Annotated in this window: 61 protein-coding genes and 1 tRNA gene (2 of these 62 cut by a window edge); 44 read left to right on the top strand and 18 right to left on the bottom strand. The window is 64.4% G+C overall.

Translation table 11 applies throughout. From position 1 onward, the window contains the following. The 3 genes from OE856_RS02850 to OE856_RS02860 form a co-directional block, all read left to right on the top strand. Nucleotides 1-454, top strand: the final stretch of a protein-coding gene (locus tag OE856_RS02850; protein WP_263714531.1) for a cysteine synthase A. It extends 578 nt beyond the left edge of the window; only the last 454 of its 1,032 coding nucleotides appear in the window; its start codon lies off the left edge, out of view; the stop codon is at nucleotides 452-454. A 59-nt stretch (nucleotides 455-513) separates the two neighbouring features. Beyond that, a tRNA-Ser gene (locus tag OE856_RS02855) sits at nucleotides 514-603 on the top strand. Nucleotides 604-1,089: 486 nt separating this feature from the next. Next, nucleotides 1,090-3,183, top strand: a complete 2,094-nt coding sequence (locus OE856_RS02860; RefSeq protein WP_263714532.1) for a DEAD/DEAH box helicase — start codon at nucleotides 1,090-1,092, stop codon at nucleotides 3,181-3,183. Between the two features lie 38 nt (nucleotides 3,184-3,221). On the opposite strand, the gene OE856_RS02865 is transcribed toward OE856_RS02860, so the two are convergent. After that, nucleotides 3,222-3,764: a MarR family winged helix-turn-helix transcriptional regulator gene (locus tag OE856_RS02865; RefSeq protein WP_263714533.1), complete on the bottom strand. Its 543-nt coding sequence runs from the start codon at nucleotides 3,762-3,764 to the stop codon at nucleotides 3,222-3,224. Between the two features lie 84 nt (nucleotides 3,765-3,848). Here OE856_RS02865 and OE856_RS02870 point away from each other — a divergent pair, with 84 nt between their 5' ends. From OE856_RS02870 to OE856_RS02890, 5 genes are all read left to right on the top strand, one after another. Next, nucleotides 3,849-4,598 (top strand): hypothetical protein, encoded by a 750-nt coding sequence (locus OE856_RS02870; RefSeq protein WP_263714534.1) that lies wholly within the window; start codon nucleotides 3,849-3,851, stop codon nucleotides 4,596-4,598. Nucleotides 4,599-4,643: 45 nt separating this feature from the next. Beyond that, nucleotides 4,644-4,874 (top strand): hexameric tyrosine-coordinated heme protein, encoded by a 231-nt coding sequence (locus OE856_RS02875; RefSeq protein ID WP_263714535.1) that lies wholly within the window; start codon nucleotides 4,644-4,646, stop codon nucleotides 4,872-4,874. Further along, nucleotides 4,874-5,410 carry a redoxin domain-containing protein gene (locus OE856_RS02880; RefSeq protein WP_263714536.1) on the top strand — a complete coding sequence of 179 codons (537 nt, stop codon included), beginning with the start codon at nucleotides 4,874-4,876 and terminating at the stop codon, nucleotides 5,408-5,410. The genes OE856_RS02875 and OE856_RS02880 overlap by 1 nt, the downstream gene beginning before the upstream one ends. A 205-nt stretch (nucleotides 5,411-5,615) precedes the next feature. Continuing rightward, entirely contained in the window at nucleotides 5,616-6,950 is a 1,335-nt protein-coding gene (gene tig, locus OE856_RS02885; protein ID WP_263714537.1) for a trigger factor, read from the top strand. Between the two features lie 166 nt (nucleotides 6,951-7,116). Further along, entirely contained in the window at nucleotides 7,117-7,683 is a 567-nt protein-coding gene (locus OE856_RS02890) for a hypothetical protein (protein WP_263714538.1), read from the top strand. Between the two features lie 60 nt (nucleotides 7,684-7,743). Here OE856_RS02890 and rplI read toward each other — a convergent pair whose 3' ends face one another. The 3 genes from rplI to rpsF are packed head-to-tail and all read right to left on the bottom strand — an operon-like array spanning nucleotide 7,744 to nucleotide 8,955. Beyond that, nucleotides 7,744-8,334 (bottom strand): 50S ribosomal protein L9, encoded by a 591-nt coding sequence (gene rplI / locus OE856_RS02895; protein WP_263714539.1) that lies wholly within the window; start codon nucleotides 8,332-8,334, stop codon nucleotides 7,744-7,746. Between the two features lie 11 nt (nucleotides 8,335-8,345). After that, complete coding sequence (gene rpsR / locus OE856_RS02900; protein ID WP_263714540.1) at nucleotides 8,346-8,573, bottom strand: 30S ribosomal protein S18; 228 nt, start codon at nucleotides 8,571-8,573, stop codon at nucleotides 8,346-8,348. A 28-nt stretch (nucleotides 8,574-8,601) separates the two neighbouring features. Further along, complete coding sequence (rpsF, locus tag OE856_RS02905; RefSeq protein WP_166499574.1) at nucleotides 8,602-8,955, bottom strand: 30S ribosomal protein S6; 354 nt, start codon at nucleotides 8,953-8,955, stop codon at nucleotides 8,602-8,604. Between the two features lie 285 nt (nucleotides 8,956-9,240). On the opposite strand from rpsF, the gene OE856_RS02910 reads away from it, so the two are divergent. The 25 genes from OE856_RS02910 (at nucleotide 9,241) to OE856_RS03030 (ending at nucleotide 30,346) form a co-directional block, all read left to right on the top strand. Then, nucleotides 9,241-9,879: a hypothetical protein gene (locus OE856_RS02910; RefSeq protein WP_263714541.1), complete on the top strand. Its 639-nt coding sequence runs from the start codon at nucleotides 9,241-9,243 to the stop codon at nucleotides 9,877-9,879. Between the two features lie 210 nt (nucleotides 9,880-10,089). Further along, nucleotides 10,090-10,341 carry a hypothetical protein gene (locus tag OE856_RS02915; protein WP_263714542.1) on the top strand — a complete coding sequence of 84 codons (252 nt, stop codon included), beginning with the start codon at nucleotides 10,090-10,092 and terminating at the stop codon, nucleotides 10,339-10,341. A gap of 114 nt (nucleotides 10,342-10,455) precedes the next feature. Further along, nucleotides 10,456-11,400 carry an ACP S-malonyltransferase gene (fabD, locus tag OE856_RS02920; protein WP_263714543.1) on the top strand — a complete coding sequence of 315 codons (945 nt, stop codon included), beginning with the start codon at nucleotides 10,456-10,458 and terminating at the stop codon, nucleotides 11,398-11,400. A gap of 29 nt (nucleotides 11,401-11,429) precedes the next feature. Further along, on the top strand, nucleotides 11,430-12,167 hold the full coding sequence (fabG, locus tag OE856_RS02925) for a 3-oxoacyl-[acyl-carrier-protein] reductase (protein WP_263714544.1): 738 nt from the start codon (nucleotides 11,430-11,432) through the stop codon (nucleotides 12,165-12,167). A gap of 160 nt (nucleotides 12,168-12,327) precedes the next feature. Next, nucleotides 12,328-12,561: an acyl carrier protein gene (locus tag OE856_RS02930; protein WP_071674857.1), complete on the top strand. Its 234-nt coding sequence runs from the start codon at nucleotides 12,328-12,330 to the stop codon at nucleotides 12,559-12,561. Between the two features lie 155 nt (nucleotides 12,562-12,716). Next, complete coding sequence (gene fabF, locus OE856_RS02935) at nucleotides 12,717-13,973, top strand: beta-ketoacyl-ACP synthase II (protein ID WP_263714545.1); 1,257 nt, start codon at nucleotides 12,717-12,719, stop codon at nucleotides 13,971-13,973. A 6-nt stretch (nucleotides 13,974-13,979) separates the two neighbouring features. Continuing rightward, entirely contained in the window at nucleotides 13,980-15,134 is a 1,155-nt protein-coding gene (gene mltG / locus OE856_RS02940) for an endolytic transglycosylase MltG (protein ID WP_263714546.1), read from the top strand. A 495-nt stretch (nucleotides 15,135-15,629) separates the two neighbouring features. Beyond that, entirely contained in the window at nucleotides 15,630-17,000 is a 1,371-nt protein-coding gene (locus OE856_RS02945; protein WP_263714547.1) for a DNA-packaging protein, read from the top strand. Nucleotides 17,001-17,099: 99 nt separating this feature from the next. Next, on the top strand, nucleotides 17,100-18,275 hold the full coding sequence (locus OE856_RS02950; protein ID WP_263714548.1) for a phage portal protein: 1,176 nt from the start codon (nucleotides 17,100-17,102) through the stop codon (nucleotides 18,273-18,275). Continuing rightward, nucleotides 18,272-18,514: a hypothetical protein gene (locus OE856_RS02955; protein WP_263714549.1), complete on the top strand. Its 243-nt coding sequence runs from the start codon at nucleotides 18,272-18,274 to the stop codon at nucleotides 18,512-18,514. The genes OE856_RS02950 and OE856_RS02955 overlap by 4 nt, the downstream gene beginning before the upstream one ends. A 14-nt stretch (nucleotides 18,515-18,528) precedes the next feature. Further along, the gene (locus OE856_RS02960) at nucleotides 18,529-19,071 is read left to right on the top strand and encodes an HK97 family phage prohead protease (RefSeq protein ID WP_263714550.1); all 543 of its coding nucleotides are present in this window, start codon (nucleotides 18,529-18,531) and stop codon (nucleotides 19,069-19,071) included. A gap of 41 nt (nucleotides 19,072-19,112) precedes the next feature. Then, the gene (locus OE856_RS02965) at nucleotides 19,113-20,291 is read left to right on the top strand and encodes a phage major capsid protein (RefSeq protein WP_263714551.1); all 1,179 of its coding nucleotides are present in this window, start codon (nucleotides 19,113-19,115) and stop codon (nucleotides 20,289-20,291) included. A 150-nt stretch (nucleotides 20,292-20,441) separates the two neighbouring features. Further along, entirely contained in the window at nucleotides 20,442-21,041 is a 600-nt protein-coding gene (locus OE856_RS02970; protein WP_263714552.1) for a head-tail connector protein, read from the top strand. Next, complete coding sequence (locus OE856_RS02975; protein ID WP_263714553.1) at nucleotides 21,038-21,379, top strand: head-tail adaptor protein; 342 nt, start codon at nucleotides 21,038-21,040, stop codon at nucleotides 21,377-21,379. Before OE856_RS02970 ends, OE856_RS02975 begins: the two co-directional genes overlap by 4 nt. After that, nucleotides 21,376-21,786 (top strand): DUF3168 domain-containing protein, encoded by a 411-nt coding sequence (locus OE856_RS02980; RefSeq protein ID WP_263714554.1) that lies wholly within the window; start codon nucleotides 21,376-21,378, stop codon nucleotides 21,784-21,786. Before OE856_RS02975 ends, OE856_RS02980 begins: the two co-directional genes overlap by 4 nt. Before the next feature lie 20 nt (nucleotides 21,787-21,806). Beyond that, nucleotides 21,807-22,220 carry a phage major tail protein, TP901-1 family gene (locus tag OE856_RS02985; protein ID WP_263714555.1) on the top strand — a complete coding sequence of 138 codons (414 nt, stop codon included), beginning with the start codon at nucleotides 21,807-21,809 and terminating at the stop codon, nucleotides 22,218-22,220. Continuing rightward, nucleotides 22,220-22,549, top strand: a complete 330-nt coding sequence (locus OE856_RS02990) for a gene transfer agent family protein (RefSeq protein ID WP_263714556.1) — start codon at nucleotides 22,220-22,222, stop codon at nucleotides 22,547-22,549. The genes OE856_RS02985 and OE856_RS02990 overlap by 1 nt, the downstream gene beginning before the upstream one ends. Further along, a complete protein-coding gene (locus tag OE856_RS02995) occupies nucleotides 22,536-22,736 on the top strand; it encodes a rcc01693 family protein (RefSeq protein WP_263714557.1) in 201 nt (66 codons plus the stop codon). The genes OE856_RS02990 and OE856_RS02995 overlap by 14 nt, the downstream gene beginning before the upstream one ends. Continuing rightward, nucleotides 22,733-23,386 (top strand): phage tail tape measure protein, encoded by a 654-nt coding sequence (locus OE856_RS03000; RefSeq protein WP_263714558.1) that lies wholly within the window; start codon nucleotides 22,733-22,735, stop codon nucleotides 23,384-23,386. Before OE856_RS02995 ends, OE856_RS03000 begins: the two co-directional genes overlap by 4 nt. Nucleotides 23,387-23,395: 9 nt before the next feature. Beyond that, nucleotides 23,396-24,028: a DUF2460 domain-containing protein gene (locus tag OE856_RS03005; protein WP_263714559.1), complete on the top strand. Its 633-nt coding sequence runs from the start codon at nucleotides 23,396-23,398 to the stop codon at nucleotides 24,026-24,028. Beyond that, a complete protein-coding gene (locus OE856_RS03010) occupies nucleotides 24,025-24,915 on the top strand; it encodes a DUF2163 domain-containing protein (protein ID WP_263714560.1) in 891 nt (296 codons plus the stop codon). Before OE856_RS03005 ends, OE856_RS03010 begins: the two co-directional genes overlap by 4 nt. Further along, complete coding sequence (locus tag OE856_RS03015; protein ID WP_263714561.1) at nucleotides 24,912-25,355, top strand: NlpC/P60 family protein; 444 nt, start codon at nucleotides 24,912-24,914, stop codon at nucleotides 25,353-25,355. The genes OE856_RS03010 and OE856_RS03015 overlap by 4 nt, the downstream gene beginning before the upstream one ends. A gap of 5 nt (nucleotides 25,356-25,360) precedes the next feature. After that, nucleotides 25,361-29,350 (top strand): glycoside hydrolase/phage tail family protein, encoded by a 3,990-nt coding sequence (locus OE856_RS03020; protein WP_263714562.1) that lies wholly within the window; start codon nucleotides 25,361-25,363, stop codon nucleotides 29,348-29,350. Beyond that, a complete protein-coding gene (locus OE856_RS03025; protein ID WP_263714563.1) occupies nucleotides 29,343-30,053 on the top strand; it encodes a DUF2793 domain-containing protein in 711 nt (236 codons plus the stop codon). Before OE856_RS03020 ends, OE856_RS03025 begins: the two co-directional genes overlap by 8 nt. Continuing rightward, nucleotides 30,053-30,346, top strand: a complete 294-nt coding sequence (locus OE856_RS03030) for a hypothetical protein (RefSeq protein ID WP_263714564.1) — start codon at nucleotides 30,053-30,055, stop codon at nucleotides 30,344-30,346. Before OE856_RS03025 ends, OE856_RS03030 begins: the two co-directional genes overlap by 1 nt. Here OE856_RS03030 and OE856_RS03035 read toward each other — a convergent pair. Beyond that, nucleotides 30,343-30,681, bottom strand: coding sequence for a TraR/DksA family transcriptional regulator (locus tag OE856_RS03035; protein WP_263714565.1), 339 nt, complete (start codon nucleotides 30,679-30,681; stop codon nucleotides 30,343-30,345). The genes OE856_RS03030 and OE856_RS03035 overlap by 4 nt on opposite strands. An 85-nt stretch (nucleotides 30,682-30,766) precedes the next feature. Between OE856_RS03035 and cysE the strand changes: the two genes are divergently transcribed. Then, nucleotides 30,767-31,567, top strand: a complete 801-nt coding sequence (cysE, locus tag OE856_RS03040) for a serine O-acetyltransferase (protein ID WP_263714566.1) — start codon at nucleotides 30,767-30,769, stop codon at nucleotides 31,565-31,567. Between the two features lie 80 nt (nucleotides 31,568-31,647). On the opposite strand, the gene OE856_RS03045 is transcribed toward cysE, so the two are convergent. From OE856_RS03045 to mazG, 8 genes are all read right to left on the bottom strand, one after another. After that, entirely contained in the window at nucleotides 31,648-32,934 is a 1,287-nt protein-coding gene (locus OE856_RS03045; protein ID WP_263714567.1) for a pyruvate dehydrogenase complex dihydrolipoamide acetyltransferase, read from the bottom strand. A 10-nt stretch (nucleotides 32,935-32,944) separates the two neighbouring features. Then, nucleotides 32,945-34,309, bottom strand: a complete 1,365-nt coding sequence (locus OE856_RS03050; RefSeq protein WP_263714568.1) for a pyruvate dehydrogenase complex E1 component subunit beta — start codon at nucleotides 34,307-34,309, stop codon at nucleotides 32,945-32,947. A 12-nt stretch (nucleotides 34,310-34,321) separates the two neighbouring features. Then, entirely contained in the window at nucleotides 34,322-35,317 is a 996-nt protein-coding gene (pdhA, locus tag OE856_RS03055; protein ID WP_263714569.1) for a pyruvate dehydrogenase (acetyl-transferring) E1 component subunit alpha, read from the bottom strand. 127 nt (nucleotides 35,318-35,444) lie between these two features. Further along, a complete protein-coding gene (locus OE856_RS03060; protein WP_263714570.1) occupies nucleotides 35,445-35,747 on the bottom strand; it encodes an FtsB family cell division protein in 303 nt (100 codons plus the stop codon). 113 nt (nucleotides 35,748-35,860) lie between these two features. Next, nucleotides 35,861-36,274 (bottom strand): Fur family transcriptional regulator, encoded by a 414-nt coding sequence (locus tag OE856_RS03065; RefSeq protein ID WP_263714571.1) that lies wholly within the window; start codon nucleotides 36,272-36,274, stop codon nucleotides 35,861-35,863. Nucleotides 36,275-36,367: 93 nt separating this feature from the next. Beyond that, nucleotides 36,368-37,798 carry a protein adenylyltransferase SelO gene (locus OE856_RS03070; protein ID WP_263714572.1) on the bottom strand — a complete coding sequence of 477 codons (1,431 nt, stop codon included), beginning with the start codon at nucleotides 37,796-37,798 and terminating at the stop codon, nucleotides 36,368-36,370. 106 nt (nucleotides 37,799-37,904) lie between these two features. Continuing rightward, on the bottom strand, nucleotides 37,905-38,915 hold the full coding sequence (locus tag OE856_RS03075; protein WP_263714573.1) for a Fe(3+) ABC transporter substrate-binding protein: 1,011 nt from the start codon (nucleotides 38,913-38,915) through the stop codon (nucleotides 37,905-37,907). An 81-nt stretch (nucleotides 38,916-38,996) separates the two neighbouring features. Beyond that, nucleotides 38,997-39,827 carry a nucleoside triphosphate pyrophosphohydrolase gene (gene mazG, locus OE856_RS03080; protein WP_412174848.1) on the bottom strand — a complete coding sequence of 277 codons (831 nt, stop codon included), beginning with the start codon at nucleotides 39,825-39,827 and terminating at the stop codon, nucleotides 38,997-38,999. 94 nt (nucleotides 39,828-39,921) lie between these two features. On the opposite strand from mazG, the gene OE856_RS03085 reads away from it, so the two are divergent. Beyond that, nucleotides 39,922-40,530: a DNA-3-methyladenine glycosylase I gene (locus OE856_RS03085; RefSeq protein WP_263714574.1), complete on the top strand. Its 609-nt coding sequence runs from the start codon at nucleotides 39,922-39,924 to the stop codon at nucleotides 40,528-40,530. On the opposite strand, the gene xth is transcribed toward OE856_RS03085, so the two are convergent. Next, nucleotides 40,527-41,333, bottom strand: coding sequence for an exodeoxyribonuclease III (xth, locus tag OE856_RS03090; RefSeq protein ID WP_263714575.1), 807 nt, complete (start codon nucleotides 41,331-41,333; stop codon nucleotides 40,527-40,529). The genes OE856_RS03085 and xth overlap by 4 nt on opposite strands. A gap of 113 nt (nucleotides 41,334-41,446) precedes the next feature. Continuing rightward, a complete protein-coding gene (locus OE856_RS03095) occupies nucleotides 41,447-42,010 on the bottom strand; it encodes a YcbK family protein (protein WP_263714576.1) in 564 nt (187 codons plus the stop codon). Nucleotides 42,011-42,322: 312 nt separating this feature from the next. Here OE856_RS03095 and OE856_RS03100 point away from each other — a divergent pair, with 312 nt between their 5' ends. The 4 genes from OE856_RS03100 to OE856_RS03115 all read left to right on the top strand — a co-directional run bounded on the left by OE856_RS03100 (nucleotide 42,323) and on the right by OE856_RS03115 (nucleotide 46,590). After that, nucleotides 42,323-43,933: a L,D-transpeptidase family protein gene (locus tag OE856_RS03100; protein WP_318527611.1), complete on the top strand. Its 1,611-nt coding sequence runs from the start codon at nucleotides 42,323-42,325 to the stop codon at nucleotides 43,931-43,933. A gap of 62 nt (nucleotides 43,934-43,995) precedes the next feature. Then, entirely contained in the window at nucleotides 43,996-45,087 is a 1,092-nt protein-coding gene (gene lpxD, locus OE856_RS03105; protein ID WP_263714578.1) for a UDP-3-O-(3-hydroxymyristoyl)glucosamine N-acyltransferase, read from the top strand. 31 nt (nucleotides 45,088-45,118) lie between these two features. After that, entirely contained in the window at nucleotides 45,119-45,385 is a 267-nt protein-coding gene (locus tag OE856_RS03110) for an acyl carrier protein (RefSeq protein WP_263714579.1), read from the top strand. Continuing rightward, the gene (locus OE856_RS03115) at nucleotides 45,382-46,590 is read left to right on the top strand and encodes a beta-ketoacyl-[acyl-carrier-protein] synthase family protein (protein WP_263714580.1); all 1,209 of its coding nucleotides are present in this window, start codon (nucleotides 45,382-45,384) and stop codon (nucleotides 46,588-46,590) included. Before OE856_RS03110 ends, OE856_RS03115 begins: the two co-directional genes overlap by 4 nt. A 70-nt stretch (nucleotides 46,591-46,660) precedes the next feature. Here OE856_RS03115 and OE856_RS03120 read toward each other — a convergent pair whose 3' ends face one another. Then, nucleotides 46,661-47,272 carry an invasion associated locus B family protein gene (locus tag OE856_RS03120; protein ID WP_263714581.1) on the bottom strand — a complete coding sequence of 204 codons (612 nt, stop codon included), beginning with the start codon at nucleotides 47,270-47,272 and terminating at the stop codon, nucleotides 46,661-46,663. 411 nt (nucleotides 47,273-47,683) lie between these two features. On the opposite strand from OE856_RS03120, the gene OE856_RS03125 reads away from it, so the two are divergent. Then, nucleotides 47,684-49,219, top strand: a complete 1,536-nt coding sequence (locus tag OE856_RS03125) for a DUF853 domain-containing protein (RefSeq protein WP_263714582.1) — start codon at nucleotides 47,684-47,686, stop codon at nucleotides 49,217-49,219. Nucleotides 49,220-49,222: 3 nt separating this feature from the next. Here OE856_RS03125 and OE856_RS03130 read toward each other — a convergent pair whose 3' ends face one another. Both OE856_RS03130 and OE856_RS03135 read right to left on the bottom strand, forming a co-directional pair. Further along, complete coding sequence (locus tag OE856_RS03130) at nucleotides 49,223-49,843, bottom strand: thiamine phosphate synthase (protein ID WP_263714583.1); 621 nt, start codon at nucleotides 49,841-49,843, stop codon at nucleotides 49,223-49,225. Between the two features lie 55 nt (nucleotides 49,844-49,898). Then, nucleotides 49,899-50,228: a TfoX/Sxy family protein gene (locus tag OE856_RS03135; protein ID WP_263714584.1), complete on the bottom strand. Its 330-nt coding sequence runs from the start codon at nucleotides 50,226-50,228 to the stop codon at nucleotides 49,899-49,901. 68 nt (nucleotides 50,229-50,296) lie between these two features. On the opposite strand from OE856_RS03135, the gene OE856_RS03140 reads away from it, so the two are divergent. The 4 genes in view from OE856_RS03140 to OE856_RS03155 are tightly spaced (at most 56 nt apart) and all read left to right on the top strand, a layout consistent with a single transcriptional unit that may run on beyond the window. Continuing rightward, entirely contained in the window at nucleotides 50,297-51,043 is a 747-nt protein-coding gene (locus OE856_RS03140; protein ID WP_263714585.1) for an RNA methyltransferase, read from the top strand. Between the two features lie 56 nt (nucleotides 51,044-51,099). Next, a complete protein-coding gene (gene ctaA / locus OE856_RS03145) occupies nucleotides 51,100-52,239 on the top strand; it encodes a heme A synthase (RefSeq protein ID WP_263714586.1) in 1,140 nt (379 codons plus the stop codon). A 1-nt stretch (nucleotide 52,240) separates the two neighbouring features. Next, the gene (locus OE856_RS03150; RefSeq protein ID WP_263714587.1) at nucleotides 52,241-53,719 is read left to right on the top strand and encodes a carboxypeptidase M32; all 1,479 of its coding nucleotides are present in this window, start codon (nucleotides 52,241-52,243) and stop codon (nucleotides 53,717-53,719) included. After that, nucleotides 53,709-53,828, top strand: partial view of a hypothetical protein gene (locus tag OE856_RS03155; protein WP_263714588.1) — the 5' portion only. Its footprint extends 561 nt past the window's final position; 120 of the gene's 681 nt are visible here — the first part of the coding sequence; it begins with the start codon at nucleotides 53,709-53,711; its stop codon lies off the right edge, out of view. Before OE856_RS03150 ends, OE856_RS03155 begins: the two co-directional genes overlap by 11 nt.

The following is a 53,828-nucleotide window of genomic DNA, read 5'->3' on the forward strand; positions in this document are numbered from 1 at the left end:
TGGCATGGCGCTACAGCCCAAGGGCGTCAAGATCGGCCTGGCCGATCCCGATGGCGCCACGCTGCACAGCTATTACACCACCGGCGAACATGCGGCCGAGGGCAGCTCGATCACCGAAGGCATTGGGCAGGGGCGGATCACCGCCAACCTCGAGGGCTTTACCCCCGACATGTCCTACAACATCCCCGATGCAGAGGCGCTGCCGGTGCTGTTCGATCTGGCCGCGCAAGAAGGCCTGTGCCTGGGCGGCTCGTCCGGCATCAACATCGCCGGCGCGATGCGCATGGCGCGTGAGATGGGCCCGGGGCATACGATCGTGACGGTGCTGTGCGACTATGGCACGCGCTATCAGTCGAAACTGTTCAACCCCGCATTCCTGCGCGAAAAAGAGCTGCCCGTGCCGGCCTGGCTGGCCGACGCGCCGCGTGCGTTGCCGGAAGTCTACGAAAACTGATCCTGCCCCGCGCTGGCCCCTTGCACAGGGCCCGCGATCCACGCTAAAGCGGGCAGACCGGAGAGGTGGCCGAGTGGTCGAAGGCGCACGCCTGGAAAGTGTGTAGGCGGGAAACCGTCTCCAGGGTTCGAATCCCTGTCTCTCCGCCATCCTGCCCTATCTCTGTCAGCACAGTCTTTCTTTCCCTGTTTTCTCCCCTTTTCCCGGGCGCTTGGGCTATGCCATCTGTCTGAGAGACGGCCGTAGTTCACCACACGCTGGGCCGACACACCTTGAGGAGCCACAGCTTTGTCGATGGGGCTCAGCGATGAAAGCGAGTGAAGCGGCTTAAATCGTCGTGCGCTCGCCAGCCTGGTCCCCAGAAAGTGGCCATGTCGGGTTTCCGGGTGTGACCGTATTCACGGCGCTTATCGGCACTGTCTGGCCGAAGGGTCTTTGGCGGGGCAGATCACCATCCTGCCGAACATCGGCAATGATCCAAAGCTGGAAAGCTTGGTTTGCCAGCCTGACACCCCCACCGAAAACCATTTCGAGGTATACAGCCTGACCGCAAAGGTTTATGGGGCGAGGCTTGTTTCTGCCCGGTGGCAGGACACTCACGCCCAGGCGCCTCTTGAACTGAGACAATATCCAGAATGATCCAGACCCTATCCGATGCGCTCAAAGAGCGTGGCTATGACACTCTGACCGCCGTGCAAGAGGCTGTCTGTGACCCCGAACTGCACGACTCCGACCTGCTGGTTTCGGCGCAGACCGGCTCGGGCAAGACCGTGGGCTTTGGGTTGGCGATCGCGCCGACGTTGCTGGGCGATGCCGAGGTTCTGGGTTTTGCCGCTGCGCCGCTGGCGTTGATCGTGGCGCCCACGCGCGAGCTGGCGTTCCAGGTGATGCGTGAAATCCAATGGCTGTATGCCAAGGCCGGCGCCCGTGTGACGACCTGTATCGGCGGTATGGACATTCGCGATGAACGCCGCGCTCTGGACCGGGGCGCGCATATCGTGGTCGGCACGCCCGGTCGTCTGCGCGACCATATCCAGCGCGGCTCTCTGGATATGAGCAGTCTGCGCGTGGTCGTTCTGGACGAGGCAGACGAGATGCTGGATCTGGGGTTTCGCGAGGATCTCGAGTTTCTGCTGAGCGAAGCGCCCGACGACCGGCGGACCTTGATGTTTTCGGCGACCGTGCCGCCGATGATCGCCAAGCTGGCGCAGCAATTCCAGCGTGACGCCGTTCGCGTGACAACGCTGACCGGCCAGGACCAGCACGCCGACATCAGCTATCAGGTCTTGCGGGTTGCCCAACAGGATATCGAAAACGCGATCATCAACGTGCTGCGCTATCATGACGCGCAGAATGCGATCGTTTTCACCAACACACGCGCAGCGGTGAACCGGCTGACCGCGCGGCTGTCGAACCGCGCCTTTCCTGTCGTGGCCTTGTCGGGCGAGCTGAGCCAGACCGAGCGGACCCATGCGTTGCAGGCGATGCGAGATGGCCGGGCGCGGGTCTGCGTGGCTACGGATGTCGCGGCCCGCGGGATCGACCTGCCGAACCTTGACCTGGTGATCCATGCCGAGCTGCCGTCTAACGCCGAAGGGTTGCTGCACCGGTCGGGCCGGACGGGCAGGGCAGGGCGCAAGGGCATTTCCGCCCTGATCGTGCCGCCGAAGATTGCGAAAAAGGCCGAGCGCCTGCTTAAATTCGCCAAGATCGAGGCCGAGTGGATGGTTCCGCCCTCGGCCGACGACGTTTTGCGCAAGGATGAGGAACGCCTGCTGGCCGATCCCGTCTGGAGCGAAAAGCCGACGCCCGAGCAGGAAGAATTCGCGGCCAAGCTTCTGGCGCTGCACAGCCCCGAGCAGATCGCCGCTGCCTATATCGCCATGTACCGCGCCCGCCAGTCCGCGCCGGAAGACCTGGCTGCGCCCGACGCCCCGCCCGCGCGCAAAGAGCGCAAGCCCTTTGGCCCAAGCGAGTGGTTTTCGCTGTCGGTCGGTCATGACGACCGCGCCGATCCGCGCTGGCTTTTGCCGCTGTTGTGCCGCGCCGGAAATCTTGAAAAAGGTGCGATCGGGGCGATCCGCATCCGGCAATCCGAGAGCTTTGTTGAACTGGCAAAGGACAGTGTCGGGGGGTTCCTTCAGGCTATCGGTGAGGGGGCTGAACTTGAAGAGGGTGTGAAGGTTCGGCAGCTCGACGCGGCCCCTGATCTGGGACCGGCGCCCCGCAAGCATGAGCCAAAGCCGCGCAAGCCCGAGTACGCGAAGGGTCCGGCAAAAGACGGACCCCGGGCCAAGCCGCGCGACCGGGCGCCGAAGCGGCCGAGCAAGATGGAAGAGGCAATCGCGGAAGGTGTGGTGAAACCCTACCGCAAATCCAGAGGCGAGGAACACGCGACGCCCAAGGCCAAACCGCCCGTCGGACAGAAACCTGCGCCGAAACCGCATCGCAAGTCGCCCGAGAAAGCGCCGGGATCGCCCTCCGGCAAGCCCGGCCCCAAAGCTGCGACCCAAAAGGACAAGCGGGCCGCGCCCGCCACGACCGGTGCGCGTAAACCCGGTGGCAAGCCTGCGGCGCCCCGGCGGGCTCATGCCCTGGATAGCTCGAAACGGGTTACCCCAACGGGTGCGGTTGCCAAGCCGCGCAAATCAAAGACGGATGGCCGTAAGAGCGGCCCGGGAAAGCCGCATCCGGGGCGCGGAGGGGGCGAGCCTCCGAGGCGGCGCTGACGGCGGGCCCACCGGGCCTGCCCGTCGCCATAACTGGCCTAGGCCGCCACCTGTTCGTGGCAGATCTGGGTTGTGTCTTGCGGCGACAGGGGCACGGACAAAAGCGTGCAGTAGGCGCCGGTTGCGTCAGTGCGGTGATAGGCGCAGTCTTTGCAGATGCCGAAGGCGCGGCCGCCATTCGCCTTTAGCCGGCTGGCCAGCAGGGCGGACAGCCCGGTGCGCAGCTGCTCTTGATCGCGGGGCGGGATAGACGTGATCGCCTCGGCAAAGGCGGTCTGGCGGCTGGTCAGGGCCAGGCCTTCGGGCGTCAGGTCATAGCTGATCGAGCGTTTGTCGATCTGCGAGCGGTGCTCGGTCACATAACCTTTGCGTACAAGCGATTTCAGCGTCTGCGACATGGTTCCGCGCGTGGTGCCGAGATATTCGGCCACATGCGAGGGTGCGCGCGAGAACCGGTTGGCGCGGGCCAGGTAATCAAGCGCCGCGATCTGGGCCGGGTTCAGGTCGATCTCCCAGGTTTCGGCGGCATCCAGGCGGGCCAGCCGATTGATCAGGGCGCGAATTTGAGCGGTCGTATCCATGGCTATTTAATATCGAGTCAAAATCAATATTGCAAGACTGTCGATCAAATGGTATCGAGTCGATATTAGATAGAGGAGAACCCCATGAAACATTTCATTTTGCCAAGCGCCCTTGCGGTGGTGCTGACGGGTGGCGCCTATGCGGCCGAAAATCATGCCATCAACCAGCCGGGCGCCATCGTTTCGGCGGCCGATGAGGCGCGGGTGGCGTCGTTTGACATTCTGGCGGCCCATGTTCACCGCGACGGCGCGCAGGTGACGTTCCACATGACGCTCAATGGCGTTGCGGGCGCCACCCAGCCCGAGCCGGTGGGCGCCCTGGCGGGTGCACCGGTTCTGTCCTATGTCTGGCCGACCTCGCTTGACCCGTCGGTTGTCGGGTTCGAAGGGGGGACGGGCATCCTGGCGCTTGCGGCCACCAGCCATCCCGATTTCGACGACACCCCGCTTTATGACGAAAACAACGATGGCGATCCGGGCAATGACGGCTTGCTGTGGCACAGCCACTGGGTTGTGCTGACCCCGACCGAGGCCTGCGGCGCCGGAGCGCTGGGGGTGCGCGACATCCCCGAGGGCACAACGCCCGCGATGCCGGCGACCTGGCCGGGCCTGCCGATCTTTATCGACAGCCCGGGCCATACGCCGCAGTTCGACGGCCCCGAGATTGCGCTGACGGTGCCTTTTGCCGACCCGGATGCGGTGGCGGGCGCGGCCTATGACGGGGTGACATCGGCCTTGCGGGTGAATGAAAACATTCATGCACCGCTGCTATGCGTGACGGATGTGTTCGACATTGCCTCGGGTGACCTTACACTGCCTGGCAAGATCAACTGACCTTTCGCCGTGCCCACCGGGCACGGCCCTTTACCGGAGACTGACATGACCGACACCTGGCTGCCCACCCTGCGTACCGTAACCCCGCAAGAAGGCTATGAACTGGCCGTCAAGCTGTCTCGGGTTGCGGTGAAGATGACCCAGCCCGACGCATCCGTGCGCGAGACCTTGCGCGCTGTCTATGAAAAGGATGCCGATGCGCTGATCGCGGTGTCGTCGGTCGTGGCGACGCATTTTCAGACCATCGCCGCTGCGAATAATTATTGGAGGGATTGATGACCGCCACTCGCCCGGAACTGCCCGATTGGTCGGTGGATCAATGGTTCAATACGCTAGGGCCGCTGTCTCTGGCGGATCTGCGCGGCAAGGTCGTGGTGATCGAGGCCTTTCAGATGCTGTGCCCCGGCTGCGTATCGCATGGGCTGCCGCTGGCGCAGCAGGTGCATGATGTCTTTTCCAAAGAGGATGTGGCCGTGATCGGTCTGCATACGGTGTTCGAGCATCACGCCGCGATGACGCCTGTGTCATTGCAGGCCTTCCTGCACGAATATCGCATCACGTTTCCGGTGGGGGTGGATACGCCCGGCAAGGGCGATCTGCCCCTCACGATGGAGCGTTATGGCTTACGTGGCACGCCGTCGTTGCTGGTGGTTGACCGGAACGGGGGGCTGGCGGCGCATCATTTCGGGCAGGTCAGCGCGTTGCGCCTGGGGGCCGAGATCGCGTCGGTGATCTGTGAGGCCCCGCCGCAGGCCGCGTCGGCCACCGGAACGGGTGCCGCCGGATGCGACGAGGACGGCTGCGTCATCTGACGATCCGGGCGCGCCTGCCAAAGACGCCATGGCGCCCATTGGCATGATCCTGTCCTCTATTTTGCCGAAAGCCCCGGTTTATCGCCTGAATCTGCCCCTTTGGCGCGATCGCCACTTGCATCGGGGTGGTGCCAAAACTAGAAGGGCGACTGATTAATCCCGCCGCGGCCGGTACTGCGGCTCTTATGCTATGGATGAGGACGAAATGCAGGTTACCGAAACCCTGAACGAAGGTCTGAAGCGCGGCTATCAGATCACCGTTGCCGCGGCCGAACTGGACGCCAAGGTGAATGAAAAGCTGACCGAGGCGCAGCCCGAAATCGAGATGAAGGGCTTTCGCAAGGGCAAGGTGCCGATGGCGCTGCTGAAAAAGCAGTTCGGCCAGCGTCTGCTGGGCGAAGCCATGCAGGAAGCCATCGACGGTGCGATGAACGAGCACTTTGAGAAATCGGGCGATCGTCCGGCGCTGCAGCCCGAAGTGAAAATGGAAGGCGGCGAAGACTGGAAAGAGGGCGACGACGTGGTTGTCTCGATGACCTACGAAGCGCTGCCCGAGATCCCCGAGGTCGACCTGTCGGGCGTCAAGCTGGACAAGCTGGTGGTCAAGGCCGCCGATGCCGATATCCAGGAAGCCCTGGAAAACCTGGCCGGCACCGCCCAGAACTTTGCTGACCGCCGCAAGGGCAGCAAGGCCAAGGACGGCGATCAGGTCGTGATCGATTTCGTCGGCAAGGTCGACGGCGAGGCCTTTGATGGCGGCTCGGCCGAAGATTACCCGCTGGTTCTGGGTTCGAACAGCTTCATCCCCGGTTTCGAGGATCAGCTGGTCGGCGCCAAGGCCGGCGAAGAGGTTGAGGTCAAGGTGTCGTTCCCGGCCGAATACGGTGCAGAGAACCTGGCCGGCAAGGACGCCGTGTTCGAATGCACCGTCAAGGCGGTCAAGGAACCCAAGCCCGCCGAGATCGACGACGAGCTGGCCAAGCAGTTCGGCGCCGAGAGCCTGGACGCCCTGAAGGGCCAGGTTGCCGAGCGTCTGGAAGCCGAATTCGGCGGCGCCTCGCGCGCGGTCATGAAGCGTGCGCTGCTGGACGCGCTGGACGGCATGGTGTCGTTCGAGCTGCCCGCCACCCTGCTGGACGCCGAGGCCAAGCAGATCGCGCATCAGCTGTGGCACGAGGAAAACCCCGATGTGCACGATCATAACCACGGCGCGATCGAGCCCACCGACGAGCACAACAAGCTGGCCGCCCGCCGCGTGCGCCTGGGCCTGCTGCTGGCCGAGATCGGCCGCAAGGCCGAGGTCGAGGTGTCGGATGCCGAGATGACCCAGGCGATCCTGAACCAGGCTCGTCAGTATCCGGGCCAGGAACGCGCTTTCTTTGAGTTCGTCCAGCAGAACCAGCAGATGCAGCAGCAGCTGCGCGCGCCGCTGTTCGAAGACAAGGTTGTCGACCTGCTGTTCGCCCAGGCCGAAGTCAGCGAGAAAGAAGTCTCGAAAGACGACCTGCAGAAAGCGATCGATAAGCTGGAAGAAGAATAATCGGTTTCACATCGGACCGACGAAAAGCCGCCTTCGGGCGGCTTTTTTGTTTTCGAGGGCGCTGTTGCGTCGACTCGGGCAGGGGCGCAGGATGGCTGTGGCGCGCCGGCACGGGCCGCGCGCGCCAAGGGAGGATACTCACATGACTATCAACGGGATTGTGCGTATGAGTTTGGCTGTCTTTGTGGCCACGAGCCTGCCCGCACTGGCCGAGGATTACGACCTCGACTCCCTGCGAGCCGCCAACGAGAAATACATGGATGTCAATGTCGCGCTGGCCGAGGGGTACATTCCGGACCCGTCCGGCATGTGCGTAACGGCCGCGATGGAGGGCCTGCCGGCCGACTGGGGGGGCATGGGCATTCACTATCTGCGCCCCGACCTGTTGCAGCTGGCCCCGCCCGAGGGCCGCGTCGACGGCGGCAGCACCCATACCGATTTCATGCAGCCGGCGATCCTGCTTTACGAGCCGCAGGCCGATGGGTCGATGGAACTGGTCGGGATCGAGAACCTGGTGTTCGAAGCCGCCTGGAAGGGGGCAGGGCATGACGGGCCGCCGATGCTGAACGGCCGGTCCTGGGATCACATGACCGATGACCCCGCCACGCCCGGCGACGAGGCGCATGGGTTCATGCCGCATTTCGATCAGCATGTCTGGCTTTATCGTGACAACCCGGCGGGGACGCTGATGCCGTTCAACCCGAATGTCACCTGCGAGCATCACAAGGGCTGACAAGAAAAACGGGCCGCATCAGGTGATGCGGCCCGTGTTGTCTTGCAGATCGGTTGACGATCAGGCTTCCTCGTCGATGCCTTCGTCGTCCGAGGTGGCCGCACCGATTTCGTCGAACAGCTCGGCGATCTCGAATTCGGCTTCGGCCTCGGCCTCGGCAGCCAGTTCCTGGATCGATTTGCCCGAAGCTTGCAGCTGGGCCTCTTCGTCGGAACGGGCGACGTTGATCTGGATGGTCACCGCAACCTCGGGGTGCAGCGTGACGGTGAGGTCATGCAGGCCCAGTTCCTTGATCGGAGCGGTGAGCGAAACCTGTTTCTTGTCGACCGAGAAACCGGCGGCGGTTGCGGCCTCGGCGGCGTCACGCGGGGTGACCGAGCCGTAGAGCGCGCCCGAATCCGATGCCGAGCGAATCACGATGAACTGCTGGCCATCCAGCTTTTCACCCAGGGCGTCGGCCTCTTTCTTGGTTTCCAGGTTGCGGGCTTCCAGCTGGGCTTTCTGGGCTTCGAACGACGCGATGTTGGCGTTCGAGGCGCGCAGGGCCTTGCCTTGCGGCAGCAGGAAGTTGCGGGCGTAGCCGTCCTTGACGGCGACGACGTCGCCCATCTGACCCAGTTTGGCAACGCGTTCGAGAAGGATAACTTGCATCAGGTCTCTCCTTACTTCACGGCGTAGGGCAGCAGGGCAAGGAAGCGGGCGCGTTTGATGGCACGGGCCAGTTCACGCTGCTTCTTGGCCGAGACGGCGGTGATGCGCGACGGCACGATCTTGCCACGCTCGGAAATGTAGCGCTGCAGCAGGCGGGTGTCTTTGTAGTCGATCTTGGGCGAGTTCTCACCCGAGAAAGGGCACACCTTGCGGCGACGGAAAAACGGTTTAGCGGCCATATCTTATGATCCTTTCCTAATGCTGCGCTTAGCGGCGTTCGCGGCGGTTGTCGCGCTCGTCGCGCTTTTGCATCTGCACCGACGGGCCTTCGGCGTGCTCGTCGACCTTGATGGTCAGAACGCGCATCACGTCGTCATGCAGGCGCATCAGGCGTTCCATTTCCTGCACGGCGCCGGCGGGGGCGTCGGTGCGCAGGAAGGCATAGTGGCCCTTGCGGTTCTTGTTGATCTTGTAGGCCATCGTCTTGACGCCCCAGTATTCGCTGTCGACGACTTTGCCGCCGTTGTCAGCCAGTACGGTGGAGAAATGTTCGACAAGGCTTTCGGCCTGCGCGTTGGAAAGGTCCTGACGCGAGATGAAGACATGCTCGTAAAGCGGCATGTGTGCTCCAGTTCTGTTCACGGGCGCATTTCATAGAGTGGCTCGAACCTTCCGCTGCCACTCACGAGAGACTGCGCCGGGTTCAAGTCCTGCGCGGAAGGATGCGCCGTTATACATAGGGGGGCGTGTGATGCAAGGGGGCAGGGCGCGGTTTTCACCCTGTCCGGGCGTTTGGTGCCCTGGGGGTCCGGGGCCCACAACCCTGCCGCGAAATGGGGCCGCGGTTGTCTTATTTTTAACACTTTTGGCCAACAGGGTTAAGGAAACCAGTTGAGGAGAGGCGCCATGAACGCGCAATCGGATTTCAGCAACTTTGGTGCCTCGGGGGCCAAATCGTCGGGGCCTTGGGTTAGTTTGTGTGAGACGAACTGGGGCTATATCATCCGCTCCGATACGCAGTGGAGCAACCGCGCCGCGCTGATCGAGCGCGTTTGTGCGGCTGCGGGTCTGGCTTGCCTGACCGCAGCGGCGCTGCAATGGCTGTTCCCGCCGGCGGCGGCCGGGGTCAGCATGGACTCGACCGAATTCCGCATCATGTCCAGCATGGGTATGGCCATGCCGGCGCTGATGTTCCTGTGGATCTCGGATCGCGGCATGGGGCAGGAAATTCATGTCGACATTCACAAGGGCGAGCTGCGCCAGGGGGTTGTGAACCGCAAGGGCAAGTTCCGTCCGCAGCGCGTGGTGCCCTTTGCCGATGTGGCCAGCGCCTATATCAAGCGGGTCGAAGGTGCCGGCGATCTGTCGCAGCTCTTTGTGCGGATGCGCGATGGCAAGAAGGTGCTGCACCTGGCATCTGGCCGCGAGAACACCCTGCGCCTGCTGCATCAGCGCCTGATCAACGAGATGAAACCCTCCGAGGCCGCCTCGGACGGGTGGGAGCTGGTGGGTCGTCGCCTGCTGCCGGCTGGCCGCACGGCTTGATCTGACAGACTGTACCGATTGTGTTTCCCTCGTGATTGCCTGCCCTGCCTGGCGGGGCGGGCAATCCACGTGCTTACGTGTTGCGGTGAAGACTCAGGGATGGGCTAATCCCGAAATCTTGCAAATCGTGACGTGATCTTGTCGTCATCATCTATTAGTATGCATCTTAGAGAGGTCGGTAAGGTCTCCGCAGATACCGAGGATGAGCAAATGCACAGGAAAGCTGCCGCGTGGGCGAAGCGCTTTCTCTTCTCCGAAGACGGGGCAACCACCAGCGATTTTGTCGTTTTGGCTGCGGCAGTCGTGGGGCTGGGTTTCGCCATGGTCATGACCGTGTCGACCGGCGCCAGCCGCCAAGGCAGTTCGATCAGCCGCGAGCTGAGCGGGATCACCGTCGATGCCTTTGGCAAGCCGCGTGGCGAAGAGGCCACCAGCCTGGGCGGGAACTCGGGGTCGAACTAAGAGCGCCTGCGCAGGGCCTCTGACGCGTGCGCCGGTTCGCCGGGCGCGCCTTTCTCTTGTGAATAAAGTTCCGACCCATTAGACCCTTTGCCAAGAAACCAATGAGAGGGCGGTATGACGCGGGCATTTGTATTTCCGGGCCAGGGGGCACAGACGATCGGCATGGGCAAGGCGCTGGCCGAGGCCTATCCCGAAGCGAAAGCGGTTTTCGATGAGGTCGACGAGGCGCTGGGTGAAAGCCTGAGCAGCCTGATCTGGGAGGGAGAGCAGGACGCGCTGACCCTGACCCAGAACGCGCAGCCCGCGCTGATGGCGACCTCTCTTGCGGCGATGCGCGCGTTGCAGGCCGAGGGCGTGACGATCTCGGCCGCGGCCTATGTGGCGGGGCATTCGCTGGGCGAATACTCTGCCCTGGCCGCCTCTGGCGCGCTGAGCGTTGCCGATGCGGCGCGGCTCTTGCGCACCCGTGGTCTTGCGATGCAGCAGGCCGTTCCGGTCGGTGTCGGCGCCATGGCGGCCCTGCTGGGGCTGGATTTTGCCACCGCTGACACGCTTGCCCAACGGGCGGCGAAAGATACCCAGAAAGTGTGCCAGGCGGCCAATGACAACGATCCTGCGCAGGTGGTGATCTCGGGTCATGCCGAGGCTGTGCAGCACGCGGTCGAGCTGGCGCGCGAAGCGGGCGCCAAGCGGGCGGTGATGCTGCCCGTGTCTGCCCCGTTCCATTGCAAGCTGATGGAACCCGCCGCCGCCGCCATGGCCGAGGCGCTGAGCCATGTGGATATCAATGAACCTGCCGTGCCGCTGGTCGCGAACGTGCTGGCGCATGATGTGGTTCAGCCGGACACGATCCGCTCGTTGCTGGTGGACCAGGTGACCGGTTCGGTGCGCTGGCGTGAATCGGTGGAATGGATGGTGCATCACGGTGTGACCGAGTTCTGGGAAATCGGGGCCGGCAAGGCGCTGTCGGGCATGATCCGGCGTATCGAGAAATCGTCGGCGACCCGTGCCGTGGGCACGCCCGAAGAGGTCAAGGCCGCAGCGGAAAGCCTGGCCTGAGCCGGCACGACAATCGAGGAAAGACAAGAATGTTCGATCTGACGGGAAAATGCGCGCTGGTGACCGGCGCGTCGGGTGGCATTGGCGGGGCGATCGCACGCGCGCTGCACGCGCAGGGCGCGACGGTGGGTCTGTCGGGCACGCGTGAGGCGCCCTTGCAGGCGCTGGCGGCCGAGCTGGGCGAGCGCGCCCATGTGCTGGTGTGCAACCTGGCCGATGACGAGGCGCTGGCCGGTCTGCCGAAACAGGCGGCCGATGCGATGGGCGGGCTGGATATCCTGGTGAACAATGCCGGTATCACCCGCGACAACATCTTCATGCGCATGTCGGCCGAGGAATGGCAGCAGGTGCTGGATGTAAACCTGACCGCGCCGCAAAAGCTGTCGAAGGCCGTGATCCGCAGCATGATGAAGGCCCGCTGGGGCCGGATCATCAACATCACTTCGGTGGTGGGGCGCACGGGCAATGGCGGCCAGGCCAACTATGCCGCCGCCAAGGCCGGCCTGGTGGCCATGTCGAAATCGCTGGCGCAAGAGGTTGCCAGCCGCGGCATCACCGTCAACTGCGTGGCCCCCGGCTTTATCGCCACGGCCATGACGGACGAGCTGACCGACGATCAGAAATCCAAGATCCTGGGCGCGGTTCCGGCCGGGCGCATGGGTACCCCTGAAGAGATCGGCGCCGCCGTGGCCTATCTGGCCAGCGACGAGGCTGCCTATGTCACCGGGGCCACGCTGCACGTCAATGGCGGCATGGATATGGTGTAAACCCGCGCAAGGCAGGTGCCGAAAGCGTTTGCCTTGTGTTTCCTTTGTGCTATAGCGGCGCAGATTTCGCCATTGGCGCATAGCGCCTGCTGGCAACGAGCGGTCCCATGGGGCCAAGTGAAAGAACTGGGCATATGCCCGCGACCTATGAGGAATTGATATGAGCGACATCGCAGATCGCGTGAAAAAGATCGTTGTCGAGCACCTGAGCGTGGAAGAAGACAAGGTCACCGAGAACGCCTCTTTCATCGACGACCTGGGCGCTGACAGCCTGGACACCGTCGAACTGGTCATGGCCTTCGAGGAAGAATTCGGCATCGAGATCCCCGATGACGCCGCCGAGACCATCCAGACCTTTGGCGATGCGGTGAAGTTCATCACCGAAGCTTCGTAATCACACCCTTCGGGACAGTGATTGAACGGCGTCCTGAACGGGCGCCGTTTTCCTTTTGCAGGTGCGCGAATCCATGCCGGTTTGCGCGATGCTCTTGCCCCTGCGGATGAAAGCGCGGTATCAGGGCGATAGATCAACCAAGAGGGTGTAAAGGCATGCGTCGAGTAGTTGTCACCGGGCTGGGAATGGTTTCACCGCTGGCTTGCGGTGTTGAGGAAAGTTGGAAGCGGCTGTTGGCTGGGCAATCGGGCGCGGGCCTGATCACCCGGTTTGATGCCTCTAATGTCACCACCAAATACGCCTGCGAAATCCCCTTGGGGGATGGCAGCGACGGCACGTTCAACCCCGACGACTGGATGGAGCCGAAAGAGCGCCGCAAGGTCGACGATTTCATTCTTTATGGCATGGCCGCCGCCGTGCAGGCGGTCGAGGATTCGGGCTGGAAGCCCGAGGACACCGAAAGCCGCGAGCGCACCGGTGTCATGATCGGGTCGGGTATTGGCGGGCTGTCGTCGATTGCCGATACGGCCGTTCTGATCAAGGAACGCGGGCCGCGCCGGGTGTCGCCCTTCTTTATTCCGGGCGCGCTGATCAACCTGATCTCGGGCCATGTGTCGATCCGTTACGGGTTCAAGGGCCCCAACCACGCGGTTGTGACTGCCTGTTCGACCGGGGCCCATGCCATTGGTGATGCGGCCCGTCTGATCATGTGGGGCGATGCCGATGTGATGGTGGCCGGCGGCGCAGAAAGCCCGATCAGCGAGATCGGGATTGCCGGGTTCAACGCCTGCAAGGCGCTGTCGACCAAGCGCGAGCATGAGCCCCAGAAAGCCAGCCGTCCCTATGATTCTGATCGTGACGGGTTTGTCATGGGCGAGGGCGCGGGTGTCGTCGTGCTGGAGGAATACGAGCACGCCAAGGCGCGCGGCGCCAAGATCTATGCCGAGATCCTGGGCTATGGCCTGTCGGGCGACGCCTATCACATCACTGCCCCCTCCGAGGATGGCGAAGGTGGCGAGCGCGCGATGCGCAACGCCATCAAGAGCGCCGGAATCGACGCGGGCGATATCGATTATATCAACGCGCATGGCACCTCGACCATGGCCGACACGATCGAGCTGGGCGCCGTTGAACGAGTGCTGGGCAATGCTGCGGCCAAGGCGACCATGTCGTCGACCAAGTCGTCGATCGGGCACCTGTTGGGGGCTGCTGGGGCGGTCGAGGCAATCTTCTCGATCCTGGCGCTGCGCGACCAGATCGCGCCGCCGACGATCAACCTGGATAACCCCGCCGTCGAGCCCAAGCTGAACCTGGCGCCCAACGAGGCCCAGCCGCGTGAGATCAACATCGCGCTGAGCAACTCTTTCGGCTTTGGCGGCACCAACGCCTCGCTTGTCATGGGCAAGGTCTAGGTCGGTATGTGGCGGTCAATTGCCTCGAATGCGCTGACGCTGTTCGTCGTCGGCCTGGTTCTGCTGGGCGGCGTGATCCTGTGGGGCAAGGGCCAGTATACTGGCGCCGGCCCGCTGGAACAGGCGATCTGTTTGCAGGTCAAACCCGGCAGCACCATGCGGCGCGTGTCGGAAGACCTGGCCGCGCAGGGGGCGATCTCGGATGCGCGCATTCTGCGGATCGGGGCCGATTACTCGGAGAAGGCCGGGCAGCTTAAGGCGGGCAGTTTCCTGATCGCGCCGGGCGCGTCGATGCAGCAGATCGTCGATCAGGTCACCACGTCGGGGCGCTCGACCTGCGGGACCGAGGTGAATTTCCGCATCGGTGTGTTGCAGGCCGAGTTGCAGGTGCGCGAGCTGGACCCCGAAACCAACGCCTATGTCGAGGTTATGGCCTTTGATCCGGGCGAGGGGGCCGCGCCGGCGGACTATGCCGCGCTGACCCAAGAGGCAGACGTGCGCTATCGCGTGGTGCTGGCCGAGGGTGTGACCAGTTGGCAGGTGGTGAACGAGCTGATGCAGGCCGAGTTCCTGACCGGCGAGGTGGCGGATCTGCCTGCAGAGGGTGCGATGGCGCCCGACAGCTATGAGGTGGTGCGCGGCGCCGACCGGGCCGAGCTGATCGCGCGGATGGAGGCCTCGCAGGCGGCAACGCTGGCCGAGCTGTGGGAGGGGCGTGCCGAGGGTCTGCCGCTGAACAGCCCCGAGGAAGCATTGATTCTGGCGTCGATCGTCGAGAAGGAAACCGGTGTGGCCGAAGAGCGCCCGCAGGTGGCCAGCGTGTTCATCAACCGGCTGAACAAGGGCATTGCCTTGCAGACCGATCCGACGGTGATTTATGGCCTGACCCTGGGCAAGGGCGCCTTGGGGCGCGGGTTGCGGCGCAGTGAGCTGCGGAAAGAGACGCCCTATAACACCTATGTCATCAACGGCCTGCCGCCCACGCCGATTGCCAATCCGGGCCGTGCCTCGATCGAGGCGGCGCTGAACCCGGCCGAGACAGAGTTCATCTATTTCGTGGCTGATGGCACCGGTGGGCATGCTTTTGCGACGACGCTGAAAGAGCATAACGCCAATGTTGCGAAATGGCGCAAGATCGAGGCGGAGCGATCCAATCAATGAGATAAGGCCGGCCCGGTGGGCCGGTTTTTCTGGCCTCCGGCAGAGGTATTTGGGCCAAGATGAAGGGCGCTGGCTGGTTATTCATCTGTTAACCTATTGTTAATAATAAACTTCTTGACTTTGCGCGCGGCCCAAAGTATACCTTGTGACAAGCTGGAAGAAGTGGGTAAGCGGCACGGGGGTGACCCCGGCGCCGCTTTTTCATTTCGCTCGTGCGGAGCGGCATGAGGGGCGGTTTAGACCATATGACAATGTTTTCTCCTATCGGGGGCGAGATTGCCGCGCAGGCAGTGCTTGAGGCGGCAGAGGCGCATTACGCACGCACGATCGCGATGCTTGATTCCCTGATTTCAGAAATTGCAGCGGGCCGGTCGGCCCGGGCGAAAGAGCTGAGCAAGGCTCTGGGCGATCTGAGCAAGGCCGCCCAGACCGCGTTTGACGAAAGGTCGAAAGTTGAAAAGCGGATCCGAAATGAAACCGGGGCAGGGGATGGCTATGCCCTTGACCTTGCCGAGGCACGGGCTGAGATCGGGCGCCGACTGGATTGCCTGCGCGACGCCCGAGGACCAGGCGGAATTTCTGGCGGGGCTGAGTGAGGGGGCGCTGTTGGCGCTGCCCTATCTGTTCGAGTTCTGGGCCTTGCCGCATCAGTTGCCCCCGGGGGGTGACTGGCGCAGCTGGGTGATCCTGGGCGGGCGCGGCGCGGGCAAGACGCGTGCCGGGGCCGAGTGGGTGCGCGCCCAGGTCGAAGGGGCGCGGCCGATGGATGCGGGTGCGGCGCGGCGGGTGGCGCTGGTGGGCGAGACGCTGGACCAGGTGCGCGAGGTGATGGTGTTTGGCGATAGCGGCATTCTGGCCTGCTCGCCGCCCGATCGCCGCCCGAAATGGGAGGCCACGCGCCGTCGGCTGGTCTGGCCCAATGGCGCGGTGGCCCAGGCGTTTTCGGCGCATGAGCCAGAGAGTTTGCGCGGGCCGCAGTTCGACGCGGCGTGGGTGGATGAGCTGGCCAAGTGGAAGCGCGCGGAAGAGGCGTGGGACATGTTGCAGTTCGGTCTGCGTCTGGGGCCGTCGCCACGGCAGTGCGTGACCACGACGCCGCGCAACGTGCCCGTGCTGCGGGCCATTCTGGACAGCCCGTCGACGGTTACAACCCATGCCCCGACCGAGGCGAACCGGGCCTATCTGGCGGCCTCGTTCCTTGAAGAGGTTCGGGCGCGCTATGCGGGCACGCGGTTGGGTCGGCAAGAGCTGGATGGTGTGATGCTGGATGCGGTCGAGGGCGCGCTGTGGACGACAGCGATGTTCGAGGCCGGGCGGCTGGATCAGGCGCCGGCGCTTGATCGGATCGTGGTTGCGGTCGACCCGCCGGTCACGGGCCATGGCGGATCGGATGAATGCGGCATTCTGGTGGTGGGCGCGCGGGTTCAAGGTGACCCGCAGGATTGGCGGGCGGTCGTGCTGGAGGATGCCAGCGTGACCGCCGCATCGCCCACCACCTGGGCCGAGGCAGCGATTGCCGCGATGGAGCGGCACGGGGCCGAGCGGTTGGTGGCCGAGGTGAACCAGGGCGGTGATCTGGTCGAGACCGTCTTGCGGCAGATTGATCCGCTGGTGCCTTATCGCAGCCTGCGGGCAACGCGGGGCAAGGCCGCGCGGGCCGAGCCGGTGGCGGCGCTGTACGAGCAGGGGCGCGTGGCGCATCTGCGCGGGCTGGGCGCGCTGGAGGATCAGATGTGCCTGATGACGCCGCAGGGCTATCGTGGCAAGGGCAGCCCGGACCGTGTAGATGCGCTGGTCTGGGCGATACATGAGCTGTTGATCGAGCCGGCTGCCCATTGGCGGCGGCCACGGGTGCGCAGCCTGTAACACAACCAAACTTGGACGATCGCGGCCTTTCGGCCGTGCAGCCTGCCCGATCGGTGCGGGCTTTTTTCATTGCGGAACGGGGCAGCAAGGAGAGATGAGATGGGTTTCAACATGTTCCGGCGGGCGGCGCCGGAGGTGCCAGAGAAAAAGGCCAGCGCCACGGGGCCGGTGATGGCCTGGGGGGCGGCGGGCCGGGTGGCCTGGACGCCGCGCGATACGGTGTCGCTGACGAAATCGGGCTTTGCGGGCAATCCGGTCGGGTTTCGCTCGGTCAAGCTGATTGCCGAGGCGGCGGCGGCGCTGCCGCTGGTGTGTCAGGACCGCGAGCGCCGCTATGAGGTGCATCCGGTGATCGACCTGATGCGCCGCCCGAACGGGGCGCAGGGCCGGGCCGAGCTGTTCGAGGCGCTTTACGGCCAGATCCTGCTGTCGGGCAATGGTTATGTCGAGGCCGTGGCCAGCGAGGCGGGCCTGCCGCTGGAGCTGCATGTGCTGCGCTCGGACCGGATGCGGGTGGTGCCGGGGGCCGATGGCTGGCCGGTGGCCTATGAATATGCGGTGGGCAACCGTAAGCACCGGTTCGACATGACGGCGGGCATGGCGCCCATCTGTCATATCAAGAGCTTTCATCCGCAGGATGACCATTACGGGCTGTCTCCGATGCAGGCGGCGGCGACGGCGGTGGATGTGCACAACTCGGCCTCGCGCTGGTCAAAAGCGCTGTTGGACAATGCAGCGCGGCCGTCGGGGGCGATTGTCTATCGCGGCGCAGACGGGCAGGGCAGCATGACCGAAGAGCAATACCTGCGCCTGCAGGACGAGATGGCCAGCTATCACCAGGGCGCGGCCAATGCCGGGCGTCCGATGCTGCTGGAAGGCGGGCTGGACTGGAAACCGATGGGGTTCAGCCCTTCGGACATGGAATTCCAGAAGACCAAGGAAGCCGCCGCGCGCGAGATTGCCGTGGCCTTTGGCGTGCCGCCGATGCTGTTGGGTATTCCCGGCGACGCGACCTACGCGAATTACCAAGAGGCCAACCGCGCCTTTTACCGCCTGACGGTGCTGCCGCTGGCGGCGCGGGTGACGGCGGCGGTGTCCGAGTTCCTTAGCGGGTTCGCGGGCGAGGTGGTCGAGCTGCGCCCCGATCTGGACCAGGTGCCCGCGCTGGCCACCGAGCGCGATGCGCAATGGCGCCGGATCGCCGATGCCGGGTTCCTGACGGATGCGGAAAAGCGGGCGTTGCTGGGGCTGCCACGGCTGGCAGATGACGCATGAGCACCCACCCCGAGCGCAGCGGGTCAAAGTTTCTGTATGCGCCCTTTGAGGTGGCCAATGCCCGCATAGAGGCCAACGAGCGCGTGGCCCAGGAACGCTGGGCGGCGCTGGAATACCGGCTGGGCCGGATCGAGGCCAGCCAGGAGCGCGTCGAGCGCCGGCTGTGGCTGGCGGTTTACGGGGTTGTGGCGGTGATCCTGGCGCAGGGCGTCAGCTCGCTTTTGTCGATAACGCCATGAAAGAGGACATTCGAATGGAGTTGGAACACAAGTTTTGCCGCAGCGAGAGCCTGCTGACGGTGACCGATGGCACGCTGGTCGAGGGCTATGCCAGCCTCTTTGGCAAGACCGATCAGGGCGGCGACGTGGTGCAGCGCGGTGCCTATGGCAAGTCGCTGGCGGCGCTGATGGCGGCGGGGCGGCGGGTCAAGATGCTGTGGCAGCACGACCCGGCCCAGCCGATCGGGATCTGGGACGAGGTGCGCGAGGATGAGGTCGGGCTGTACGTCAAGGGCCGCCTGCTGACCGAGGTCGAGCGCGGGCGCGAGGCCGCCGCGCTGATCGAGGCGGGCGCGATTGACGGGCTGTCGATCGGCTATCGCACCAAGCGGGCCGAAAAGGATGCCAGCGGGCGCCGCCTGCTGAGCGAGCTGGAGCTGTGGGAGGTGTCGCTGGTGACCTTCCCCATGCTTCCCGATGCGCGGGTCGGCGCCAAGGCGGGTGATCCCGCCGACGCGGTGCTGCGCGAACTGGCGCAGGCGTTCGACGGCGCGCGCCGCGAGATGCTTGGGCGCTAGGCGCCCGGGCCAAAGGCAACATCTCAGGATCAGGAAAAGCCATGACCGAGACCAAATCGGGCGCGTCCGACGCGCCGGTAGCGCAGGTGAAATCCGCGATTGCGGGTTTCATGAGCGAATTCAAGTCGTTCCAGGACGACATCACCATCAAGCTGAACAAACAGGAAGAGCGACTGACCATGCTGGATCGGAAATCCCTTATCACCGGGCGTCCCGCCCTTTCCTCGGCCACCCTGGTCGAGGCCCCGCACAAGAAGGCCTTTGAGGCCTATCTGCGTTCGGGCGACGATGATGCGCTGCGCGGCCTCGAGCTGGAGGGCAAGGCCCTGTCGACCGCTGTTGCCGCCGAGGGCGGTTACCTGGTCGATCCGCAGACCTCGGAGACGATCAAATCGGTGCTGAAATCGACCGCCTCGATCCGTTCGGTGGCCCAGGTCGTGACCGTCGAGGCGACCTCGTTCGACGTGCTGGTGGATCACACCGAATTCGGGTCGGGCTGGGCGTCGGAAACCGGCACCATGACCGAGACCGCCACCCCCCAGATCGAGCGCGTGACCATTCCGCTGCATGAACTCAGCGCCATGCCCAAGGCCAGCCAGCGCCTGCTGGATGACAGCGCCTTTGACATCGAGGGCTGGCTGGCCGGCCGCATCGCCGACCGTTTCGCCCGCGCCGAGGCCGCCGCCTTCATCAACGGCGATGGCGTCGACAAGCCGACCGGCATTCTGACCCATACCCAGGCGCCCGAAGCGTCGTGGGCCTGGGGCAGCCTGGGTTATATTGCCACCGGCACCGATGGCGATTTCGATGCCGTTTCGCCGTCGGATGCCATTCTGGATCTGGTCTATTCGCTGGGCGCCGAATACCGCGCCAACGCGACCTTCGTGATGAACTCGAAGACCGCCGGCGTGGTGCGCAAGATGAAGGATGCCGATGGCCGCTTCCTGTGGACCGACGGCCTGCAGGCGGGCGAGCCTGCGCGCCTGCTGGGCTATCCGGTGCTGGTGGCCGAGGACATGCCCGATATCGCGTCCAACACCACCGCGATCGCATTCGGCGATTTCGATGCCGGTTACACCGTCGCCGAACGCCCCGATCTGCGTGTGCTGCGTGACCCGTTCTCGGCCAAGCCGCATGTGCTGTTCTATGCCACCAAGCGCGTGGGCGGTGATGTCAGCGACTTTGCCGCGATCAAACTGCTGAAATTCTCGCTGGCCTAAGGCCCGGGATAGGCCGCTCCCGCAAACGGGGGCGGTTCAGGCGCGCGTCTCGCCGGGGTGGTCCGGGGCGTTGTCCAGCTGCTCCCTCCGTATGAGCAACGCCGGGGCGCGCGCCTGTTTTTGCCGGGGGGCAAACAGGAGAATTTACGCATGATGCTGATCGAGCAGACAACCGTGCCCGCCAATGCCCTGCCGGTGGCACAGTTGCGGGACCATTTGCGCCTGGGCACCGGGTTTGCGGATGACGGGGCCGAGAATGCGCTGCTGGAGGCGCTGCTGCGCGCGGCCATGGCGGCGGTTGAGGGGCGCACCGGCAAGGTATTGCTGAGCCGGTCGTTCACCTGGCAGCTGATGGCCTGGCGCGATGGCGAACGCCAGCCGCTGCCGGTGGCGCCGGTGAATGCGCTGAACGCGCTGCGGGTGGTCGACCGGCACGGCATTGTGGCCGTGGTCGATGCAGGCGCCTATCGGCTGGAACGCGACACCCATCGCCCGCGCCTGGCGGCGGATGGGCTGACGCTGCCGACCATTCCCTATGGCGGGCAGGCCGAGGTGGATTTCGATGCGGGCTTTGGCACCCAATGGGATGCGGTGCCCGAGGATCTGGCCCAGGCGGTCATGTTGCTGGCCGCGCATTACTACGAACATCGGTCCGAGGCGGCCTTTGCCGAGGGCGGTATGCCCTTTGGCGTGCTGGCCCTGTTGGAACGCTGGCGCACGGTGCGCATGCTGGGCGGGGGTGCGATATGAGCCGCCTGCCGAGACTGAGCCGCCGCCTGGTGCTGGAGGCGCCGCAGCGCGTGGCTGATGGGGCCGGCGGCTGGAGCGAGGCGTGGCAGGTGCTGGGCACCTTGCCGGCCGAGGTGATCGCAGGCGCGGGCCGGGAACGCGCCGGGCAGGGCGCGGCGCTGTCGCGCATGGCCTATCGCATCACCGTGCGCGGGGCGCCGGTGGGGGCTTCGTTCCGCCCGCAGGCGGGGCAGCGGTTTCGCGAGGGTGGCCGGGTGTTTCACATCCAGGCCGTGGCCGAACGCGACCCTCGCGGCGCCTATCTGATCTGTTTCGCAGAAGAGGAGAACGCGGCATGAGCTATGGCGCGGCGGCCGCCCTGCAGGCGGCGGTGTTTCAACGGCTGGCGGCGGATGCGCCGCTGGCGGGCGTGGTCGGCGGCGCGATCTATGACGCGGTGCCGCCGGGCGAATTGCCCGAGACCTATGTCAGCCTCGGCCCCGAAGAGGCCCGCGACCGATCGGATGCGACGGGCGGCGGGGCTTTGCATTTTTTCACCATCAGCGTGGTCACCACGGCGGCCGGCTTTGCAAATGCCAAGGCGGCTGCGGCGGCTGTGTCGGATGCCTTGGTGGATGCGCCGCTGGTGCTGAGCCGGGGCGTGCTGGTGGGGCTGGGTTTTGAGAAAGCGCGGGCGCGGCGGGTGCAGGAGGGCGACACGCGTCGCATCGACCTGACCTTTCGCGCGCGGATCGACGACAACTGAGACAATCTGGAGAGTGACAAATGGCGGCCCAGAACGGCAAAGACCTTTTGATCAAGATCGACCTGACCGGCGGCGGCCAGTTCGAAACCATCGCGGGCCTGCGCGCCACGCGTATCGCCTTTAACGCCGAGCAGGTGGATGTGACCAGCCTGGAATCGACCGGTGGCTGGCGCGAGTTGCTGGCGGGTGCCGGTGTGAAATCGGCCGCGATCTCGGGCTCGGGCGTGTTTCGCGACGCGGCCTCGGACGAGCGCGCGCGGCAGATTTTCTTTGACGGCGAAGTGCCCGGATTTCAGGTGATCATCCCCGATTTCGGCGTGGTCGAGGGGCCGTTCCAGATCACCTCGGTTGAATATTCGGGCAGCTATAACGGCGAGGCCACCTATGAGCTGAGCCTTGCCTCGGCTGGCGTGCTGACCTTTACGGCGCTGTGATGGTGAACCCTTACGCGGGCGAGGTCGCGCTGGTGCTGGATGGGCAGCGGCATGTGCTGAAGCTGACGCTGGGCGCCTTGGCCGAGCTGGAAACCGCGCTGGAGGCGGACACGCTGATCGGGTTGATCGAGCGGTTCGAGGGCGGCGCGTTTTCCACTCGCGACGTGCTGGCGTTGCTGCTTGCGGGGCTGCGGGGCGGGGGCTGGCAGGGGTCTGCCGCCTCTCTGGCGCAGGCCGAAATCGGTGGCGGGCCGGTCGAGGCGGCCCGTGTGGCCGGTGCGCTGATCACCCGTGCCTTCAGCATTCCGCGGTCCGATGACGCGGTTTGATTGGCCGGGCCTGATGCGGGCCGGGCTGCTTGGGCTGCGGCTGCGGCCCGAGCAGTTCTGGGCGCTGACCCCGGCAGAGCTGCTGATGATGCTGGGGCATGGCCAGGGGCCAGCGCCCATGGGACGCGCGCGGCTGGATCAGCTGGCGCGCGCCTTTCCCGATAGCTGTGAGAGGTCAGAGACATGAAGGAACTGGACACGTTCGACGACAAGGTCGCCGCGCTGGAGGAAAACCTGGCGCAGGGCTCTGCGCAGGCCCGGCAATTCGAGGCTGAGCTGACCCGGATGCGGGAAAGCGTGACGCTGACCAGCCGCGAGGTGGCCACCCTGTCGGGCGCCATTGGGCGCGGGCTGCGCGGGGCGTTCGAGGGGCTGGTTTTCGACGGGATGAAACTGTCGGATGCGCTGCGCGATGTGGCGCAGTCGATTTCAGCGGCGGCCTATAACGCGGCGATCACGCCCATTCAAAAGGAACTGGGCGGCTGGATCGCCTCGGGCGTCGAGGGGATCGTCGGCAGCATGGTGCCTTTTGCCAAGGGCGGGGCGTTCACCCTGGGGCGCGTGACGCCCTTTGCCACCGGCGGCGTGGTCAGCGGCCCGACCTATTTTCCGATGCGGGGCGGCACCGGCCTGATGGGCGAGGCCGGGCCCGAGGCGATCATGCCGCTGACCCGCGGCCCTGACGGGCGTCTGGGCGTTCAGTCCCAGGGTGGCGGCCAGCCGGTGCATGTGACGATGAATATCTCGACCCCCGATGTGCGCGGGTTCGAGCGCAGCCAAAGCCAGATCGCCGCCGCCATGAGCCGCGCGATCAGCCGTGGCCGCCGCAACAGCTAGGAGGAAGCAATGGCTTTTCACGAGGTGAGGTTTCCCGCCAATCTGAGCTTTGGCTCGGTGGGCGGGCCCGAACGGCGCACCGAGATCGTGGCGCTGGCCAACGGGTTCGAGGAACGCAACACGCCCTGGGAACATGCGCGCCGGCGCTATGACGCGGGGGTTGGGCTGCGGTCGCTGGATGACGTGGATGACCTGATCGCCTTTTTCGAGGCGCGGCGCGGCCCGCTTTACGGGTTTCGCTGGAAGGACTGGTCGGATTTCAAATCGTGCAAGCCTTTGTCGGAGGTCGGGCCGCTGGATCAGGTGATCGCGGTGGGTGATGGTGTCACGACCGAGTTTCAGCTGACCAAGACCTATGCCTCGGGCGGGGCGAGCTATGTGCGCGATATCCGCAAGCCCGTTGGTGGCACGGTGATGGTCGCTGTCGACGGGCAGCCGCTGGTCGAAAGCATCGGGTTCACGGTGGATACGGCCTCGGGCGTGCTGTCGCTGGACTATCCGCCCGATATCGGGGTCGACGTGACCGCAGGCTATGAGTTCGACGTGCCGGTGCGGTTCGACACCGAGGTGATCCAGACCTCGGCGTCAAGCTTTCGCGCCGGTGACGTGCCGCGGGTTCCGATCGTGGAGGTGCGGCTGTGAACGGTGTTTCGGAAAGCTTGCAGGCGCATCTGGATACGGGCGCCACGACGCTGTGCCGGGCCTGGGCGCTGACGCGGCGTGACGGGGTGGTGATGGGGTTCACCGATCATGACGGTACGCTTGAGTTTGACGGGCTGACCTTTCGCCCGCAAACCGGCATGAGCGCGAAGGCCCTAGTGCAGACCACCGGCCTGTCGGTCGACAACACCGAGGCCATCGGTGCGCTGAGCGACGCGGCGGTGCGCGAGGCCGATATTCTGGCCGGGCGCTATGACGGGGCGCGGATCTCGGCCTGGCTGGTGAACTGGGCCGAACCCGAACAGCGGATTTTGCAGTTTGCGGGCGAGATCGGGGAAATGGTGCGCGCGGGCGGCGCGTTTCGGGCCGAACTGCGCGGGTTGACCGAGATGCTGAACCTGCCGCACGGCCGTGTTTATCAGCATGCCTGCTCGGCGGTTCTGGGCGATGCGGCTTGCGGTTTTGACATCAATAATGCCGGTTATAGCACTGAAGTTTCGTGTGAAAACGTGACCGATGGTCGGGTGTTCCTGTTTTCGGATCTTGGTGGGTTTGACGCACGCTGGTTCGAGGCTGGCACGCTGCATGTGCTGGACGGGTACGGGGCGGGTCTGATCGGCGTGATCAAGAATGACCGCCAGGACGGCGACACGCGCAGGATCGAGCTGTGGGAAAGCCTGCGGGTGGATGTGCGGCCCGGTGATCAGCTGCGGCTGGTGGCGGGTTGCGACAAACGCGCCGAAACCTGTCGTGTGAAATTCAACAATTTCATGAACTTCCGTGGCTTTCCGCATATCCCTGGAGAGGACTGGCTGGTCAGCTATCCGGTGTCGGGTGGGGCCAATGATGGCGGCAGCCTGAACCGATGACGGCCATCGGCGATAAGGTGGCAGTGCTGGCGCGTGATTGGCTGGGCACCCCCTATCGGCATCAGGCTGCGGTTAAAGGTATTGGATCTGATTGTCTTGGACTTGTCAGAGGCTTGTGGGCCGAAGCTTATGCATGCGATCTGCCAATGACGCCGCCATATTCCCAAGATTGGGCCGAAACCGGCCGTGACGAGGTGTTGCGCATTGCGCTCGAGCAAATGCTGATCGCGCGGCCTTTGGGCAGCGCCGGTTCGGGTGATGTCTTGCTGTTCCGCGTCAAGTCGGGCGCGCTGGCCAAGCATCTGGGGGTGCAAAGCGCCGTTGGCGCGCAGCCCCGGTTCATTCACGCCTATTGGGGGCATGGGGTTGTCGAAAGCCCGCTGAGCCCCCCCTGGGCGCGCCGGATCGTGGCGCGCTTTGCATTTCCTGAGGTGGAGTAGACGAAATGGCGACGATAGTTCTGTCGGCCGCGGGCGCGGCTGTCGGCTCGGCAATTGGGGGCTCGGTGCTGGGCCTGTCGAGCGTGGTGATCGGCCGGGCCATCGGGGCCACCATCGGGCAATACTTGGATCAGACCCTGCTGGGTGCCGGATCGGCGCCGGTCGAGACAGGCAGAATGAACCGGTTCCGTCTGAGCGGTGCCAGCGAAGGCCGGGCCGTGGGGCAGCTCTACGGGCGCAACCGGCTGGGCGGGCAGGTGATCTGGGCGTCGCGCTTTCGCGAGACCCGCAAGACCTCGGGTGGCGGGAAAAGCTCGGGGCCTGAGGTCACGCGCTATTCGTACTCGGTGAGCCTGGCCATCGCGATCTGCGAAGGTGAGATTCAGCGCCTGGGCCGGATCTGGGCCGATGGGGTTGAGATCGCCAAGGATGACCTGACGATCCGCCTGTATCACGGCACCGAGGATCAGATGCCCGACCCCAAGATCGAGGCGGTCGAGGGCGCGGGCATGGTGCCGTCGTATCGCGGCATCGCCTATGTGGTGATCGAGGATCTTCAACTGGGCCGGTTCGGCAACCGGGTGCCGCATTTCTCGTTCGAGGTGGTGCGCAGCCTGCCGTCCGACGACATTGATCGGGCTGCCTTGTCCGATGTGGTGCCGGGTGTGGCGCTGATCCCGGGCTCGGGGGAATACGCGCTGGCGGTCACGCCGGTCTATTACGGCGGGCGCCCGGGTGACGCGGCCTCGGCCAATATCAACTCGCCCTCGGGCAAGAGTGATTTCGAGACTTCGCTGGAGACCTTGAACGAAGAGGTGCCGGCCTGCGGGTCGACCTTGCTGGTGGCCAGCTGGTTTGGCGACGACCTGCGGGCAGGGCATTGCACCGTGCGGCCCAAGGTGAACCAGACCGCTGTGGATGCCGCGCCGATGCGGTGGCGCGTCTCGGGTCTGAACCGCGCCGGGGCAGAGGTGGTGCCCGAGCAGGACAGCAAGCCGGTATATGGCGGCACGCCTGCCGATCATTCCATCGTCGAGGCGATCACGGCGCTCAAGGCGTCGGGCAAGGCGGTGACGTTTTATCCGTTCATGCTGATGGACCAGGTCGCGGGAAATATGCTGCCCGATCCCTATAGTGATGCGGTCGGGCAGGCGGTCTTGCCGTGGCGCGGACGTATCACGACGCAATGGGCGCCGGGTGTGCCGGGGTCGACCGACGGCACGGTTGCGGCCGAGGCCGAGGTGGCGGCGTTTTTCGGCTCCGCGCAGCCCGGCGATTTCAGTGTTAATCTTGACCCGGCCTATACCGCGCTGACCGAGGTGCCGCAGGGCCTGCCGCTGCCGCCTGCGCTGATCGGGGGCAACTCTACGGTCAGTTATAGCGGCCCGGCGGAATGGTCGTATCGCCGGTTCATTCTGCACTACGCGCATCTTTGCGCTGCTGTTGGCGGCGTCGAGGCGTTCTGCATCGGGTCCGAAATGCGTGGTCTGACACGGATTCGCGGCGCTGCGGGTGGTTTTCCGGCAGTTCAGGCGCTGCGTGATCTGGCGGCGGATGTGCGGGGTATTCTGGGCCCTGAGGTCAAGATTGGCTATGCGGCGGACTGGTCGGAGTATTTCGGTTATCACCCCCAGGATGGATCGGGCGATCTGCTGTTTCATCTCGATCCGCTGTGGGCGGATCCGAATATCGATTTCATCGGTATCGACAATTACATGCCCCTGTCAGATTGGCGCGATGGTGACGACCATGCCGATGCTGATTGGGGGTCGATTTACAACCTCGATTACCTGCGTGCCAATATCGAGGGTGGCGAGGGTTATGACTGGTATTACCCGTCGCAGGCAGCCGCGGCTGTGCAGCGGCGCGAGCCGATCACCGATGGCGCGTATGACGAGGCCTGGGTCTATCGCTATAAGGACATTCGCAACTGGTGGCTGAACCCGCATCATGAACGGCTCGGCGGGGTCAGGCAGGCCGTGCCGACCGATTGGGTGCCGCAGTCCAAACCGATCTGGTTTACCGAATTCGGCTGTGCGGCGATCGACAAGGGTACCAACCAGCCCAACAAGTTTCTCGATCCGAAATCGTCGGAATCGGCGCTGCCGGCCTGGTCGACGGGAATGCGCGACGATTTCTTGCAGCAGCAATATCTGCGGGCGATGGTGGGCTATTGGGTCGATCCGGCGATCAACCCGGTGTCGGATGTCTATGGCGGGCCGATGGTCGACGTGGGGCGCAGCAATGTTTGGGCCTGGGATGTGAGGCCCTATCCGCATTTCCCGACCAATACCGCGCTGTGGGGTGATGGCGCGAATTATCATCGTGGGCATTGGCTGAATGGCCGTGTGTCGGCCCAGACGCTGGCGGCGGTGGTGGCCGAGATCTGTGCGCGTTCGGGCGTGGTCGAGGTCGAGACCGGGCAGCTTTACGGCCTGGTGCGTGGCTATGCGATCGAGGATGTGCAGGACGCGCGCGCCAGTCTGCAACCCCTGATGCTGGCGCATGGGTTCGACGCGGTCGAGCGTGGCGGGCGGCTGGTGTTTCAAAGCCGGGGCGCGGGTTCTGATATTCATGTGATGCCTGAGGATTTGGCTGTAACAGCCGATATGCAAGGCGATATCGAGATGATACGGGCGCCAGAAGCCGAGACCGCCGGACGAGTGCGACTGAACTTTGTCGAGGCTGAGGGCGATTTCGAGGCGCGGGCGGTCGAGGCGATACTGCCCGATGAGGAAACCCGCGCGGTTTCGGTGTCGGAACTGCCGCTGGTGCTGACGCGCAGCGAAGGGCGCGCGATTGCAGAGCGTTGGCTGGCCGAGGCACGGGTGGCGCGCGATCGCACGCGCTTTGCCCTGCCACCGTCGCGTATGTCTGTGGGCGCCGGTGATGTGGTAGGGGTTGAAACGGCTGTCGGAAACAGCCTCTATCGTATTGATCGTGTGGAACAATCCGGCGTTATGCTGGTAGAGGCCGTGCGATGCGAGCCGGCGGTATATCTGCCCTCGGATGCGGTCGAGACGCCGGTGTCACTAAGCCCGTTCAGCGTGCCTGTGCCGGTGTTGCCGCTGTTTCTGGATCTGCCTCTGATCACCGGAAGTGAGGTTGAACATGCCCCGCATCTGGCTGTGGCTGCGACGCCGTGGCCGGGGCGTGTGGCGCTGTTTGGTTCCGCGCAGGACGCCGATTATCAGCTGAATACCATGCTGGACAGCCCGGCGATGATCGGCGTGACCGAGACCCCTCTGTTTCGGGCGGCCTCGTCTGAATGGGATCGCGGGCCGGCCTTGCGGGTGCGTATGTCGGCCGGGGCCGAGCTGGGCTCGGTCGATGTGAACTCTGTTCTGAATGGGGCCAACAGAGTGGTGATCGGCGACGGCTCTGCCGCCAATTGGGAGGTGTTCCAGTTCGCCGAGGCGCAGCTGGTGGCCGAGGATACCTACGAGCTGCGGATGCGGCTGCGGGGTCAGGCGGGCACCGAGGGTGTGATGCCCGACGCATGGCCGGTTGGCAGCTACGTGGTGGTGCTGGACAGCGCGTCGGTTCAGATCGGGCTGAGCGCGGCAGAGCGTGGTCTGGCCCGGCACTATCGGGTGGGGCCGGCGGGGCGTAGCTATGAAGACCCATCCTACAGCCATCTGGTCGAGGCCTTCGATGGGATCGGCTTGCGGCCCTATGCGCCCTGCCATCTGCGGGCGCGGCGCGTGTCCGGGGGCGATTTGACGGTCGGCTGGGTGCGCCGGACACGGGTTGATGGCGACAGCTGGGCCTCGTTCGAGGTGCCTTTGGGCGAGGCGCAGGAGCTGTACCAGATACGGGTGCGAGACGGGGCAGACGCGATTGCGCGCGAGGCCTATGTGACCGCGCCCATCTGGACCTACACGGCGGCCGAGCAGGCGGTGGATGGGGTCAGTGCCCCATTCGCCATCGAGGTGGCCCAGATTTCCGACCGCTTTGGCGCGGGGCTTTTTGAGAGGATCGAGATCAATGAATGAGACCACGATTTTGCAGCTGCCGCTGGTGCAGGCAGCCCAGGCGCAGAAACATGTGACGGTGAATGAGGGGCTGCGGCGGCTGGACGGGTTGGTGCAGCTGAGGCTGTTGACCCTGGCCGAGACCACGCCCCCCGTCACGGCGGCCGAGGGCGATTGTCACTGGGTGCCGGCGGGTGGCGTCAACGATTGGGCGGGCCATGCGGGTGAGATTGCTATGTTCCAGGGCGGGGGCTGGGTCTTTGCGGTGCCGCAGGTCGGCTGGCGTGGCTGGAGCGTCGAGGACGCCGCCGAGGTGGTGTTTGATGGCGCCGCCTGGCAGCCGGGCGTCGCGGCGATATCGCCTTTTGGCGCGGCCCTGCGGTTTCGGCTGATGGAGTTCGATCACGTCATCGCAGCCGGGGCGGTCAGCTCTACGGTGCAGAGCATCCCGTCGCATGCGATGGTGTTCGGGGTGACGGGGCGCGTGGTGGATACGATCACGGGCACGCTGACCTCTTGGCGCCTGGGTGCGGACGGGTCGGACAACCGGTTCGGCAGCGGGCTGGGGTTGGCGATGGGGTCGTTTGCCAAGGGGGTGCTGGGGGCGCCGCTGACCGGCTATGCCCCCATGCCGCTGGACCTGACAGCCGAGGGCGGCAGCTTTGCCGGCGGCACGGTTCGGCTGGCGGTGCATTATGCCGAACTGACGCTGCCGTCGTTGTGATGCGGCCGGTTCTGCATGGCGATGTGGTTTCGGCGGCGCGGGCATTGATGGGCTTGCCCGAGGCCGCGCGCCGGGCTGCCTTTCAGGGCATGCTGGTGCGGGCCAGTGCGGCCGACGCCTATCGGAAACGGTTCGGCAAGGCGCATCCCGAGTGGGGGAACGGGTCGCTGATGGCGGTGGCCTTGCCGGGCGTCAAAGGCCCCGAGCCATTTTTGGATGCGCCCGACTATTGCCGGTGCCTGTCGTTGGTGTTCGACATGCTGGTCGAATGGCGGGCGGCGCGGCAGACTTAGCCGCGGGCGCAGGCGATACAGGTTGGCACTGTCGGATCAAGCGTTAGCCTTGCGAGGGCGATTTCGTCGCCGCATTCGGTGCAATAGCCGTATTCGCCCTGGCCGATCCGGGCCAGGGCGGCGCGGATGCGGTTGGCCTGGCTGTCGCGGCGGCTTTGCTGGGCGCGGGCCATGGCCTGTTGTTGCAGGGCGTCCATGCGCGACAGTCGGCCGACGGACTGTTGGTCAAGCGTCACGGTGCGGGTGCCATCCTGGCCCAGCTCTTTGTCGGTCTCGACCTGATCCAGCATCTGTCTGAGTTTGCGGGAGAATTCCGCGATCTCTGCATCGATCATGATCACAAATCCGTTTCAGCGCTGTAAAAATTGCCCTTGTTGAGATATCTGTTATAGAGCCATCTCGCAACGAAAGGGCAGTTCAATGGCGAAGACACACGTGCAAGTGGCCTCGATCGATCCGATCTGGCAGAGGCTGTGCAACGAGGCCGAGCAAGCGATTGTCGACGAGCCGCTCTTGGGGGGGCTGGTTCATTCCAGCATCTTGCATCACCGCACGCTTGAAGCGGCGCTGGCGTACCGGATTTCGCTGAAACTGTCTTCGGGCGAGATGTCGGACCAGATGCTGCGCGAGATCTGCGATGCAGCCTATCAGTCCGACCCGGCGCTATCCGAGGCGGCGCGCGCCGATCTGGTGGCCGTTTATGAGCGCGATCCGGCCTGCCATCGGTATTTGCAGCCGCTGCTGTATTTCAAGGGGTTCCAGGCGGTGCAGGCCTATCGGGTCGGTCATTGGCTGTGGACCGAGGGTCGGCATGATCTGGCCTATTTCATCCAGATGCGCGTGTCCGAGGAATTCGGCGTCGACATTCACCCGGCGGCCCGGATCGGCAAGGGGATCATGATCGACCACGCCCATTCGATCGTGATCGGTGAAACGGCCGTGGTCGGCGATAACGTGTCGATGCTGCATTCGGTGACGCTGGGCGGGACCGGCAAGGAAGAAGAGGACCGCCATCCCAAGATCGGCGACGGCGTCATGATTGGTGCCGGGGCCAAGGTTCTGGGCAATATCAAGGTTGGTTGCTGCTCGCGTATCGCGGCGGGGTCGGTGGTGCTGGAAGAGGTGCCCGAGGCGACCACGGTTGCCGGTGTGCCTGCACGGATCGTGGGCAAGGCGGGCTGCGCGCAGCCCAGCGTGACCATGGATCAGCTGCTGCCTTGACACGATATCTGAAACTATCGCACCCGATGAAAAAGCCCTCGCCGGTGATGCTGGCGGGGGCTTTTTCAGTTTTGGTGGCCTTAAGCCAGCATTGAGATCGGATTTTCCAGCGCGTCGACCAGCACCTGCAGGAACTGGGCGCCCAAGGCGCCGTCGATGACCCGGTGATCGACGGACATGGTAACCGACATGATGGTTGCAGTGGTGACCTGGCCATCATCGCCGACGACTGGTTTTTTGACACCCGCGCCGACGGCAAGGATGCCGCCATGTGGCGGGTTGATAACCGCGTCGAAATTGTCGATGCCGAACATGCCAAGGTTCGAGATCGCAAAGCTGCCGCCCTGGTATTCATGCGGGGCAAGTTTGCGATCGCGGGCGCGGGCGGCCAGGTCTTTCATCTCGGTCGAGAGGGCCGATAGTGACTTGGTGTCGGCATCGCGCAGCACCGGGGTAAAGAGCCCGCCGTCAATTGCCACGGCAACCGCCACGTCCGAGGGTTTCAACCGCAGCACCCGATCACCGGCCCAGACGGCGTTGCAATCCGGCACCTGTTGCAGGGCGATGGCGGCGGCCTTGATGATGAAATCATTCACCGAAAGCTTTACGCCGCGCGATTCCAGTGCCTTGTTCATCTGCGCGCGGAAGGCCAGCAGCGTATCCAGCCGGATGTCGCGGCGCAGGTAGAAATGCGGGATGGTTTGCTTGGCCTCGGTCAGGCGGGCAGCGATGGTCTTGCGCATCCCGTCGAGCTGCACCTCTTCGTAGTCGCGATCGGCATACATCTTGAGGATGGTATCGGTCGCGGGGCCGGCGGGCATCGCGACAGGGGCCGCGGCGGCGGAAGGTGCGGCTGGCGTCGGGGCGGCCTGCGGGCTGGCAGAGGCCTTGATCACGTCGGATTTCAGGATGCGGCCCTTGGGGCCAGAGCCCTGGATCTGGGTCAGGTCGAGGCCCTTTTCGGCGGCGATGCGGCGGGCCACGGGTGTGGCAAAGATGCGGTCGCCAGCGGCGCCTTTAGGTGCGGGCGGGGCAGTTGACGCGGCCAGCGCCGGCGCAGTTGCGGTGTCGGTTGCGGCGACCTCTGCGGCGGCGGTGGGCTGGGTGATGTCATCTGCGCTTTCGCCATCGGCCAGCAGCACGGCGATGGGCGTGTTGACCTTGACGCCCTGGCTGCCCTCGTCGATCAGCAGCTTTCCGATCACGCCTTCATCGACGGCCTCGAATTCCATCGTGGCCTTGTCGGTTTCGATCTCGGCCAGCAGGTCGCCGGCGGCAACGGTATCGCCCTCTTTCACCAGCCACTTGGCCAGAGTGCCTTCCTCCATCGTCGGGGACAGCGCGGGCATCAGGATTTCTGTGGGCATCGCGGGCTCCTTAACGGTAGGTCACGGCTTTGACGGCATCGATGACCTCTTGCGTGGTCATCAGGGCGTGTTTTTCCAGGTTGGCCGCATAGGGCATGGGCACGTCCTTGCCGGTGCAGGTAATGACCGGTGCGTCGAGATAGTCGAATGCCTGCTGCATGACAACCGAGCCGATATAGCTGCCGATCGAGCCGACGGGCCAGCCCTCTTCGACAGTGACGCAGCGGTTGGTTTTCATCACTGAGCGCACGATCGTGTCGGTATCCATCGGGCGCAGGGTGCGCAGGTCGATGACCTCGGCGCTGATGCCTTCCTTGGCCAGCTCATCGGCGGCCTCCAGCGCATAGGTCATGCCGATGCCAAAGCTGACGATGGTCACGTCGGTGCCTTCGCGCCAGATCCGGGCCTTGCCCAGCGGCACGGTGAAATCCTCCATCACCGGCACGTCGAAGGATTTGCCGTAGAGGATCTCGTTTTCCAGGAACACAACCGGGTTGGGATCGCGGATCGCCGATTTCAGCAGGCCCTTGGCGTCTGAGGCCGAGTAGGGCATCACCACCTTGAGGCCCGGGATCTGCGCATACCAGGCGGCATAGTCCTGGCTGTGCTGCGCGGCGACGCGGGCGGCGGCGCCGTTGGGACCGCGGAACACCATCGGCGCGCCCATCTGGCCGCCCGACATGTACAGCGTCTTGGCGGCCGAGTTGATGATGTGGTCGATGGCCTGCATGGCAAAGTTGAAGGTCATGAATTCGACGATCGGGCGCAGGCCGCCAAAGGCCGCGCCCGTGGCGATGCCGGCAAAGCCGTGTTCGGTGATCGGCGTGTCAATCACGCGCTTGCCACTGAATTCTTCCAGCAGGCCCTGGCTGATCTTGTAGGCGCCCTGGTATTCGGCAACCTCTTCGCCCATCAGGAACACGGTGTCGTCGCGGCGCATTTCCTCGGCCATGGCATCGCGCAGGGCCTCGCGCACGGTGGTGCTGCGCATCTCGGTGCCTTCGGGAATTTCGGGTTCTGCCACCACGACGGGGGCCACCGGGGCGGCGGCCGCGGCAGGCGCGGGGGCAGGGGTGTCGGATGCCGGGGCCTCGGTCACAGGGGCCGCCGTTGCGACGGCATCGGCATCTTCGCCTTCCTCGATCAGAATCGCGATCGGGGTGTTCACCTTGACGTTCTGGGTGCCCTCGGCCACCAGGATCTTGCCCATGACGCCCTCGTCGACGGCCTCGAATTCCATCGTGGCCTTGTCGGTTTCGATCTCGGCGATGATATCGCCCGAAGAGATGGTATCGCCCTCTTTCACCAGCCATTTGGCCAGGGTGCCTTCCTCCATCGTCGGAGACAGCGCGGGCATCAGCAGTTCGGTTGCCATGATCTCTCTCCCTCAGGTCTCGGCGTAGATGTCGGTCCACAGCTCGTCGAGCGCGGGCTCGGGGCTGATGCGGGCGAATTCGGCGGATTCATTGACCACCGCCTTGATATCCTTGTCGATCTGCTTCAGCTCGTCCTCGGTGACGTGCTCGCCTTGCAGCAGCAGCGCGCGGACGTTTTCGATCGGGTCGCGTTCCTCGCGCATTTTCTGCACCTCTTCGCGGGTGCGGTATTTCGCCGGGTCGGACATCGAGTGGCCGCGATAGCGATAGGTTTTCACCTCGAGGATATAGGGCCCGTTGCCGGCGCGGCAGTGGGCCACGGCCTTTTCGCCGGCCTCTTTCACCGCCAGCACGTTCATGCCGTCAACCGGCTCGCCCGGGATGCCAAAGGCCTGACCGCGGGTATAAAGCTCTGGCGTCGAGGTCGAGCGGTTCTGCGCGGTGCCCATAGCATACTGGTTGTTCTCGATCACGAAGATCACCGGCAGTTTCCAAAGGGCCGCCATGTTGAAAGTCTCGTAGACCTGGCCCTGGTTGGCAGCGCCGTCACCGAAATAGGTGAAGGTCACGCGGCCGTTTTCCAGGTATTTGTCGGCGAATGCCAGCCCCGCGCCCAGCGGCACCTGCGCCCCGACGATGCCATGGCCGCCGTAGAAATGCTTTTCCTTGCTGAACATGTGCATCGAGCCGCCCTTGCCGCGCGAATAGCCGCCTTCGCGCCCGGTCAGCTCGGCCATGACCCCGTTCGGGTCCATGCCGCAGGCCAGCATATGGCCGTGGTCGCGATACGAGGTGATGCGCTTGTCGCCTTCCTCGGTCGCGGCTTCCAGGCCGACCACAACGGCCTCTTGCCCGATGTAGAGATGGCAGAACCCGCCGATCAGCCCCATACCATAGAGCTGCCCCGCCTTTTCCTCGAATCGCCGGATCAACAGCATGTCGCGGTAGTAGGACAGCAGTTCTTCCTTGGATGTATTTGATTTCTTGGTGGTTTTTCGCGCGGCCATGCGAAGCGCCTCCCCGGACTAAGAAATATAGTTTAACGTTAAACTATTAAATATCAGACGGGGCGGAAAAATTCGAGCCTGAAAATCCAAAATTATCGTTTGATTTCGCTGCGTTGCGGAATGTTCTTCAACGAACGACCAGCTCATCAGGACGCATCAGGCCCAGCACATCGCGGGCCCGCTCATCCAGCAGATCGAGATCAAGATAATCATCAGATAGGCGTCGTGTCTTGTTCGACAAGAGCGCAATTTCCTGTTCAAGGGAAGCTTTTTCTGCCCGCAGCGTGTCGGCCTCGGCCTCGGCCTGGATGCGCCGAAACAGCCCATAGTCGCCCTGAACGGCGGCAAAGGTGAAATAGCTGCCAAGCGCGAACATGACTGTTGCGTAGATCGCGCCGCCAAGCATGGGACGTTTGCGGGTGTTGCTCATCTGTCTGCCTCTGGGTCGCCTCTTGTCGGGCGATAGGGTCACAATGGCATATTCGAATGGTCGTGTGAATCCCAAAAGAGCAACAAAATATGGGATTTTCGCGGTTTTTCGGCTTAGTTCTTCTTGATCGGAACGCCGTAGAGTTCCAGCTTGTGCCCAAGCAGGCGATAGCCCAGCCGTTGGGCGATCTTTTCCTGCAATACCTCGATCTCGGGGTCGACGAATTCGATCACCTCGCCGCTGTTCATGTCGAACAGGTGGTCGTGGTGTTCGCGCTCGGCATCCTCATATCGGGCGCGACCGTCCCCGAATTCCAGCTTGTCCAGAATACCGGCCTCTTCGAACAGCTTGACCGTGCGATAGACCGTGGCGATCGAGATCTTGGGATCGATCGCGCTGGCGCGGGCATAGAGGGTTTCGGCATCGGGGTGGTCGTCGCTGTCTTGCAGCACCTGCGCGATTACCCGGCGCTGGCCGGTCATGCGCAGGCCCTTGGCCTCGCAACGGGTCAGGATGGTGTCGGTCATAAGCGGCGCCCCGGGTTGTCGCACAGGGGTTTAGTCAAAATACCGCCCCGGCGCCAGTCGTTTGCGCAACCATCCCCGCAGTTTACGCAGGATTCAGGTGCCGCAAAAGGTGCGGGTCACGGTTTCCTCGGGCCGTGGCGGGAGGGCATAGGCGGCTTGCTTGGGCTGATCGTCGAAAGGCCGGGCCAAAACGGCGTTCAGCGCGTGAAACGGCGTCAGGTCGCCGGTCAGCGCCGCCTGAATCGCCTGTTCGATGCGATGGTTGCGCGGGATATAGGCCGGGCTGGCGGCGCGCAGGCGGGCCTGATGGTCGGGCAGGTCACGCGCCAGCCGCGCCTGCCAGGCCGTGGCCCATTGGTCAAAGGCCTCGGCCTGGGTGAACTGATCGCGGGCGCTGTCATCTGCAAGCCCGCGAAACGTGTTGGTGAAATCGGCGCGGGCAAAGGCCATGCGGTCAAGCAACCCGCTGATCAGGTCGGCGTCCTCGGGTTCGGCCGTGGTCAGGCCCAGCTTGGCGCGGAACACCGACAGCCATTCCGCGCGGAACAGGTCACCAAAACCCCGCAGCGCGGCGGTGGCGGTCTCGACCGCGGCCTCGTCATTGTCATTGATCAGCGGCAGCAGCGACGATGCCAGCTGCGCCAGGTTCCAGACCGCGATATCGGGCTGGCGGGAAAAGGCATAGCGGCCGTGCTGGTCGATCGAGCTGAACACCTTGTCGGGGTGATAGGTATCCATGAAGGCGCAGGGGCCATAGTCGATGGTTTCGCCCGATATGGTCATGTTGTCGGTGTTCATCACCCCATGGATAAAGCCCACACCCATCCAGCGCGCGATCAGCCGGGCCTGAGCCGCGATCACGCCGTTCAGCAGGTCCAGCGCGGTTTCGGCCTGCGGATAGTGGCGGGCAATGGCGTGGTCGGTCAGCAGGCGCAGGGCTTCGGTATCGCCGCGGGCGGCGAAGTACTGAAACGTGCCGACGCGGATATGGCTGGCGGCGACGCGGGTCAAAACGGCGCCGGGCAGGGGGCGTTCGCGCAGCACGGCCTCGCCGGTGGTGACGGCGGCCAGCGCGCGGCTCGTCGGGATGCCAAGCGCGTGCATGGCCTCGGAGACAATATATTCGCGCAGAACCGGGCCGATCGCCGCGCGCCCGTCGCCCCGGCGTGAAAACGGGGTGGGGCCCGCGCCTTTCAGCTGGATATCGCGGCGGGTGCCGTTGGTGTCGATGACCTCGCCCAGCAAGATCGCGCGCCCGTCGCCCAGCTGCGGCACCCAGCCGCCGAACTGGTGCCCGGCATAGGCCTGGGCCAGCGGCGCGGCGCCCTCGGGCACGGCGTTTCCGGCCAGCATCTGCACCCCCGAGGCGCTGCGCAGCGTCTGGGGGGCAAGCCCCAGCTCTTGCGCCAGTGTGTCATTCACCGCGATCAGGCCGGGGCTGGCGACCGGTGTCGGGTCCAGCCGGGCGTGAAACCGGCCGGGCAGGCGGGCATAGGAATTGTCAAAGGGCAGGGACAGGGGCATGGAGCATCCTTTCGGTGTAAATCTAGTATCCGGGATGCAGCTTTGCCAGTGGCCATGAAAAAGGCGCCAGGCATGGCCCGGCGCCCCATATCAGATTGAGCGCAGATCAGCCGTCGAAATCGACGGTTTCCACCAGCCGCAGCGCATCGGCGCGCAGCGGGGCCAGTTCCATCAGGTTGACTGTGTCGGGCGCGCATTCCCCCCAGCTTTGCACCAGCTCCGAGGCCTCGGTGCCCGGAACGACCGGGTATTCGTGGTTGATCTCGGCATAGATTTCCTGCGCCTCTTGCGAGGTCAGGAATTCCATCAGCTTGACGGCCTCGTCGCGGTTGGGGGCGGCCTTGGTCAGGGCCACGCCGGACACGTTCATATGGGTGCCGGCGCCCTCGAACACGGGGAACAGCACGTTGACCGCATCGGCCCATGCCTTTTGTTCGGGGTCGGCGACCATCTGGCCCATGTAATAGGTGTTACCCAGGCTGATGTCGCATTCGCCGGCCCAGATCGCCTTGACCTGCGCGCGGTCATTGCCCTGCGGCTTGCGGGCGAGGTTGGCCTTGACGCCTTCGAGCCAGGTCTTGGTGTAGTCTTCGCCGTGGTGCTTGATCATCGCCGCGACCAGCGCCAGCGTATAGCCATGCGCGCCCGAGCGGGTACAGATGCGGCCCTGCCATTTCGGGTCGGCCAGATCTTCGTAAGAGGTGACATCGGCCGGATCGACACGATCCTTGCTGGCATAGACGATGCGGGCGCGGGTGGTGACGCCGAACCACTGGTTGTCGGGGTCGCGGAACTCGGCGGGGATGTTGGCGGTCAGAACTTCGCTTTCAACCGGCTGGGTGACGCCACCGGCGACGGCCTCGGCCAGGCGCGAGATATCGACCGTCAGGATCAGGTCGGCGGGCGAGCGGTCGCCTTCGGCCTGCAGGCGCTCGACCAGGCCCTTGTCGATGAAGGACACGTTGGTCTTGATGCCGGTCTCGGCCGTAAAGGCGTCGAGGATCGGCTGGATCAGCTCGGGCTGGCGGTAGGAATAGATGTTCACATCGGCCAGCGCGGGCAGGGCCGTGGCCATCACGGCAAAGCTGAGCGCGGCGGTGCGCAGGGTACGGGTCATGGGTTCGCTCCACGTTGAAATCATGGGCGCCTTAAACCCGACTCTTTTGGTCGGGTCAATACCTGAATTAATTTGTCGGCTTTATTCCGCCGCGCGCTCGGCCGCCTTCACCGCATCCCACAGCGCATCCATCTCGGCCAGGTCGCTGTCTTCGGGGCGCTTGCCCATTTCGGCCAGCCGGGCCTCGATGCCTTCGAACCGGCGGGTGAACTTGGCGTTGGCGGCGCGCAGGGCGTCCTCGGGGTCAATATCAAGGTGGCGCGCAAGGTTTGCGATCACGAACAACAGGTCGCCGAACTCCTCTTTCTGATGCTCGGGGTCTGTGGCCTCGCGCAGCTCTTGCGCCTCTTCGACGATCTTGTCGATCACATGACCCGCATCGGGCCAGTCAAACCCGACCCGTGCCGCGCGTTTTTGCAGTTTGACCGCGCGCAGCAGGGCGGGCAGGCCAACGGCCACCCCGTCCAGCGTGCCGCGCAGTTCCTTGCCCGCGCGTTCAGCTGCCTTGATGGTTTCCCAATCGACGGTCTGCTGCTCGGCCGATTTGTCACGGCTTTCATCGCCAAAGACATGCGGGTGGCGGGCGACCATCTTGTCCGACATGGTGTCGGCCACCTGATCAAAGGTGAACAGCCCCGCCTCGGCCGCCATCTGCGCGTGAAAGACCGACTGGAACAGCAGATCGCCCAGCTCACCCTTCAGGTCATCCCAATCCTGCCGGTCGATCGCGTCGGCGACCTCATAGGCCTCTTCGATCGTGTAGGGCGCGATGGTGGCAAAGGTCTGCTCGATATCCCACGGGCAGCCGGTTTCTGGGTCACGCAGCCGGCGCATGATTTCCAAAAGGCGCGGCATGCCGCCATGGGGGTTGTGGATCAGGTCGTCGGTCATGGTGTCGGGTCCGTCTTGCATTGGGGTGACCCTGACGGGGGCTGTCAGGAATGTCCAGTGCCGGGGCTTTACCCGCGCACCCCGCCGCGTATCCTGCCCAAAAGCAGGAGTGCGCATGACAAGACTGTTCCATGGGGCCGACGGCCAGCCGCGGTGTTTCTGGTGCGACGGCGCCGAAGATTACGTCGCCTATCACGATACCGAATGGGGCTTTCCGGTGGGCGACGACCGGCGGCTGTTTGAAAAGATCTGCCTCGAGGGTTTTCAGTCCGGCCTCAGCTGGCGCACCATCCTGACCAAGCGCGAGAATTTCCGCGCCGCCTTTGCGGGCTTTGATTTCCACAAGGTGGCGCAGTTCGACGCGCAGGATGTCGAGCGCCTGTTGCAGGATGCGGGCATCGTGCGCCATCGCGGCAAGATCGAGGCCACGATCAACAACGCCCGGCGCGCCATCGAGTTGGTCGAGGAAAAGGGATCGCTGGCCGCCTATTTCTGGTCGTTCGAACCCGCGCCCGATGAACACGGCGCGCCGCTGTCGGCCTCGGTTTCGGATACCTCAAAACGGCTGTCGAAAGACCTGAAGAAGCGCGGCTGGAAATTCGTGGGGCCGACGACTGTCTTTGCCTTCATGCAGGCCATGGGGCTGATCAACGACCACGCACCCGGATGCGTCACCCGCGATCAGGTCGCCGCCGCACGCCGCGCCTTTACGCCCCCGGCCTAAAGATCCAGCTCGACCCAGACCGGTACGTGGTCGGACGGCTTTTCCCGCCCGCGCACATGCTTGTCGATCTGGCAGTCGATCAACAGATCGGCGGCCTGCGGTGTCAGCAATACATGGTCGATCCGAATGCCGTCATTCCGGTTCCAGGCGCCCGCCTGATAATCCCAGAACGAATATTGCCCCGGTGCGCCGTTGCGGGCGCGAAAGGCCTCGGTAAAGCCCAGGTTCGCGATCCGGCGAAAGGCGGCGCGGCTTTCGGGGCGGGCCAGCGCATCCTCGCGCCAGGCCTCGGGGCGGGCGGCGTCTTCGTCCTGGGGAATGATGTTGTAATCGCCCGCCATCAGCGCCGGTTCCTCGGCCGCCATCAACTGGGCCGCACGCGCCTGCAGGCGCTCCATCCAATCCAGCTTATAGGCATATTTCCCGCCAGGGGCCGGGCTGCCATCGGCCGACAGCTCGACCGGGTTGCCATTGGGCAGATAGAGGCCGCACAGCCGGATCGCCTGCTTGCCCACTACGGTTGCTTCGATCCAGCGCGCCTGCTCGTCGCTGTCATCACCGGGCAAGCCGCGTACGACATCCTCAAGCGGCAGTTTCGACAGGATCGCGACACCGTTGAACGATTTCTGCCCGTGGGTCTCGACATTATAGCCGCGCTCCTCGAACAGCTCGTGCGGGAAGTTCTCGTCGACCGACTTGATCTCTTGCAACAGCGCGACATCGGGCTTGGCCTCGTCCAGCCAATCCAACAGGGCATTCACCCGCGCCTTGATCCCGTTGATGTTGAAGGTCGCGATTTTCATAAGGCCCCCTGCTTCTTCTTCGCGGAAATATCCCCGCCGGAGGCCAGAAAGTCCATGCGCCAAAAACGAAAACGCCGGCCCAGGGCCGGCGCGTCACGCGGATGGTGGCAGGCTCAGCTGCCCCAGCTGCGCACGATGCCGCAATCCATATGCACAAAGTTCGACCGCGAGTATTTGCCGACGCCGCCGGCATGACAGGCCTCGGCCGCACGGAACATCTGGCTGACCGAGCGCGATTTCATCCGCAGATCGGTTGCCTGGCCCTTCATGTGCAGCGAGTTTTTCGCCACCCGGCGCGAGTTCGAGCGCAGCATGGCATTGGTCTGAGGGGTGCGATAGCCCGACAGCAGCATATAGGGCTCGTCCGTGTCCATCAGGCGATGCGCGGCGGCAGCGATGTCGATGGTGCGCAGGTCCATGTTGGTGGCTTCGTTCTGACGCCAATCCCGCATGAAGTAATTGATTTCCTTGGCGGCTTCCTTGATGTATTCGCCTTCGACCCAATAGACGACATCAAGCGTCTCGCCGGTGCGGCCCGAATACATGCTGATGCGTCGGATGTCACCGGCCCCCCGCAGCAGGCCGAACGCATTGGCGTAGGTCGGTGCCGCGACGACGGCGGTTGCGGCGAATGCGCCAAGCAAACCACGCCGAGTAAAACCGGTGTTCTTAGACATACTGCTCTGCCCCGTGTCCATTGCGCCGCCTTAATGCGGCATTCTCAAACTGGTAATCTCAATTGACGAGGTCTATGCCACATTTCGATTCGTCGGCCAAGCCCCGTAGGGACGTTCGGGCGGGCGTATAGGGGAAATCGGCAGAAAATTGCTCAAATTCTGCACGACGCGACGTGACCACAGGGTGCGGCATTGACGCATCACCCCGGTTCCGCAATGGGCCGGATGCCCAGAAAGTGAGTGGACACTGCACCAGAGGGGCTGGAAAATGACAGCAGGAGTAAGCGTGTGCGGCTGTACGGGAATATGAATATGACGAGTGATGCGATGCGGCCCAAAGGGATGTGGCTGGCCGCTGCATTGGCCTTTGGCATGGGGCTTTTCGGCGCCACAGGTGAGGCCGAAGCCACCGAAAGCCTGGCCTTCAAACAGGCGATTGCCGAGGGCGCGACCCGTGACCGGGCCGTGGCCGAGTTCTACAAGGCGCGCGATTACGACCCGATCTGGACTGGACGCGATGATGCGGCGCGCCGCAAGGCGCTGTTGCAGGCGCTGGAAACTGCGGGCGATCATGGTCTGCCGGTCAGCCGCTATGACGTTGATGCGCTGGATGCGCTGTTCCGCTCGGCCAAGGATGACCGCAGCCGTGGCCGCGCCGAGGTGGCCGCCAGCCGCATGTTCCTTGATTTCGCCGAAGATCTGCAGACCGGTATCCTGACCCCGGGCCAGGTGATCCCGGACATCAAGCGCCAGCCGCAGCGCCGTGACCGCCAGGCCCAGCTTGATGCCTTTGCGCAAAGCTCCCCGCGCGCCTATCTGCGTGCGCTGCAGCCCAAAAGCCCCGAATATAACGCTCTGCTGGCCGAGAAACTGCGGCTTGAACGGGTCTTGGGCAAGGGCGGCTGGGGCGACAGCGTTCCCGGCAAGAAGATCGAGCCGGGCGAAAGCGGCGCGCAGGTTGTCGCGCTGCGCAACCGTCTGATCGCAATGGGATATCTGCGCCGCAGCGCAACCCAGACCTATGATGCCGATATCCAGAAGGCCGTGCAGGCCTTTCAGGCCGATCATGGGCTCTTTACCGATGGCGTGGCCGGGGCGGGCACGCTGGCAGAGCTGAACGCGCCGGTCGAAAAGCGGCTGGAGCAGGTCATCGTCGCCATGGAGCGCGAGCGCTGGATGCCCGCCGAGCGCGGCAAGCGTCACGTGCTGGTCAATATCACCGATTTCCACGCCCGGATCATCGCGGGTGGCAAGGTCGAGTTCCAGACCCGCTCGGTCGTCGGGGCCAACGACAAGGACCGCCGCACGCCCGAGTTCTCGGACGTGATGGAACATATGATCATCAATCCCACCTGGAACGTGCCGCGCTCGATCGCGACCAAAGAGTATCTGCCGATGCTCAAGGAAGATCCGAGTGCGGTCCGCCATCTGAAGCTGATCGATCAGCGCGGTCAGGTCGTCAGCCGCGAAGGGATGGATTTCAGCGAATATACCACGGCCAATTTCCCGTTCGACATGAAGCAGCCGCCCAGCAATTCGAACGCGCTGGGTCTGGTCAAGTTCATGTTCCCCAACCCCCACAATATCTATCTGCACGACACGCCGGCCAAGTCGCTGTTCGGGCGCGAAACCCGGGCGTTTTCGCATGGCTGCATCCGGCTGAACGATCCGTTCGATTTCGCCTATGCGCTGCTGGCGCGGCAGACCAATGACCCCGAGGGGTATTTCCATTCGGTTCTGCGCACGGGCCGGGAAACCCAGGTCAACCTGCAAGAGCCGCTGCCGGTGCATATCATCTATCGCACCGCGCTGACCGGTCCCAAGGGCCGGGTCGAGTTCCGTCGCGACATCTATGGCCGTGATGCGCGGATTTTCGACGAGCTGGCCAAGGCCGGGGTGGTGCTGCGCGCGGTTCGCGGCTAAACCTTTTCGGCAGATCAGTGCGGGGCGGCCTTCGCCCCGCGACATGCCGAACAGGGGGCCGAATGGGCTATACCATCCAGCAGATTGCCGAGGCGCTGTCGGCGCGGGCAGAGGGCGATACCAGCCTGGTGATCGAGGGCGTGTCCGAGCCCGCGGCCGCAGCCGCGTCGGATCTGGCGCTGGCCATGTCTCCGAAATATGCCGAGGGCCTGTCGCAGGGCCAGGCGCGCGCCGCCATTCTGTGGGACGGGGCCGACTGGCAGGCGATGGGGCTGCAGGCGGCGCTGTTCGTGCCGCGCCCGCGTTACGCGCTGTCGGGGCTGACCCGCATGATGGATCCAGGCCCCGAGATCGCGCCGGGCATTCACCCCAGCGCGGTGATCGACCCGTCGGCGCGCATTGGCGAGGGCGCGGCCATCGGCCCGTTCGTGGTGATCGGTGCGCGAGTGCAGATCGGTGCGCGGGCGCGGATCGCGTCGCATTGCTCGGTCGCCGAGGATGCGCAGATCGGCGCTGACGCCCTGTTGATGGCGGGCACGCGGATCGGGTCGCGCGTGGTGATCGGCCACCGGATCATCACCCAGCCCAACGCGGTGATCGGCGCCGACGGCCTGTCTTTCGTCACGCCCGAGAAATCGACCGTGGAATCGGTGCGCGAATCCATGGGGGCCGATGTGCAGGTCAAGGAACAGTCCTGGGTGCGCATTCATTCTCTGGGCTCGGTCCAGGTGGGCGACGATGTCGAGATCGGCGCCTGCACCACGATCGACAAGGGCACCATCCGCAACACCCGCATCGGCAATGGCTGCAAGATCGACAACCAGGTGCACCTGGCCCATAACGTCGTGGTGGGCAATCACTGCCTGTTCGCGGCGGGCGTGGGGATCGCCGGCTCTACAACCATAGGGGATCGTGTCGTTTTCGGTGGACAGGTCGGGGTTGCAGACAATATCACCGTTGGCAGCGATGTGGTGGCCGGTGGCGCAACCAAGATCCTGTCGAATGTGGCCTCGGGCCGCGCGATGATGGGCTATCCGGCCGTCAAAATGGACGCGCATGTGGACAGCTATAAGGCCATCCGCCGTCTGCCACGATTGTTCGCGCAGGTTGCCGAGCTTCAAAAAGCTGTTTCAAACCTGCGTCAGACAGACTAAAGCACCGCAAGGGCAGAAGATAGGACCTACTATGTCTGAGACCGTGAAAGATACCGTTATTCGCATCATCGCCGAGCAGGCCGTTCTGGACGTGTCGGATGTGACCCCGGAAAGCACGCTGGATGACCTGGGCATCGACAGCCTGGGCCTGGTGGAATGCATCTTCGCCATCGAAGAGGCGTTCGACATCCAGGTGCCGTTCAACGCGAACGAGCCGACCGAGAGCGATTTCGACATTTCGTCAGTGGCCGCGATCATCAGGGCGGTCGAGGGCCTGGTGGCCGAACAACCCGCATGAAGCGCGTCGTCATCACCGGGGCGGGAACGATCAACGCTCTAGGCCACGACGTTCCCCAGACCTGGGACGCGATGGCGAATGGCCGCTGCGGCATCGGCGAGCTGAACATCCGCGATGTCGAGCGCCTGTCGATCCGCATTGGCGGTCAGGTGCGCGACTATGACGCCGAGGATCACTTTAACCGTCAGCAGATTGCCCTTTATGACCGGTTCACGCAGTTCACGCTGCTTGCCGCGAAACAGGCAATCGGTCAGTCGGGGCTTAAGTTTTCGGGCGATCTGGCGGCGCGGTCGGGCGTGGTGCTGGGCACCTCGGGCGGCGGGCTGACCACGCAGGATGAAAACTACCGCGTCGTTTACGAAGAGGGCAAGAACCGGGTTCACCCGTTTGTCGTGCCCAAGCTGATGAACAACGCGGCCTGCAGCCATGTGTCGATGGTCTATAACCTGAAAGGCCCCAGTTTCACCGTGGCCACCGCCTGTGCGTCGTCGAACCACGCGATGGGACAGGCGTTCCAGTTCATCCGCTCGGGCATGGCGCCGGTGATGGTGACGGGCGGGTCGGAATCGATGCTGTGCTTTGGCGGGGTCAAGGCTTGGGAAGGGCTGCGCGTCATGTCGAAAGACGCCTGCCGGCCGTTCAGCGCCAATCGCAACGGCATGGTCCAGGGCGAGGGCGCGGCGGTCTTTGTCTTCGAGGAATATGAACACGCCAAGGCGCGCGGCGCCGATATCCTGGCCGAGGTGGTGGGCTTTGCCATGACCTCGGACGCCGCCGATATCGTCATGCCCAGCAAGCACGGCGCGGCGCGGGCCATTTCGGGTGCCCTGCGCGACGCGGGCCTGTCGCCCGAGCAGGTGGGCTATATCAACGCCCATGGCACCGGCACGGCCGCCAATGACAAGACCGAATGCGCGGCGGTGGCCGATGTGTTCGGGGCGCATGCCGACAAGCTGATGATTTCCTCGACCAAGTCGATGCATGGCCACCTGATCGGCGGCACCGGCGCGGTCGAGCTGCTGGCCTGTCTGATGGCGCTGCGCAATGGCGTCATCGCGCCGACGATCGGCTACGAGGAATACGATCCGGAATGTTCGCTGGACGTGGTGCCGAACGAGGCGCGCGAGGCCAAGGTCGATGTGGTGCTGTCGAACGCCTTTGCCTTTGGCGGGCTGAACGCGGTGCTGGCACTGCGGCGGATCTGATCTCTGACCTCTAGAAATACAAAACGCCGCCTTTCGGGGCGGCGTTTTTCTTTGTCGGGTAGTGCGGGCCTTATTCGGCCTTGGCGCTTTCGACCATCGCATCCAGGGCGGCGGTAAAGCCGCTGAGCGACACGCTTAGCCGGACCTCGCGGTCGGGGGCCTTGAAGGGCACGATCACGACCTGCGCGTTGGCGCCGCGCTTGAAGGCCTCGATCTCTTCGCCGGTAAAGCTCATACGCGACAGGCAGCCCACCTTGGCGCAGGTCTGGAACGGGTAGAGCTTGGCCTGACCGTCATCCACCGACAGGCGCATGCCCTTGGTCAGCAGGGTCTCCAGCGGGGTGACGATCTCGCCGATGACGGCGACGCCCTGTTCGGTGCCCAGCAGGCCGATGTTGAATTCGGCCGTCGGGTTGGCGCCTTCGTCAACCAGCATCTGGAACATGCCGCAGCGGTCTTTCTGACCCTCGGGCATCCGCGTACAGACCAGTTCCCAGTCGCCATGGGTCTGGGCGATATAGCGGCTGCCGACCGGGTTTTCGCCCTCGGGGGTGCCGCTGGAAATGGTGGGGTCGTTGACCACGACGGGCGCGTCCTGTGCGGCCGTATCCTGGGCCAGGGCAGGGGTCATCCCCATGCAAAGCACGGCGGCGGCTGTCAGGGCCTTGAGAGTATCACGCATGTCGGTCCTTTATCGTTTGTGACTTGGCTATGCCCTCTATCACGGACGCCGCACGATGTCAGGTCGAAACCCGGTGAAGGCGGCGGGAAATGGGCGGAATTATGCTAAGCCTGAAATGAAAAAAGGGCCGGTAACCGACCCTTTTTCCTTATATTTTTTTATCTCCCTGTCGGACTGGCCGACTTGTCATGGCCGCACGCTATGAGCTTTGCGTAGGGTCGTCAACCGGGAAAATATCGTCATTGTGCGGCTTTCCGCCGAGCACGAAAAAAGGCCGCGCAGTCATATGCGCGGCCAGTCTGACAGGGAGGAATTTCCGTCAGAAACGGACGGAATGCATCAAGACTGGCACAACAAGGTTAAGAATGTATTTTGGGGGCGGACGATGCGCCCGAAAGAGGAGATCAGTGCGTGAGCGAGAGTATTTTTATCGGTGGCGGCGGCGAGGGCTATGCAGAGCCCCAGAGCCTGCTTTTGGGCTATGCCAACCGTCACGGCCTGATCGCCGGGGCGACGGGCACGGGCAAGACCGTGACCCTGCAAATCCTGGCCGAGGGCTTTTCGGCCGCCGGCGTTCCGGTCTTTGTCTCTGACATCAAGGGCGATCTGTCGGGCCTTGGCGCGGCGGGGTCCGAGGGGTTCAAGCTGCACGAGGCCTTCACCAAGCGGGCCGAGACCATCGGGCTGGATCTGGCCTACAGGGCCTTTCCGGTCACGTTCTGGGATCTCTTCGGCAAGCAGGGCCATCCCATCCGCACCACCGTGGCCGAGATGGGGCCGCTGCTGATCTCGCGCCTGCTGGAACTGACCGAGGCGCAAGAGGGTATTCTGAACATCGCCTTCCGCGTGGCCGACGAAGAGGGCCTGCCGCTGTTGGACCTCAAAGACCTGCAATCCATGCTGGTCTGGCTGGGCGAGAACCGCGCCGATCTCAGCTTGCGCTACGGCAATGTCTCGACCGCCTCGATCGGGGCGATTCAGCGGCGTCTGCTGGTGCTGGAAAACCAGGGCGGGGCGGGCCTGTTTGGAGAGCCGGCGCTGGATCTCGATGACATGATGCTGATTGATGCCGACGGGCGCGGGCGGATCAACATCCTGGCCGCCGACACGCTGATGAGCAGCCCGCGGCTTTATGCGACTTTCCTGCTGTGGATGCTGTCCGAGCTGTTCGAAACCCTGCCCGAGGTGGGCGACCCCGACAAACCCAAGCTGGTGTTCTTTTTCGACGAGGCGCACCTGCTGTTCGACGACGCGCCCAAGGCGCTGGTCGACAAGGTGGAACAGGTGGCGCGTCTGATCCGGTCAAAGGGGGTTGGCGTCTATTTCTGCACCCAGAACCCGGCCGATGTGCCCGAGGATATTCTGGGCCAGCTGGGCAACCGGGTGCAGCATGCGCTGCGCGCCTTTACCGCCAAGGATCGCAAGGATCTGAAACTGGCGGCGCAGACCTATCGCGACAATCCGCGCTTCAGCACCGAGGACGCCATCCGCGAGGTCGGCGTGGGCGAGGCCGTGACCTCGATGCTGGTGCGCAAGGGCATTCCCGGCGTGGTCGAGCGCACGCTGATCCGCCCGCCCAGCTCGCAGCTGGGGCCGCTGGATGTGGCGACGCGCGCGGCGCTGATCGGCATGTCGCCGGTGGCGGGCAAGTATGACACGGTGGTCGACCGGGACTCGGCGCATGAGGTGCTGACCCGGCGGGCCGAGAAAGCCGCCGCCGAGGCCGAAGCCGCCGAACGGGCCGAGGAAGAGGCCGAGGCGCGCGAACGCGAATACCGCACCGCGCGGCGTTACGAGGGCACGCGGGTCAGCCGGTCGTCCAGCAGATCACGTAAGGATGACAGTATCGGCTCTGCCATCGGCAAAGTTGTCATCAAAGAGCTGAAAGGCACCACCGGACGCCGCATCGTGCGCGGCATCCTGGGCGGCCTGTTCAAGGGGCGCTAGGGGTCAGGACATCGCGGCGATCAGGCGGCCCAGGGCGGCGGCCGGATCGTCGGTTTTCCAGATCTCTTCGCCGATGCCAAAGAAATCGGTCACGGGGGTAATGCGGGCGATGATGTCGGCATCCAGCGCACCCTCGGCCACGACCGGCACTTCGATCATCTGCGACCACCATTCGAACAGCTCGAACGCGGCCATCGTGCCGTCGCCCAGCGCGCTGGCGCCGACGGGGCCAAAGCTGATGTAATCGGCACCGGCCTCGCCCGCGTTCATGCCGTCATGGCGCGAGGCGCCGCAATGGGCGCCCACGATGGCATCCGCGCCCAGATCCTTGCGGATCTTGCGGACAGATCGCGCGCCGTCGGTCAGGTGCACGCCATCCAGGCCCAGCCGTTCGACCAGTTGCACATGGTTTTCGATGGTCAGCGCGATGTCGCGGGCATGGGTGACCTCGCGCAGCGCGTCGGCGGCGCGAGCCACGCGGTCTTCGTCACGGGTGGCCAGGGCCAGGCGCACACAGGCGACCTCATGCGCATCCAGAACATCCGCGAGAGCCGAGGGAAAGCTGGACAGCTCGAATTCGGGCGGGGTGATCAGATAGATTTGCGGGCGCTCGATCTCGGCCATTCGCGGGCTCCTTGGTGCAGGTTTCCGCCCCTATAGCGGGGATTTTCGCGCTTGGCTACTTTGCCGGCATGTCGCCGACAAAATCGCGCGCCAGCGCCATCCATTGCGCCCGGCGGGTGTCATCGGCCAGCCCGTCATCAGTGACATCGATCATGCCGCCCATCTTGCGCTCGGTGAATTCCATCGGCCCGGCGCCGTCGATCTGCAACGCGGCGGCCTCGTTATCCTTGCCGACGCGAAACATGCCGCCGCCCTTGTGCACGCCGCACAGCATGTTGCCGTTCAGCAGGAAACACAGGCCGCCGAACATCTTTTTCTCGGACACACCGTCCAGATGGGCCAGATCGTCGCGCATCAGCTGCGCCAGCCCTTCGTCATAGGCCATGGGTCCGCCTCCTTGCCATGTGGATGCGGCCAGCGTATCACCCCCGCGATCAAAGGGGAAAGAGCAAGATGAGCACCGATCCGATCCAGCCGGCCTTTATTCTGGTGAACCCGCAGATGGGCGAAAACATCGGCGCGGCGGCGCGGGCGATGTGGAATTTCGGGCTGGACCGGATGCGCCTTGTGGCGCCGCGCGACGGCTGGCCGAATGAGCGCGCCGTGGCGCTGGCCTCGGGCGCGGGGCGGCTGTTGGATGATGCGGGGCTTTATGACACCACGGCGCAGGCGATTGCCGATTGCGACTATGTGTTCGCCACCACGGCACGCGCGCGCGGCCTGACCAAGCCGGTGATGACGCCCGAACGCGCGATGGATCATGCCCGCGCCCTGTCGGCCGAGGGAAAGCGCGTGGGCGTGTTGTTCGGCCCCGAACGCGCGGGGCTGGAAAATGACGATATCGTGCGGGCGAACGCGATTATCTCGGTGCCGGTGAACCCGGAATTCGCCTCGCTGAACCTTGGGCAATGTGTGTTGCTGACCGCCTATGAATGGCGCCGCCAGACGGCCCAGATCGTGCCCGAGGTCGTCGAGATGGCGAAAACCGAATGGGCCGGCCATGTCGAGGTGGAAAAGCTGGGCGACCACTATGAGGATCGCCTTGTCGAGGCCGGCTTCTTTTTCCCCGAGACCAAGGCCGAGGGCATGAAACAGAACCTGCGCAACATGTGGAGCCGGATGCCGCTGACCCGCGCCGATGTGCAGATCCTGCACGGGGTGATGCGGCAAATGGTGCGCTGGAAAGAGCGCGGCGACTGACTTGCAGGGCAGGGGCCGCGCGCCTACTGTCCGGGGAAAGAGTTCTGGGGGATCGCATGAGCGGTAAACGCAGCATTTTCGAAGAGGTGGGCAATGCGCCCGCGCAAAAGCCCGCCGCCCAGCCGGGGCTGATCGACAAGGGCCACAAGGGCGCGCGCGGCGCGATCCGGGTGTGGCTGGTCGTGTTGTTCGTCATGGTTGCGGCGATGATCCTGGTCGGCGGGCTGACCCGGCTGACCGACAGCGGGCTGTCGATCACCGAATGGCGCCCCGTGACCGGCGCGCTGCCGCCGATGAACGAGGCCGCCTGGGCCGCCGAGTTCGAAAAATACCAGCAGATTCCGGAATATCAGTTGCAGAACAAGGGCATGTCCCTGTCCGAATTCAAGACAATCTATTGGTGGGAATGGGGCCATCGCCAGCTGGGCCGCGCGATCGGTCTGGTCTGGGCGCTGGGGTTTGTCTTCTTTGCCGCGACCCGCAAGATCCCGACCGGATGGTCGGGGCGTTTGCTGGGCATCGGCATTCTTGGGGGCGCGCAGGGCGCGATCGGCTGGTGGATGGTCAGCTCTGGCCTGACCGGCTCGCGGCTGGATGTGGCGTCTTACCGTCTGGCCACGCACCTGGGGCTGGCCTTCGTGATCCTTGGGTTTATCGGCTGGTATGTATTGATGCTGAGCCGTTCGGAAAAAGACCTGATGCAGGCGCGGCGCGGGCGCGAGGCCAAGCTGTTTTCCATGGGCACCGGGCTGATGCATTTCGCGTTCCTGCAAATCCTGCTGGGGGCGCTGGTGGCGGGCATTGACGCGGGCCGTGGCTATACCGACTGGCCGCTGATGGCCGGGGGCTTTTTCCCGCCCGACATGTTCGAGCTGACGCCCGTCTGGCGCAATTTCTTCGAGGATGACGGGCTGGTGCAATTCATGCACCGCATCGCCGGTTATCTGCTGCTGGTGTTCGGTATCATCGTCTGGCGGCGCGGTCGCAAAAGCGGCAACATCCGCACCCGTGCGGCCTTTGACGCGGTGCTGGGGATGCTGGTGTTGCAGGCCGTGCTGGGCATTGCGACGGTCATGCATTCGTCGCCGCTGCACCTGGCGATCCTGCATCAGCTGGGCGCGATTCTGCTGTGGGTGCTGATCCTGCGGGCGCGGTTCAGTGCGCAATATCCCACTGCCCAATCGGTAAGGGGCTGAGATGAGCGCCTTTGACCAACTGATGGCCCATCAGCACCAGACCGAGGCCCTGGCCCAGGTCGCGGGCCGGCTGGGCTGGGATCAGGAAACCATCATGCCGCGCGGGGCCGCCGCCCAACGGGCCGAGGAAATCGGCGCGCTGGAATCGGTGCTGCATGCGCGCCGCACCGATCCGCGTGTGGGTGACTGGCTGGCCGCGATTGACGACGTGGCGCTTGATGCGGTCGGGCGCGCCAAGATGCGCCATATCCGCCGCTCCTATGCGCGGGCGACCAAGATCCCCGAGGCCCTGGCCACCGAGATCGCCAAGACCACCAGCCGTGCCCAGGGTATCTGGGCCGAGGCGCGCGCCGCCGATGACGTGGCGCATTTCCTGCCGGTGCTGGAAAAGGTCGTGGCGCTGAAACGGCAAGAGGCCGCCGCGCTGGCCGCTGGCGGCGATCTATATGATGCGCTGCTTGAGGATTACGAGCCCGGCACCACATCGGCCCAGATCAGCGCCATGTTCGACCGGATGCGCCCGCGCCTTGTGATGCTGCGCGAACGGGTCATGGCCAGCGGCAAGACCGCGCCGCGCGTCACCGGCCATTTCGATTCTGATGCGCAGATGACGCTGGCGCATGAGGTGGCGGAACGGTTCGGCTATGACTGGCGGCATGGGCGGCTGGATAAATCGGTGCATCCGTTTTCCAGCGGCTCGGGCACCGATGTGCGCATCACCACGCGGGTCGATGAGAAAGACCCGTTCAACTGCCTTTATTCCACCATTCACGAGGTCGGCCACGCCACCTATGAACAGCAGATCGCGCCGGAATATGCGCTGACGCCGCTGGGCGCTGGCGTGTCGATGGGTGTGCATGAAAGCCAAAGCCGGATCTATGAAAACCAGATCGCGCGCGGGCAGGCCTTTACCAGCTGGCTGTTTGGCCGCATGCGTGATGTGTTTGGCGATGCGGGCGCGGCGGATGCCGATGCGTTCTACCGCGCCGTTAACCGCGTGCATTCGGGCTATATCCGCACCGAGGCGGACGAGGTGCATTACAACCTGCATGTCATGCTGCGCTATGACCTCGAGCGCGCCCTGATCTCGGGTGATCTGGCCGTGGCCGATCTGGAAACTGCCTGGAACGACCGGTTCCACCATGATTTCGGCGTGGTGGTCGACAAGCCGTCGAACGGCGTGTTGCAGGATGTGCACTGGTCGGTCGGGCTGTTCGGCTATTTCCCGACCTATACGCTGGGCAATGTCTATGCGGGCTGCCTGAACCTGGCGATGCGTGCGGCGGTGCCGGGGCTGGACGACCAGCTGGCACGTGGTGACACCAGCGGCGCCATGGCCTGGCTGCGCGAGAACCTGCAACGCCATGGCGGGCTTTATCAGCCGCGCGAGGTGATCGAGCGCGCCTGCGGCTTTGACCCCAACGAGGCACCGCTGCTAGACTATCTCGATGCCAAATTCGGGACGCTTTATGACCTCTGAGCCGAAAAGACTGCCGCGCGTGGTGGCGATCGGGTTCAACAAATGCGGCACGCGCGGGCTGGGCTATCTGTTCGAGGCGGCCGGGCACAAGATGGTGCACAATAAGCTG

The organism is Actibacterium sp. XHP0104, assembly GCF_025751515.1.
GTDB lineage: Bacteria > Pseudomonadota > Alphaproteobacteria > Rhodobacterales > Rhodobacteraceae > Actibacterium_D.

Coding starts and splice junctions, on each gene's coding strand:
- OE856_RS02860 (WP_263714532.1), top strand. CDS start 1,090: ATGATCCAGACCCTATCCGATGCGCTCAAAGAGCGTGGCTATGACACT.
- OE856_RS02865 (WP_263714533.1), bottom strand. CDS start 3,764: ATGGATACGACCGCTCAAATTCGCGCCCTGATCAATCGGCTGGCCCGC.
- OE856_RS02870 (WP_263714534.1), top strand. CDS start 3,849: ATGAAACATTTCATTTTGCCAAGCGCCCTTGCGGTGGTGCTGACGGGT.
- OE856_RS02875 (WP_263714535.1), top strand. CDS start 4,644: ATGACCGACACCTGGCTGCCCACCCTGCGTACCGTAACCCCGCAAGAA.
- OE856_RS02880 (WP_263714536.1), top strand. CDS start 4,874: ATGACCGCCACTCGCCCGGAACTGCCCGATTGGTCGGTGGATCAATGG.
- tig (WP_263714537.1), top strand. CDS start 5,616: ATGCAGGTTACCGAAACCCTGAACGAAGGTCTGAAGCGCGGCTATCAG.
- OE856_RS02890 (WP_263714538.1), top strand. CDS start 7,117: ATGAGTTTGGCTGTCTTTGTGGCCACGAGCCTGCCCGCACTGGCCGAG.
- rplI (WP_263714539.1), bottom strand. CDS start 8,334: ATGCAAGTTATCCTTCTCGAACGCGTTGCCAAACTGGGTCAGATGGGC.
- rpsR (WP_263714540.1), bottom strand. CDS start 8,573: ATGGCCGCTAAACCGTTTTTCCGTCGCCGCAAGGTGTGCCCTTTCTCG.
- rpsF (WP_166499574.1), bottom strand. CDS start 8,955: ATGCCGCTTTACGAGCATGTCTTCATCTCGCGTCAGGACCTTTCCAAC.
- OE856_RS02910 (WP_263714541.1), top strand. CDS start 9,241: ATGAACGCGCAATCGGATTTCAGCAACTTTGGTGCCTCGGGGGCCAAA.
- OE856_RS02915 (WP_263714542.1), top strand. CDS start 10,090: ATGCACAGGAAAGCTGCCGCGTGGGCGAAGCGCTTTCTCTTCTCCGAA.
- fabD (WP_263714543.1), top strand. CDS start 10,456: ATGACGCGGGCATTTGTATTTCCGGGCCAGGGGGCACAGACGATCGGC.
- fabG (WP_263714544.1), top strand. CDS start 11,430: ATGTTCGATCTGACGGGAAAATGCGCGCTGGTGACCGGCGCGTCGGGT.
- OE856_RS02930 (WP_071674857.1), top strand. CDS start 12,328: ATGAGCGACATCGCAGATCGCGTGAAAAAGATCGTTGTCGAGCACCTG.
- fabF (WP_263714545.1), top strand. CDS start 12,717: ATGCGTCGAGTAGTTGTCACCGGGCTGGGAATGGTTTCACCGCTGGCT.
- mltG (WP_263714546.1), top strand. CDS start 13,980: ATGTGGCGGTCAATTGCCTCGAATGCGCTGACGCTGTTCGTCGTCGGC.
- OE856_RS02945 (WP_263714547.1), top strand. CDS start 15,630: ATGCCCTTGACCTTGCCGAGGCACGGGCTGAGATCGGGCGCCGACTGG.
- OE856_RS02950 (WP_263714548.1), top strand. CDS start 17,100: ATGGGTTTCAACATGTTCCGGCGGGCGGCGCCGGAGGTGCCAGAGAAA.
- OE856_RS02955 (WP_263714549.1), top strand. CDS start 18,272: ATGAGCACCCACCCCGAGCGCAGCGGGTCAAAGTTTCTGTATGCGCCC.
- OE856_RS02960 (WP_263714550.1), top strand. CDS start 18,529: ATGGAGTTGGAACACAAGTTTTGCCGCAGCGAGAGCCTGCTGACGGTG.
- OE856_RS02965 (WP_263714551.1), top strand. CDS start 19,113: ATGACCGAGACCAAATCGGGCGCGTCCGACGCGCCGGTAGCGCAGGTG.
- OE856_RS02970 (WP_263714552.1), top strand. CDS start 20,442: ATGATGCTGATCGAGCAGACAACCGTGCCCGCCAATGCCCTGCCGGTG.
- OE856_RS02975 (WP_263714553.1), top strand. CDS start 21,038: ATGAGCCGCCTGCCGAGACTGAGCCGCCGCCTGGTGCTGGAGGCGCCG.
- OE856_RS02980 (WP_263714554.1), top strand. CDS start 21,376: ATGAGCTATGGCGCGGCGGCCGCCCTGCAGGCGGCGGTGTTTCAACGG.
- OE856_RS02985 (WP_263714555.1), top strand. CDS start 21,807: ATGGCGGCCCAGAACGGCAAAGACCTTTTGATCAAGATCGACCTGACC.
- OE856_RS02990 (WP_263714556.1), top strand. CDS start 22,220: ATGGTGAACCCTTACGCGGGCGAGGTCGCGCTGGTGCTGGATGGGCAG.
- OE856_RS02995 (WP_263714557.1), top strand. CDS start 22,536: ATGACGCGGTTTGATTGGCCGGGCCTGATGCGGGCCGGGCTGCTTGGG.
- OE856_RS03000 (WP_263714558.1), top strand. CDS start 22,733: ATGAAGGAACTGGACACGTTCGACGACAAGGTCGCCGCGCTGGAGGAA.
- OE856_RS03005 (WP_263714559.1), top strand. CDS start 23,396: ATGGCTTTTCACGAGGTGAGGTTTCCCGCCAATCTGAGCTTTGGCTCG.
- OE856_RS03015 (WP_263714561.1), top strand. CDS start 24,912: ATGACGGCCATCGGCGATAAGGTGGCAGTGCTGGCGCGTGATTGGCTG.
- OE856_RS03020 (WP_263714562.1), top strand. CDS start 25,361: ATGGCGACGATAGTTCTGTCGGCCGCGGGCGCGGCTGTCGGCTCGGCA.
- OE856_RS03025 (WP_263714563.1), top strand. CDS start 29,343: ATGAATGAGACCACGATTTTGCAGCTGCCGCTGGTGCAGGCAGCCCAG.
- OE856_RS03030 (WP_263714564.1), top strand. CDS start 30,053: ATGCGGCCGGTTCTGCATGGCGATGTGGTTTCGGCGGCGCGGGCATTG.
- OE856_RS03035 (WP_263714565.1), bottom strand. CDS start 30,681: ATGATCGATGCAGAGATCGCGGAATTCTCCCGCAAACTCAGACAGATG.
- cysE (WP_263714566.1), top strand. CDS start 30,767: ATGGCGAAGACACACGTGCAAGTGGCCTCGATCGATCCGATCTGGCAG.
- OE856_RS03045 (WP_263714567.1), bottom strand. CDS start 32,934: ATGCCCACAGAAATCCTGATGCCCGCGCTGTCCCCGACGATGGAGGAA.
- OE856_RS03050 (WP_263714568.1), bottom strand. CDS start 34,309: ATGGCAACCGAACTGCTGATGCCCGCGCTGTCTCCGACGATGGAGGAA.
- pdhA (WP_263714569.1), bottom strand. CDS start 35,317: ATGGCCGCGCGAAAAACCACCAAGAAATCAAATACATCCAAGGAAGAA.
- OE856_RS03060 (WP_263714570.1), bottom strand. CDS start 35,747: ATGAGCAACACCCGCAAACGTCCCATGCTTGGCGGCGCGATCTACGCA.
- OE856_RS03065 (WP_263714571.1), bottom strand. CDS start 36,274: ATGACCGACACCATCCTGACCCGTTGCGAGGCCAAGGGCCTGCGCATG.
- OE856_RS03070 (WP_263714572.1), bottom strand. CDS start 37,798: ATGCCCCTGTCCCTGCCCTTTGACAATTCCTATGCCCGCCTGCCCGGC.
- OE856_RS03075 (WP_263714573.1), bottom strand. CDS start 38,915: ATGACCCGTACCCTGCGCACCGCCGCGCTCAGCTTTGCCGTGATGGCC.
- mazG (WP_412174848.1), bottom strand. CDS start 39,827: ATGCAAGACGGACCCGACACCATGACCGACGACCTGATCCACAACCCC.
- OE856_RS03085 (WP_263714574.1), top strand. CDS start 39,922: ATGACAAGACTGTTCCATGGGGCCGACGGCCAGCCGCGGTGTTTCTGG.
- xth (WP_263714575.1), bottom strand. CDS start 41,333: ATGAAAATCGCGACCTTCAACATCAACGGGATCAAGGCGCGGGTGAAT.
- OE856_RS03095 (WP_263714576.1), bottom strand. CDS start 42,010: ATGTCTAAGAACACCGGTTTTACTCGGCGTGGTTTGCTTGGCGCATTC.
- OE856_RS03100 (WP_318527611.1), top strand. CDS start 42,323: ATGACGAGTGATGCGATGCGGCCCAAAGGGATGTGGCTGGCCGCTGCA.
- lpxD (WP_263714578.1), top strand. CDS start 43,996: ATGGGCTATACCATCCAGCAGATTGCCGAGGCGCTGTCGGCGCGGGCA.
- OE856_RS03110 (WP_263714579.1), top strand. CDS start 45,119: ATGTCTGAGACCGTGAAAGATACCGTTATTCGCATCATCGCCGAGCAG.
- OE856_RS03115 (WP_263714580.1), top strand. CDS start 45,382: ATGAAGCGCGTCGTCATCACCGGGGCGGGAACGATCAACGCTCTAGGC.
- OE856_RS03120 (WP_263714581.1), bottom strand. CDS start 47,272: ATGCGTGATACTCTCAAGGCCCTGACAGCCGCCGCCGTGCTTTGCATG.
- OE856_RS03130 (WP_263714583.1), bottom strand. CDS start 49,843: ATGGCCGAGATCGAGCGCCCGCAAATCTATCTGATCACCCCGCCCGAA.
- OE856_RS03135 (WP_263714584.1), bottom strand. CDS start 50,228: ATGGCCTATGACGAAGGGCTGGCGCAGCTGATGCGCGACGATCTGGCC.
- OE856_RS03140 (WP_263714585.1), top strand. CDS start 50,297: ATGAGCACCGATCCGATCCAGCCGGCCTTTATTCTGGTGAACCCGCAG.
- ctaA (WP_263714586.1), top strand. CDS start 51,100: ATGAGCGGTAAACGCAGCATTTTCGAAGAGGTGGGCAATGCGCCCGCG.
- OE856_RS03150 (WP_263714587.1), top strand. CDS start 52,241: ATGAGCGCCTTTGACCAACTGATGGCCCATCAGCACCAGACCGAGGCC.